At 62.9% G+C, this 56,512-nt stretch carries 52 protein-coding genes and 1 other RNA gene (1 of these 53 cut by a window edge); 14 read left to right on the top strand and 39 right to left on the bottom strand.

Features of this window, described 5'->3' with window-relative positions:
- The first annotated feature begins 82 nt into the window (after window positions 1-82).
- The 3 genes from ruvC to ruvB are packed head-to-tail and all read left to right on the top strand — an operon-like array spanning window position 83 to window position 2,348.
- A complete protein-coding gene (ruvC, locus tag NCR38_RS01825) occupies window positions 83-625 on the top strand; it encodes a crossover junction endodeoxyribonuclease RuvC (protein ID WP_061117891.1) in 543 nt (180 codons plus the stop codon).
- A gap of 24 nt (window positions 626-649) precedes the next feature.
- A complete protein-coding gene (gene ruvA / locus NCR38_RS01820; RefSeq protein WP_061117811.1) occupies window positions 650-1,231 on the top strand; it encodes a Holliday junction branch migration protein RuvA in 582 nt (193 codons plus the stop codon).
- 55 nt (window positions 1,232-1,286) lie between these two features.
- Window positions 1,287-2,348, top strand: coding sequence for a Holliday junction branch migration DNA helicase RuvB (ruvB, locus tag NCR38_RS01815; protein WP_061117812.1), 1,062 nt, complete (start codon window positions 1,287-1,289; stop codon window positions 2,346-2,348).
- Here ruvB and NCR38_RS01810 read toward each other — a convergent pair.
- The 3 genes from NCR38_RS01810 to tyrS are packed head-to-tail and all read right to left on the bottom strand — an operon-like array spanning window position 2,345 to window position 4,714.
- Window positions 2,345-2,995, bottom strand: coding sequence for a histidine phosphatase family protein (locus NCR38_RS01810; RefSeq protein ID WP_061117813.1), 651 nt, complete (start codon window positions 2,993-2,995; stop codon window positions 2,345-2,347). The two genes, ruvB and NCR38_RS01810, sit on opposite strands and share 4 nt — an antisense overlap.
- On the bottom strand, window positions 2,992-3,450 hold the full coding sequence (gene dtd / locus NCR38_RS01805) for a D-aminoacyl-tRNA deacylase (RefSeq protein ID WP_250476287.1): 459 nt from the start codon (window positions 3,448-3,450) through the stop codon (window positions 2,992-2,994). Before dtd ends, NCR38_RS01810 begins: the two co-directional genes overlap by 4 nt.
- A 4-nt stretch (window positions 3,451-3,454) precedes the next feature.
- The gene (gene tyrS, locus NCR38_RS01800; protein ID WP_250476286.1) at window positions 3,455-4,714 is read right to left on the bottom strand and encodes a tyrosine--tRNA ligase; all 1,260 of its coding nucleotides are present in this window, start codon (window positions 4,712-4,714) and stop codon (window positions 3,455-3,457) included.
- 379 nt (window positions 4,715-5,093) lie between these two features.
- On the opposite strand from tyrS, the gene NCR38_RS01795 reads away from it, so the two are divergent.
- A complete protein-coding gene (locus tag NCR38_RS01795) occupies window positions 5,094-6,224 on the top strand; it encodes an anhydro-N-acetylmuramic acid kinase (RefSeq protein WP_311765913.1) in 1,131 nt (376 codons plus the stop codon).
- A gap of 64 nt (window positions 6,225-6,288) precedes the next feature.
- Here the strand turns inward: NCR38_RS01795 and erpA are convergent, their stop codons facing one another.
- The 3 genes from erpA to rplM all read right to left on the bottom strand — a co-directional run bounded on the left by erpA (window position 6,289) and on the right by rplM (window position 7,698).
- On the bottom strand, window positions 6,289-6,654 hold the full coding sequence (erpA, locus tag NCR38_RS01790) for an iron-sulfur cluster insertion protein ErpA (RefSeq protein ID WP_061117816.1): 366 nt from the start codon (window positions 6,652-6,654) through the stop codon (window positions 6,289-6,291).
- A gap of 211 nt (window positions 6,655-6,865) precedes the next feature.
- A complete protein-coding gene (gene rpsI / locus NCR38_RS01785; protein ID WP_061117817.1) occupies window positions 6,866-7,258 on the bottom strand; it encodes a 30S ribosomal protein S9 in 393 nt (130 codons plus the stop codon).
- Between the two features lie 11 nt (window positions 7,259-7,269).
- Window positions 7,270-7,698, bottom strand: a complete 429-nt coding sequence (rplM, locus tag NCR38_RS01780; RefSeq protein WP_008351572.1) for a 50S ribosomal protein L13 — start codon at window positions 7,696-7,698, stop codon at window positions 7,270-7,272.
- 573 nt (window positions 7,699-8,271) lie between these two features.
- Between rplM and NCR38_RS01775 the strand changes: the two genes are divergently transcribed.
- A complete protein-coding gene (locus tag NCR38_RS01775) occupies window positions 8,272-8,694 on the top strand; it encodes an OsmC family protein (RefSeq protein WP_061117818.1) in 423 nt (140 codons plus the stop codon).
- A 65-nt stretch (window positions 8,695-8,759) separates the two neighbouring features.
- Here the strand turns inward: NCR38_RS01775 and rnpB are convergent.
- The 3 genes from rnpB to pyrC form a co-directional block, all read right to left on the bottom strand.
- Window positions 8,760-9,173, bottom strand: an RNA gene (gene rnpB / locus NCR38_RS01770) — RNase P RNA component class A.
- A gap of 29 nt (window positions 9,174-9,202) precedes the next feature.
- The gene (locus NCR38_RS01765; protein ID WP_409241415.1) at window positions 9,203-10,009 is read right to left on the bottom strand and encodes a DUF3025 domain-containing protein; all 807 of its coding nucleotides are present in this window, start codon (window positions 10,007-10,009) and stop codon (window positions 9,203-9,205) included.
- Window positions 10,010-10,019: 10 nt separating this feature from the next.
- Window positions 10,020-11,090, bottom strand: coding sequence for a dihydroorotase (pyrC, locus tag NCR38_RS01760; RefSeq protein ID WP_250476285.1), 1,071 nt, complete (start codon window positions 11,088-11,090; stop codon window positions 10,020-10,022).
- 182 nt (window positions 11,091-11,272) lie between these two features.
- Between pyrC and NCR38_RS01755 the strand changes: the two genes are divergently transcribed.
- Together NCR38_RS01755 and NCR38_RS01750 are read left to right on the top strand one after the other, a co-directional pair.
- The gene (locus NCR38_RS01755; RefSeq protein WP_086960946.1) at window positions 11,273-12,175 is read left to right on the top strand and encodes a class II glutamine amidotransferase; all 903 of its coding nucleotides are present in this window, start codon (window positions 11,273-11,275) and stop codon (window positions 12,173-12,175) included.
- Between the two features lie 87 nt (window positions 12,176-12,262).
- The gene (locus tag NCR38_RS01750) at window positions 12,263-12,595 is read left to right on the top strand and encodes a YegP family protein (RefSeq protein ID WP_250476284.1); all 333 of its coding nucleotides are present in this window, start codon (window positions 12,263-12,265) and stop codon (window positions 12,593-12,595) included.
- 65 nt (window positions 12,596-12,660) lie between these two features.
- Here the strand turns inward: NCR38_RS01750 and NCR38_RS01745 are convergent, their stop codons facing one another.
- The 6 genes from NCR38_RS01745 to NCR38_RS01720 form a co-directional block, all read right to left on the bottom strand.
- Window positions 12,661-13,386 (bottom strand): amino acid ABC transporter ATP-binding protein, encoded by a 726-nt coding sequence (locus NCR38_RS01745; RefSeq protein ID WP_061117822.1) that lies wholly within the window; start codon window positions 13,384-13,386, stop codon window positions 12,661-12,663.
- Window positions 13,383-14,060 (bottom strand): glutamate/aspartate ABC transporter permease GltK, encoded by a 678-nt coding sequence (gene gltK, locus NCR38_RS01740; protein ID WP_061117823.1) that lies wholly within the window; start codon window positions 14,058-14,060, stop codon window positions 13,383-13,385. Before gltK ends, NCR38_RS01745 begins: the two co-directional genes overlap by 4 nt.
- Complete coding sequence (locus tag NCR38_RS01735; protein WP_061117824.1) at window positions 14,060-14,800, bottom strand: amino acid ABC transporter permease; 741 nt, start codon at window positions 14,798-14,800, stop codon at window positions 14,060-14,062. Before NCR38_RS01735 ends, gltK begins: the two co-directional genes overlap by 1 nt.
- A gap of 68 nt (window positions 14,801-14,868) precedes the next feature.
- A complete protein-coding gene (locus NCR38_RS01730) occupies window positions 14,869-15,762 on the bottom strand; it encodes a glutamate/aspartate ABC transporter substrate-binding protein (protein ID WP_250476283.1) in 894 nt (297 codons plus the stop codon).
- Between the two features lie 309 nt (window positions 15,763-16,071).
- Window positions 16,072-17,385 (bottom strand): Glu/Leu/Phe/Val dehydrogenase, encoded by a 1,314-nt coding sequence (locus NCR38_RS01725; RefSeq protein ID WP_250476282.1) that lies wholly within the window; start codon window positions 17,383-17,385, stop codon window positions 16,072-16,074.
- 108 nt (window positions 17,386-17,493) lie between these two features.
- A complete protein-coding gene (locus tag NCR38_RS01720) occupies window positions 17,494-18,465 on the bottom strand; it encodes a LysR family transcriptional regulator (RefSeq protein WP_250476281.1) in 972 nt (323 codons plus the stop codon).
- A 280-nt stretch (window positions 18,466-18,745) separates the two neighbouring features.
- Between NCR38_RS01720 and NCR38_RS01715 the strand changes: the two genes are divergently transcribed.
- Entirely contained in the window at window positions 18,746-20,134 is a 1,389-nt protein-coding gene (locus NCR38_RS01715) for an MFS transporter (RefSeq protein WP_061117828.1), read from the top strand.
- A 300-nt stretch (window positions 20,135-20,434) separates the two neighbouring features.
- Here the strand turns inward: NCR38_RS01715 and NCR38_RS01710 are convergent, their stop codons facing one another.
- On the bottom strand, window positions 20,435-22,312 hold the full coding sequence (locus tag NCR38_RS01710; protein WP_061117829.1) for an ABC transporter ATP-binding protein/permease: 1,878 nt from the start codon (window positions 22,310-22,312) through the stop codon (window positions 20,435-20,437).
- Between the two features lie 234 nt (window positions 22,313-22,546).
- Between NCR38_RS01710 and NCR38_RS01705 the strand changes: the two genes are divergently transcribed.
- The gene (locus tag NCR38_RS01705; protein ID WP_061117830.1) at window positions 22,547-22,942 is read left to right on the top strand and encodes an acyl-CoA thioesterase; all 396 of its coding nucleotides are present in this window, start codon (window positions 22,547-22,549) and stop codon (window positions 22,940-22,942) included.
- 6 nt (window positions 22,943-22,948) lie between these two features.
- Here NCR38_RS01705 and NCR38_RS01700 read toward each other — a convergent pair whose 3' ends face one another.
- Both NCR38_RS01700 and NCR38_RS01695 read right to left on the bottom strand, forming a co-directional pair.
- Window positions 22,949-26,062, bottom strand: a complete 3,114-nt coding sequence (locus NCR38_RS01700) for an EAL domain-containing protein (RefSeq protein ID WP_250476280.1) — start codon at window positions 26,060-26,062, stop codon at window positions 22,949-22,951.
- A gap of 198 nt (window positions 26,063-26,260) precedes the next feature.
- Window positions 26,261-26,740, bottom strand: coding sequence for a nitrate reductase associated protein (locus tag NCR38_RS01695; RefSeq protein ID WP_061117831.1), 480 nt, complete (start codon window positions 26,738-26,740; stop codon window positions 26,261-26,263).
- Between the two features lie 189 nt (window positions 26,741-26,929).
- On the opposite strand from NCR38_RS01695, the gene fdhD reads away from it, so the two are divergent.
- Window positions 26,930-27,757 (top strand): formate dehydrogenase accessory sulfurtransferase FdhD, encoded by an 828-nt coding sequence (fdhD, locus tag NCR38_RS01690; RefSeq protein WP_250476279.1) that lies wholly within the window; start codon window positions 26,930-26,932, stop codon window positions 27,755-27,757.
- A 6-nt stretch (window positions 27,758-27,763) separates the two neighbouring features.
- Here fdhD and NCR38_RS01685 read toward each other — a convergent pair whose 3' ends face one another.
- The 18 genes from NCR38_RS01685 to NCR38_RS01600 all read right to left on the bottom strand — a co-directional run bounded on the left by NCR38_RS01685 (window position 27,764) and on the right by NCR38_RS01600 (window position 50,336).
- Complete coding sequence (locus NCR38_RS01685) at window positions 27,764-28,528, bottom strand: enoyl-CoA hydratase (protein WP_250476278.1); 765 nt, start codon at window positions 28,526-28,528, stop codon at window positions 27,764-27,766.
- A 55-nt stretch (window positions 28,529-28,583) separates the two neighbouring features.
- The gene (locus NCR38_RS01680) at window positions 28,584-29,780 is read right to left on the bottom strand and encodes an acetyl-CoA C-acyltransferase (RefSeq protein WP_250476277.1); all 1,197 of its coding nucleotides are present in this window, start codon (window positions 29,778-29,780) and stop codon (window positions 28,584-28,586) included.
- A gap of 14 nt (window positions 29,781-29,794) precedes the next feature.
- Window positions 29,795-32,224 (bottom strand): 3-hydroxyacyl-CoA dehydrogenase/enoyl-CoA hydratase family protein, encoded by a 2,430-nt coding sequence (locus NCR38_RS01675; RefSeq protein WP_250476276.1) that lies wholly within the window; start codon window positions 32,222-32,224, stop codon window positions 29,795-29,797.
- Between the two features lie 297 nt (window positions 32,225-32,521).
- Complete coding sequence (locus NCR38_RS01670; RefSeq protein WP_061117894.1) at window positions 32,522-34,309, bottom strand: acyl-CoA dehydrogenase C-terminal domain-containing protein; 1,788 nt, start codon at window positions 34,307-34,309, stop codon at window positions 32,522-32,524.
- A gap of 70 nt (window positions 34,310-34,379) precedes the next feature.
- Complete coding sequence (locus tag NCR38_RS01665; RefSeq protein WP_061117836.1) at window positions 34,380-35,054, bottom strand: TetR/AcrR family transcriptional regulator; 675 nt, start codon at window positions 35,052-35,054, stop codon at window positions 34,380-34,382.
- Between the two features lie 270 nt (window positions 35,055-35,324).
- Window positions 35,325-36,614 carry a phosphatidylserine/phosphatidylglycerophosphate/cardiolipin synthase family protein gene (locus NCR38_RS01660; protein ID WP_061117837.1) on the bottom strand — a complete coding sequence of 430 codons (1,290 nt, stop codon included), beginning with the start codon at window positions 36,612-36,614 and terminating at the stop codon, window positions 35,325-35,327.
- On the bottom strand, window positions 36,611-37,087 hold the full coding sequence (nudB, locus tag NCR38_RS01655) for a dihydroneopterin triphosphate diphosphatase (protein ID WP_250476275.1): 477 nt from the start codon (window positions 37,085-37,087) through the stop codon (window positions 36,611-36,613). The genes NCR38_RS01660 and nudB overlap by 4 nt, the downstream gene beginning before the upstream one ends.
- A 108-nt stretch (window positions 37,088-37,195) precedes the next feature.
- On the bottom strand, window positions 37,196-38,998 hold the full coding sequence (gene aspS, locus NCR38_RS01650; RefSeq protein ID WP_061117839.1) for an aspartate--tRNA ligase: 1,803 nt from the start codon (window positions 38,996-38,998) through the stop codon (window positions 37,196-37,198).
- Window positions 38,999-39,092: 94 nt separating this feature from the next.
- A complete protein-coding gene (locus NCR38_RS01645; RefSeq protein WP_061117840.1) occupies window positions 39,093-39,755 on the bottom strand; it encodes a DUF502 domain-containing protein in 663 nt (220 codons plus the stop codon).
- A gap of 134 nt (window positions 39,756-39,889) precedes the next feature.
- Window positions 39,890-40,234, bottom strand: coding sequence for an FmdB family zinc ribbon protein (locus tag NCR38_RS01640; RefSeq protein WP_250476274.1), 345 nt, complete (start codon window positions 40,232-40,234; stop codon window positions 39,890-39,892).
- Between the two features lie 144 nt (window positions 40,235-40,378).
- Window positions 40,379-40,996 carry a methyltransferase domain-containing protein gene (locus NCR38_RS01635; RefSeq protein WP_250476273.1) on the bottom strand — a complete coding sequence of 206 codons (618 nt, stop codon included), beginning with the start codon at window positions 40,994-40,996 and terminating at the stop codon, window positions 40,379-40,381.
- An 11-nt stretch (window positions 40,997-41,007) separates the two neighbouring features.
- A complete protein-coding gene (gene ubiB / locus NCR38_RS01630) occupies window positions 41,008-42,576 on the bottom strand; it encodes a ubiquinone biosynthesis regulatory protein kinase UbiB (RefSeq protein WP_250476272.1) in 1,569 nt (522 codons plus the stop codon).
- Window positions 42,577-42,598: 22 nt separating this feature from the next.
- Window positions 42,599-43,270 (bottom strand): SCP2 domain-containing protein, encoded by a 672-nt coding sequence (locus NCR38_RS01625; RefSeq protein ID WP_250476271.1) that lies wholly within the window; start codon window positions 43,268-43,270, stop codon window positions 42,599-42,601.
- A gap of 218 nt (window positions 43,271-43,488) precedes the next feature.
- Window positions 43,489-44,502, bottom strand: a complete 1,014-nt coding sequence (locus NCR38_RS01620; protein WP_250476270.1) for a Tim44 domain-containing protein — start codon at window positions 44,500-44,502, stop codon at window positions 43,489-43,491.
- Window positions 44,503-44,527: 25 nt separating this feature from the next.
- Window positions 44,528-45,259, bottom strand: coding sequence for a bifunctional demethylmenaquinone methyltransferase/2-methoxy-6-polyprenyl-1,4-benzoquinol methylase UbiE (gene ubiE / locus NCR38_RS01615; RefSeq protein WP_250476269.1), 732 nt, complete (start codon window positions 45,257-45,259; stop codon window positions 44,528-44,530).
- A gap of 83 nt (window positions 45,260-45,342) precedes the next feature.
- Window positions 45,343-45,750, bottom strand: coding sequence for a gamma-butyrobetaine hydroxylase-like domain-containing protein (locus NCR38_RS01610; protein ID WP_250476268.1), 408 nt, complete (start codon window positions 45,748-45,750; stop codon window positions 45,343-45,345).
- A 9-nt stretch (window positions 45,751-45,759) separates the two neighbouring features.
- A complete protein-coding gene (locus tag NCR38_RS01605) occupies window positions 45,760-46,206 on the bottom strand; it encodes an HIT family protein (RefSeq protein WP_061117847.1) in 447 nt (148 codons plus the stop codon).
- 35 nt (window positions 46,207-46,241) lie between these two features.
- Window positions 46,242-50,336 (bottom strand): FAD/FMN-binding oxidoreductase, encoded by a 4,095-nt coding sequence (locus tag NCR38_RS01600; RefSeq protein ID WP_061117848.1) that lies wholly within the window; start codon window positions 50,334-50,336, stop codon window positions 46,242-46,244.
- A gap of 92 nt (window positions 50,337-50,428) precedes the next feature.
- On the opposite strand from NCR38_RS01600, the gene NCR38_RS01595 reads away from it, so the two are divergent.
- The 4 genes from NCR38_RS01595 to queF all read left to right on the top strand — a co-directional run bounded on the left by NCR38_RS01595 (window position 50,429) and on the right by queF (window position 54,127).
- Window positions 50,429-50,632: a hypothetical protein gene (locus NCR38_RS01595; protein WP_250476267.1), complete on the top strand. Its 204-nt coding sequence runs from the start codon at window positions 50,429-50,431 to the stop codon at window positions 50,630-50,632.
- Window positions 50,633-50,861: 229 nt separating this feature from the next.
- The gene (ilvA, locus tag NCR38_RS01590) at window positions 50,862-52,385 is read left to right on the top strand and encodes a threonine ammonia-lyase, biosynthetic (protein ID WP_250476266.1); all 1,524 of its coding nucleotides are present in this window, start codon (window positions 50,862-50,864) and stop codon (window positions 52,383-52,385) included.
- A gap of 6 nt (window positions 52,386-52,391) precedes the next feature.
- Complete coding sequence (locus NCR38_RS01585; RefSeq protein WP_061117850.1) at window positions 52,392-53,306, top strand: 5'-nucleotidase; 915 nt, start codon at window positions 52,392-52,394, stop codon at window positions 53,304-53,306.
- Window positions 53,303-54,127 carry an NADPH-dependent 7-cyano-7-deazaguanine reductase QueF gene (gene queF, locus NCR38_RS01580; protein WP_061117851.1) on the top strand — a complete coding sequence of 275 codons (825 nt, stop codon included), beginning with the start codon at window positions 53,303-53,305 and terminating at the stop codon, window positions 54,125-54,127. The genes NCR38_RS01585 and queF overlap by 4 nt, the downstream gene beginning before the upstream one ends.
- Window positions 54,128-54,182: 55 nt before the next feature.
- Here queF and NCR38_RS01575 read toward each other — a convergent pair whose 3' ends face one another.
- The 3 genes in view from NCR38_RS01575 to NCR38_RS01565 are tightly spaced (at most 31 nt apart) and all read right to left on the bottom strand, a layout consistent with a single transcriptional unit that may run on beyond the window.
- Window positions 54,183-54,563 carry a RidA family protein gene (locus tag NCR38_RS01575; RefSeq protein ID WP_106854831.1) on the bottom strand — a complete coding sequence of 127 codons (381 nt, stop codon included), beginning with the start codon at window positions 54,561-54,563 and terminating at the stop codon, window positions 54,183-54,185.
- A 31-nt stretch (window positions 54,564-54,594) separates the two neighbouring features.
- The gene (locus NCR38_RS01570; protein WP_250476265.1) at window positions 54,595-56,079 is read right to left on the bottom strand and encodes an amidohydrolase family protein; all 1,485 of its coding nucleotides are present in this window, start codon (window positions 56,077-56,079) and stop codon (window positions 54,595-54,597) included.
- Between the two features lie 2 nt (window positions 56,080-56,081).
- Window positions 56,082-56,512: the end of a MurR/RpiR family transcriptional regulator gene (locus tag NCR38_RS01565; protein ID WP_250476264.1), read on the bottom strand. The gene runs 457 nt beyond the window's last position; 431 of the gene's 888 nt are visible here — the last part of the coding sequence; its start codon lies beyond the right edge, outside the window; it ends in the stop codon at window positions 56,082-56,084.

The raw sequence follows: 56,512 nt of genomic DNA, 5'->3' as shown, positions 1-56,512 counted from the left end.
CCGCTTCATTTAAGATTGGCCTGTTTGCGCTTCGAGAGCGCAAGCAGGCCTTTTTGATTTGGACTACGCGCATCGCGAACGAATGAGAATCCTCGGCATCGACCCCGGCCTGCGTGTGACGGGCTTCGGCATCATCGACAAGACGGGGCACACGCTCACTTACGTCACGAGCGGCGTCATCAAGACGGCCGATGCCGACTTGCCTTCGCGCCTGAACACCATCTTCAGCGGTATCTCGACGCTCATCACGCAGCACAATCCGGATCAGGCCGCGATCGAAAAGGTCTTCGTCAACGTGAATCCGCAATCGACCCTGTTGCTCGGCCAGGCCCGCGGCGCGGCCATTTGCGGGCTCGTCGCGAGTGGCGTGCCGGTGGCGGAGTACACGGCGTTGCAGTTGAAGCAGGCCGTCGTCGGCTACGGACGCGCGACGAAGGAACAGATGCAGCAGATGGTCGTGCGGCTCCTCAGCCTCTCCGGCGTGCCAGGCACCGACGCCGCCGACGCGCTCGGCATGGCCATCTGCCACGCGCACGGCGGCACGGGCCTCGCGGCGTTGGGCGGCATCGCGCCGGGGCTTGCGAAGAAAGGCTTGCGCGTGCGGCGCGGTCGTCTCATCGGCTAATAATACTTCTTCTGGTTCAAACACATGATCGGTCGCATCGCCGGCGTTCTGCTGGAAAAAAATCCGCCGCACTTGCTCGTCGATTGCGGCGGCGTCGGCTACGAAATCGACGTGCCGATGAGCACCTTCTATAACCTGCCGAATGCCGGCGAAAAAGTCGTGCTGCTCACCCAGCTGATCGTGCGCGAAGATGCGCATCTGCTGTACGGCTTTCTCACCGCGCAGGAGCGCTCGACGTTCCGCGAGTTGCTGAAAATAAGCGGCATCGGCGCGCGGATGGCGTTGGCGGTGCTTTCGGGCATGAGCGTGCACGAGCTCTCGCAGACGGTGACGACGCAAGACGCCGCGCGCCTCACGCGCGTGCCCGGCATCGGCAAGAAGACGGCGGAACGGCTGCTGCTCGAACTGAAAGGCAAGCTCGGCGCGGATCTCGGCGCGATTGCGGGGACGGTTTCCCAGTCGGATCACGCGTCCGATATCCTCAACGCGCTGCTCGCGCTCGGCTATTCCGAGAAGGAAGCGCTCGCCGCCGTCAAGAATGTGCCGGCGGGAACGGGGGTGTCCGAGGGTATCAAGCTGGCGCTGAAGGCACTTTCGAAGGCGTGACGGCCTGGCCCATTCGGCCGATTCCCCGCGAGAAGCCTAGCTGTACAATCGACCCATGATCGAAACCGACAAACTCGCCGCCGAACGCGTCATCTCGGCTACGCCCGTCTCGCCGAACGAAGAAGCGTTCGAGCGCGCGCTGCGCCCGCACAAGCTCGACGAGTACATCGGGCAGGAAAAGGCGCGCGGTCAACTCGAAATCTTCATCGAAGCGGCCAAGCGGCGCTCCGAAGCGCTCGATCACGTACTGCTGTTCGGGCCGCCGGGTCTCGGCAAGACGACGCTCGCGCATATCATCGCGCGGGAAATGGGTGTGAATTTGCGGCAGACGTCGGGCCCGGTGCTCGAACGCGCGGGCGATCTCGCCGCGCTTCTCACGAATCTCGAAGCGAACGACGTGCTGTTCATCGACGAAATTCACCGGCTTTCGCCGGTCGTCGAGGAAATCCTGTATCCGGCACTCGAGGATTATCAGATCGACATCATGATCGGCGAAGGACCGGCCGCGCGCAGCGTGAAGCTGGATCTGCAGCCGTTCACGCTCGTCGGCGCGACCACGCGCGCGGGCATGCTGACGAATCCGCTGCGCGACCGCTTCGGCATCGTGTCGCGGCTGGAGTTTTATAACGCGAGCGAACTGGCGCGCATCGTGTCGCGGTCGGCGTCGCTGTTGAAGGCGGAGATCGTACCCGAAGGCGCGCTGGAAATTGCCAAGCGCTCCCGTGGCACGCCGCGGATTGCGAACCGCCTGCTGCGCCGGGTGCGCGACTACGCCGAGGTGAAAGCGGACGGCGTGATTTCCGCCGATGTCGCGGACCGCGCGCTAAAGATGCTCGACGTCGATCCCGTCGGCTTCGATCTGATGGACCGCAAGCTGCTCGAAGCGATCCTGCACAAGTTCGATGGCGGGCCAGTCGGCGTGGACAATCTCGCCGCGGCAATCGGCGAGGAGCGCGATACGATCGAGGACGTGCTCGAACCGTATCTGATCCAGCAAGGCTTCCTGCAGCGCACGCCGCGCGGACGCGTCGCGACCATGCTCACGTATCGGCACTTCGGCATCGCTGCGCCGGATGCCGGGCCGATTCGGGATCTTTGGGATACGAGCAACGGCTAGGCGCGCTTGCGCAAGCTGTCGTCGTCAGTGTCCGTCGACAGATGCGCGACATCCCCCCACGACACGACCCTCGCCCCGCCATCCTGATAATCCACGACATTGACGCTGCAATTGAGCAGCGGCCAGTTGCGCGGTTCATGGAGCGACAGCTTCATCGCGAATCGATAGATGCAATCGAGCACGCCGCCATGCGCGACGACCGCGATACATCCGTCCGGATGCGCGGCAACGATCGGTTCCATCGCATGCACGACGCGGTGATAAAACACGCGCTGCGACTCACCATCGCCGGGCGGTGAAAAACCGGGATCGCGTGTCTGCCATTCGACGTATTCAGCGGGAAACCTGTCGCTGATCTCGTCGCTGTCATGGCCTTGGAACGCGCCGTAGAACCGCTCGCGCAACTTTTCCGACAAGCGCAACTCGAGCCCGAGCGCATCCGCGAATGGACGCGCCGTCTGCTGCGCGCGTTGCAGATCGCTCGAATAGACCGCATCGATCCCGCCTTCTCGAGCCAGGCGTTCTCCGAGCTGTTCTGCTTGCAGGAAGCCATGCTCGGACAACGGAATATCGATATGCCCTTGAATGCGCTTGATGCGATTCCAGTCGGTTTCGCCGTGCCGGATGAAGAGTACCCGAGTCGTCATGGACGTACCTGAAGCCAGAAAGTAACCGGCCCGTCATTGACGAGCGACACCTGCATCTCCGCGCCGAATTCGCCCGTTTCGACGATCGGATGCTTCGCGCGTGCCTGGTCGACGAAGTAATCGAAGAGCCGCTTGCCTTCGTCGGGCGGAGCGGCAGGCGTGAAGCTCGGGCGCAAGCCGCTCGACGTATCGGCGGCAAGCGTGAATTGCGAGACCAGCAAGACGCCGCCCGCGCGGCCCGCGCCATCCATGTTCGAGACGGACAGGTTCATCTTGCCGGCGGCGTCGCTGAACACCCGGTACGCGAGCATCTTGGCGAGCAGCTTGTCGGCTGCTGCTTCGTTGTCGCCGCGCTCGGCGCAGACCAGCGCGAGCAAGCCCGCGTCGATCGCACCGGTTACGCGCTCGCCCACGCGGACATCGGCGCGCTTCACACGCTGAATGAGCGCGATCATCGGCTCAAGCGGTCAGCGTGACGCGTGCGAAACGGCGCTTGCCCACCTGCACCACGAACTCGCCCGCCTCGATCTTCAGGCCCTTGTCGGAGACGGTCGCGCCGTCGATCTTCACGCCGCCCTGCTCGATATTGCGCAGCGCCTCGCTCGTCGACGGCACGAGGCCCGCCTGCTTCAGCAACTGGCCGATCGCGATTGGGGCGCCCGCGAGCGTCACCGTCGGAATGTCGTCCGGAACGCCACCCTTCGCGCGATGGTTGAAGTCGTCGAGCGCGCGCTGTGCGTCCGCCGACGAGTGGAAGCGCGCAACGATCTCCTGCGCGAGCATCACCTTGAAGTCACGCGGGTTGCGGCCGCCTTCGGCCTCCTTCCTGAAGCCCGCGATCTCATCGATGCTGCGAAACGACAGCAGCTCGAAGTAGCGCCACATGAGCACGTCCGAAATGCTCATCAGCTTGCCGAACATCTCGGTCGGCTTCTCGCTGATGCCGACGTAATTGTTCTTCGACTTCGACATCTTCTCGACGCCGTCGAGGCCTTCGAGCAGCGGCATCGTCAGGATGCACTGCTGTTCCTGGCCGTATTGCTTCTGCAATTCACGGCCGACGAGCAGGTTGAACTTCTGATCCGTGCCGCCGAGCTCGAGATCCGCGTTCAGCGCGACGGAGTCGTAGCCCTGCATCAGCGGGTACAGAAATTCATGGATCGAAATCGGCACGCCGCTTTGGAAGCGCTTCGTGAAGTCCTCGCGCTCGAGAATGCGCGCCACCGTGTAGCGCGACGCGAGCTTGATCATGCCGTCGGCGCCGAGCGGCATCGACCATTCGCTGTTATAGCGGATTTCGGTCTTCTCGCGATCCAGCACGAGCGCAGCCTGCTCGAAATACGTCTTCGCGTTGCTTTCGATCTGCTCGCGCGTGAGGGGCGGGCGCGTCGCGTTGCGGCCGGACGGATCGCCGATCAGCGAAGTGAAATCGCCGATCAGGAAAATGACCTGATGGCCGAGATCCTGCAACTGGCGCATCTTGTTCAGCACGACCGTATGGCCGATGTGGATGTCGGGCGCGGTCGGGTCGAGACCGAGCTTGATGCGCAGCGGCTTGCCCGTCGCGGCGCTTCTTGCGAGCTTCTGCGCGAATTCGTCTTCGATCAGCAATTCGTCGCAGCCACGCTTCGCGATGGCGAGCGCGTTTTTCACATCGTCGGTGATCGGAAAGCTCTGCGCGGCGGCGGGCGCGGAAGAAGCGTTGGAATCTGTGGTCATGCTTGCGGCTTGTGAAGTCAAAAGGGTTCGATGACTGGCGAACGGCGGCGCGATCTGGCCTCAACACCGTCGCAGCGGTCCGGCGCGGCCGGATGGGACGCCGCGCGTCGAAACGCGGCGTGCGCGGAAAAAATGACGAAATCGCGCGCAATTGCTTGTTCAGGCTCAGGATTTTACGCGATGACGCGGCCATTCGCGCCGTTTCGTGTCGGATGAGGCGCGTTTGCGCGTGCTGCGGCCTGGCGAAAAGCGTCGGTCCATGAGGACGACGCCAGACGCGTCTTAACGATTCGATGCATAACGCGGATAATCGCCGCTTGAGCGAAATCCGCAACACGGCATCGACGAGGAGAGCAGCGTGCCCAAGAAAACCGAAGCAATCGAAACCGGCAAGGCCGATGGCGTGTACTTCGGTTTGATGTCCGGAACCAGCATGGACGGCGTGGACGGCGTCGCAGTGCAATTCGCGGCGGGCAAGCCGCCCGTCGTGCTCGGCGAGGCGCATGTCTCCTTCTCGAAAGGCTTGCGCGACGCGCTCTTCGAATTGCAATCACCCGGTGACAACGAAATCGAGCGCGAGGCGCTCGCCGCCAATGCGCTCGCGACGCGTTACGCCGTGTGCTGTCATGAGTTGCAGAGCATGAGCGGCTATTCGGCGGCGAAGGTGCGTGCGATCGGCGTTCACGGCCAGACGGTGCGGCATCGGCCGGAGAAGGGCTATACGCGACAGATCAACAATCCCGCGCTGCTTGCGGAGATGACCAGCATCGACGTCGTCGCCGATTTCCGCAGCCGCGATGTCGCCGCGGGCGGCCAGGGCGCGCCGCTCGTGCCGGCCTTTCATGCAACGGTGTTCGGCGAAAAGAACGAGACGCGCGTGGTGTGCAATCTCGGCGGCATCAGCAATATCACGATCCTTGCGGCAAGCGGCGAAGTGCGCGGCTTCGATTGTGGTCCGGCGAACGCGCTGATCGACGAATGGGCGTTGCGTCATCTGCAAAGAGCCTACGACGATGGCGGGCAATTCGCGGCGCAAGGCCAGGTGCATCAGCCGCTGCTCGACGCCCTTCTCGACGAGCCGTTTTTCGAACTGCCCCCGCCGAAAAGTACGGGCCGAGATCTGTTCAACCCGGCATGGATGGACGCCAAGCTCGCCGCCTTCGCGAGCCTTGCTCCCACCGACGTTCAGGCGACGCTCACCGCGCTCACCGCAACGACGGTCGCCCGCGAGATCGCGCGTCACGCGTCGGATGTGCGCGCCGTGTACGTGTGCGGCGGCGGCGCGCGCAATCCGGTTCTGATGAAAATGCTCGAGCAGGCGCTGGAAGACGGCGGCGTTGCGGGCGTGCCCGTCATGACGACCGAGGCGCTCGGCGTGCCGCCGCAGCAGGTCGAAGCACTTGCGTTCGCGTGGCTCGCGATGCGCTGCGTTGCGCGCGAGCCGGGCAATCTGCCCGCGGTGACAGGCGCGTCGGGTGCGCGGGTGCTCGGCGCAATCTACCCGCACTGACGCGCGCCCGAAAACAAAAACGGAGCCCGAAGGCTCCGTTTCGCTCACATCGACTGATTCGTGCTCAGACCGAGAACGACGAACCGCAACCGCACGTCGTGGTGGCGTTGGGGTTCTTGATGACGAACTGCGCGCCGTTGATGTCGTCCTTATAGTCGATCTCCGCGCCAACGAGATACTGATAGCTCATCGAATCGACGAGCAACTGCACGCCCGCTTTGTCCATCACGGTGTCGTCTTCGTTGACTTCTTCGTCGAACGTGAAGCCGTACTGGAAACCGGAGCATCCGCCGCCCTGCACGAACACGCGCAGCTTCAGATCCGGATTGCCTTCTTCATCGATCAATTGCTTGACCTTGTCTGCAGCCGCGTCGGTGAAGACGAACGGCATCGGCATTTCGGTCGTGGGGGTGTCGCTGACAGCGCTCATTCGAACTCTCCAATTTAGCTTCTGACCGCTATTGTAGGGCTGATCTCAATATCGTGCCGAATGTCCATGAAATCAATGGGCTATATGCAAGTTCGACATGGCGGTGATTTTGCGCGCAAAAACGAAAAAGCCGCCGGCACCAAGGTGCGGGCGGCTTTCGCAGCAGTTTCGCCAGGAACCGGTGTCCGGTCCCGGGGAAATGCCGAAGCGCTTAACGCTTCGAGAATTGCTTCCTGCGGCGTGCCTTGTGGAAACCGACCTTCTTACGTTCCACTTCACGCGCGTCGCGGGTGACGAAGCCTGCGTTCGACAGTTGCGACTTCAGAGTTGCGTCGTAGTCCATCAGCGCGCGGGTGATGCCGTGGCGCACCGCGCCGGCCTGACCCGTCTCACCGCCGCCCGACACGTTGACCTTGATGTCGAACGTGGTGCCGTGGTTCGTGAGTTCGAGCGGCTGACGCACGATCATCAGCGACGTTTCACGCGAGAAATAGTCGGCGATGGGCTTGCCGTTGACGACGATATCGCCCTTGCCCGACTTGATGAAGACACGAGCGACGGCGCTCTTGCGGCGGCCCGTACCGTAGTTCCAGTTACCGATCATGTGGGCTCCCCTTAGATCTCGAGCGCTTTAGGCTGTTGAGCCGTATGCGGATGCGTTGCTTCGGCGTAGACCTTCAGCTTCTTGATCATCGCGTAGCCGAGCGGACCCTTCGGAAGCATGCCCTTGACAGCCTTCTCGAGCGCGCGGCCCGGGAAACGCTCCTGCATCTTGCCGAACGTCGTTTCGTAGATGCCGCCCGGGTAGCCCGAGTGACGATAGTACTTCTTGTCCGTGGTCTTGTTGCCGGTGACCTTCAGCTTGCCGGCATTGACGACGATGATGAAATCACCGGTGTCGACGTGCGGAGTGAATTCAGGCTTGTGCTTGCCGCGAAGACGGCGTGCCACTTCGCTGGCGACACGGCCGAGAACCTTATCCGTCGCGTCAATCACGTACCATTCGCGCGTCACCTCTTCGGCTTTTGCGGAAAACGTCTTCATGATCGATCCAAAAAATTGATCTGCCCTTGAACTTTGCCTTGCTCGGCCCTGCTTATATGAGTGCGTTCGCGACGCGTGCAGGCTCTCACAAGCCTCTCTCCGCGGGCGTGTGGCGAAGAGAACTTTGAATTATAAAGGGAATTTGGCCGCTGCGTCAAAGATTCGCTTTACGCGGCGCGAGGGCGAAAAAAAGCCCGGGCCGCTGTGGCTCGGGCTTAATCCACCAAGGAGGAGGTGGAGGAGACAGGGACGAGTATAGGCACGGTCATGCTGCAAGGCAAGAAGATTTGCATGGTGAAAGCGTATTTCATAATTCGAAATATTGAAATCACAAATAAAGATTTCACTTCATCAATAATTTCAGTTAGTTACGACGCTTTCGCGTCATCGTTTCGGAAAAATATCCCTCTAGAGCGCATCCTCGAATCAGGTTTTTTGGGTCAACGCCGTGGCGACCGCGGCGATTGTCGCTTTGTCAACCCGTGGATGCTCGTAAGCCGCGACCCGTCGAAAATCCCTGAACGGCTACAATAAAGTTTCTGTAACGACGCGCTGAACAGCTGGAGCCTGAGCATGGAATGCAAAGTTAGCTGGATGGGACAAGGCGGCATGGCCTTCGCCGCGGAAACGGGAAGCGGCCATCTCGTCAATATGGATGGCGCACCCGAAGGCGGCGGCCGCAATCTCGCGCCGCGCCCGATGGAAATGGTGCTGCTCGGCACCGGCGGCTGCACCGCCTACGACGTCGTGATGATCCTGAAGAAGAGCCGTCAGGAAATCGAGGATTGCTCGGTCACGCTCAAGGCCGATCGCGCAAGCGAAGACCCGAAAGTCTTCACGAAGATCCATTTCCATTTCACCGTGACCGGGAAGAATCTGAATCCGGCGACGGTCGAGCGCGCGATCAATCTGTCGCACGACAAGTACTGCTCGGCGTCGATCATGCTGGCGAAGACGGCCGAACTCACGCATTCGTTCGAGATCGTCGAAGCGTAGGCCAGGTCCAGCAGAAATGAAAAAGAGCCGGCGTCGCCAGACGCCGGCTCTTTTCCTTTGAATGACGACAAAGCGGGCCGATAAGCCGGATTCTGTGCGCGCGCCAACCGAAGCCGAACGCGCGTGGCAATCATTCCTCTAGACGCGCCATTGCTGACGCGTTCAAGCTTCCTACCCGCAGACGGACGGGGGCCCCGTCCTGCATCGCGAGGATGCGCGCCTGCCTATTTGGAATTGCTCCGGGTGGAGGTTACCGTGCCGGAGCGTCTCGCGACGTCCGCGGTGCGCTCTTACCGCACCGTTTCACCCTTACCTGATCTCCGGACTTGCGCCCGAAGCCATCGGCGGTTTGCTTTCTGTTGCCCTGTTCCGCGTGTTGCCACGGATGGCCGTTAGCCATCACCCTGCCCTGTGGAGTCCGGACTTTCCTCGCCCTCTTCGGCCGAAACCGTCGAGGCCGCGATTGCCTGGCCCGCTTTGCGGCATCGATTTTAACATCGGACCTGCTTCAGCGATTGCGGCGGCCCGGTCGAAAAACGTTCGTATCGTCGTAGAAGTCGGGTGACGCGTTCGCGGCCCACCAGCCCGGCACGCCCAGCACCGGCAGCGGCGCGAACGCGCGGCTGTCGAGCGGCTCGGCGTTCAGGCGCTGCGCCACGCGTTCGTCGATCAGCGCGCGGCGGGCGGCATCGTCGAGCGTGAAATAGTCGATGGGAACCTCGACGATCCACGCGTGCCCCGTGCACGCCTTGTACGGCGCGACGAGCTTTTCCAGCAGCGCGTGACCGAAGATGCGCGCCTCGCAGCGCGTGCCCCACGCCGTGCGCTCGTCGACGAACAGCGTGCGCCAACGGAAACCGCGCAGCGCAAGCGCCAGCGATGGATCGGCGCAGGCGAAGAGCACCGCGTTTTCGTCGAAGAGCGTGAGCGCGTCGCGCACGCCGCCGCGCGTCGGGCCGATGCCGAGCGTATCGATCTGCTGTGCCTGTAGCGCGTTGAGCGTCGCCTTGATGCGCGGATACGTGAACCACATCGACCCGTTGAAGAAATCGTGGAGATTGTGGCGAGTCGGCACGCGGCCGGTCTGCGCGATATGCCCTTCGTACGAGGCGCCCGCCGGCAGTTCTTCCTGCGCGATGAACGCGAGCGCTTCGCCGCGGCCGGTGACATGGGAGGCCGCCGCCGCGTCTTCGTTGAGCGTCGCGAGATATTCGTTGTAACCGGCAAGCGCCGCCGCCTGCCAGCGCCTGCCGCGCGCTTCGATCGACGCGAGCCAGGGCCGCGCCCAGTCGATATCCGCGAAACCCGCGCTCACGTTCGAAATGTCAATGCGCGTCCGCGAAACGCCAGCCGATCGATTCGCCGCCGCGCAACGGCACGATCGTCGCGTCGCCGGCGGTGAATTCGGCGGGCAGCGTCCACGATCCGCGTTCCAGCGTCACCTTTTCCGCACTGCGCGGCAGGCCGTAGAAGTCCGCGCCGTGGAAGCTGGCGAAGCCTTCGAGCTTGTCGAGCGCGCCGGCCTTGTCGAAAGTTTCGGCGTAGAGCTCGAGCGCGTGCAGCGCCGTGTAGCAGCCCGCGCAGCCGCACGCGTGTTCCTTCAGGCCTTTGGGATGCGGCGCGCTGTCCGTGCCGAGGAAATAGCGCGGATTGCCAGACGTCGCCGCCTCGACGAGGGCCACGCGATGCGTCTCGCGCTTGAGCACGGGCAGGCAGTAGTAATGCGGCCGCATGCCGCCGACGAGCATGATGTTGCGGTTGTACAGCAGGTGATGCGCGGTGATCGTTGCACCGATCGGCCCTTCGGCCTCGCGCACGTAATCGGCCGCGTCCTTCGTCGTAATGTGCTCGAACACGACCTTCAGCGCCGGAAAATCGCGGCGCAGCGGCGTCATCACGCGGTCGATGAAGACCTTCTCACGATCGAACACGTCGATGTCGCCATCGGTTACTTCGCCGTGCACGAGCAGCGGCATGCCCGTTTCCTGCATCGCTTCGAGCGTCTTCGCGCACTTTCCAAGATCCGTCACGCCCGCGTCGGAATTGGTCGTCGCGCCCGCCGGATACAGCTTCACGCCGTGCACGAAGCCGCTGTCTTTCGCGCGGCGAATTTCGTCGGGCGGCGTGTTGTCGGTGAGATAGAGCGTCATCAGCGGCTCGAAGCGCGCGGCCGCGCCGTCCTTCGGCAGCGCCGCGAGGATGCGCTCGCGGTACGCCGCGGCCATCTCGGTCGTCGTTACGGGCGGCTTCAGGTTCGGCATGATGATCGCGCGGCCGAACTGGCGCGCCGTGTGCGGCAGGACGGCCGCGAGCGTCGCGCCGTCGCGCACGTGCAGATGCCAGTCGTCGGGGCGCGCGATCGTGAGCGAATTGGGCGAGGATGAGGTAGCGGACATGGCGTGATGACGGGGATCGGTGGAATGGCGCAAGTCCACGCGAGGACAGGAAAAAATCGCCGTGGAAATTCCACAACGCGCACGGTTATGAGCGGTTGCGCGATTTTTTCGGCCCGACCTCGGTGATATGCTTGTCGGACGTATTGTAACAACCAGGCCATAAGCCGCCCGCCCCCCGCATCATGTGCCAACTTCTCGGAATGAATTGCGCCGAACCGACCGACGTGACGTTTTCGTTCACCGGTTTCGCGGCGCGCGGCGGCGTCACGGATCATCATGCCGACGGCTGGGGGATCGCGTTCTTCGAAGACAAGGCCTGCCGGCTCTTCATCGATCACCAGTCCTCCGCCAGCTCGCCGCTCGCAGACATGGTGAAGCGTTATCCGATCAAATCGAAGAACACGATCGCACATATCCGCAAGGCGACGCAGGGGCATATCCTGCTCGAGAACTGTCATCCGTTCATGCGCGAGTTGTGGGGCCGGCACTGGATCTTCGCGCACAACGGCGATTTGAAAGGCCATACGCCCGAACTCACCGGCGTCTATCAGCCGGTCGGCACGACGGATAGCGAGCTCGCCTTCTGCGCGCTGCTGCAAGGCCTGCGCCGCGCGTTTCCGTGTTCGCAGCCGCCGCTCGAAGAACTCTTCGACGCGCTCGCCGGGCTCACCCGCGACATCACGCAATACGGCGTCTTCAATTTCCTGATGTCGAACGGGCAGGCGCTCTTCTCGCACTGTTCCACGCATTTGTACTATCTGGTGCGTAGCTGGCCTTTCTCGACGGCGCATCTGATCGACGCGGACATGTCCATCGACTTCGCCAAATACACGACGCCGGAAGACCGCGTCGCCGTGATCGCCACGTCCCCGCTTACCGACAATGAGACCTGGACGCGCTTCGCGCCCGGCGATCTCGCGATGTTCCAGTGCGGCGCGCTCGCCCGCAGCGTGAATATTCCGGTGCCGGAGGAAATCGCGAAGAAGGCGGCGGAGCCGCTCGCGAAGGCGTGCGTCGGATCGGCGCTTGAGATTGGCGAGATTCGGACGACGGCGGCGGTGGAATCGGAACTTGGGATTGAATAGATCGGTAATCTTTTGTCGACGCGCTGGTACGGTCCATTCGTCCAGTCATAGACTGAAGGCCCCAACCATAAGATCCGAGAGAGGGCCATGAACGGAAGATTCATCATTCATCGAGCGAAGAACGGCGAATACCACTTCGACCTTCATGCCGGTAACGGCGAAATAATTCTTTCGAGTCAGTTGTATGCCGACCGCGAATCAGTGGACATCGGCATCAAGTCAGTACGAGAGAATGCACCGCGTGATGAGCGCTATGAACGTACGCTCGCGTGCAATGATCAGCCGATGTTTAATCTGAAAGCAGCGAATCACAAGGTCATTGGCACAAGTCAGAGATATTCGAGTGTCGAGGCGCGTGACAACGGCATCGCGTCGGTGAAAGAGCATGCGCCTGATGCCAAGGTAGTTGCGCACACGTGACTCTAGCCAATCCTTAACGAAAAAAAAGCGCTTCGTTTCGGAAGCGCCTTTTTTTCACGACGAGGTCAGTGCAGGATCTTCGCGAGGAAATCCTTCGCGCGATCCGACCTCGGATTCGCGAAGAACGCTTCCTTCTGATCGTCCTCGACGATCAAGCCCTTGTCCATGAAGATCACGCGGTTCGCGACCTTCTTAGCGAACCCCATTTCGTGCGTCACGCACATCATGGTCATGCCTTCCTGCGCGAGTTCCACCATCACGTCGAGCACTTCGTTGATCATCTCCGGATCGAGCGCGGATGTCGGCTCGTCGAAGAGCATCGCGATCGGGTCCATCGACAAGGCGCGCGCAATCGCCACGCGCTGCTGCTGACCGCCCGAAAGCTGGCCCGGAAACTTGTCGGCATGCGCGCGCAGGCCGACGCGATCCAGCAGCTTCAAACCCTTCTGCGTTGCTTCGTCGTTCGAGCGGCCGAGCACCTTGATCTGCGCGAGCGTCAGGTTTTGCGTGATAGTCAGATGCGGAAACAGCTCGAAGTGCTGGAACACCATGCCGACCTTCGAGCGCAGCTTCGACAAATTGGTCTTTTTGTCGGTGAGCGATTGCCCGTTGATCGTGATCTCGCCCTTCTGGAACGGCTCGAGGCCGTTCACGGTCTTGATGAGCGTCGACTTGCCCGAACCCGACGGGCCGCACACCACGACAACCTCGCCCTTCTTCACTTCGGTCGTGCAGTCCGTCAACACCTGGAACTGCCCGTACCACTTGGAAACATTCTTGATAGAGATCATCTTGCGACCTTTTTCTGAAGACTTTTGACGAGGGCCGACGCCACCACGCAGATCACGAAATAGCACGCGCCCGCGAACAGGACCATCTCGACGGACGTGCCGTCGCGATCCCCGATGTTCGTCGCCGTGCGGAAGAAGTCGGCGAGACTGATGACGTAGACGAGCGACGTATCCTGAAACAGGACGATGGCCTGCGTGAGCAAGAGCGGCACCATCGCACGGAACGCCTGCGGCAGCACGACGAGTTGCATCGCCTGGCCGTAGGTCATGCCGAGCGCGAAGGCCGCATTCACCTGACCGCGCGGCACCGCTTGAATGCCCGCGCGAATGATTTCCGAATAGTACGCGGCCTCGAACAGCGAGAACGCGACCATCGCCGATGCGAGACGAATGTCGATATCCGCCGACAGCCCGAGCACGTTCTGCAACAACTGCGGCACGATCAGGAAGAACCACAGCAGCACCATCACCAGCGGGATCGAGCGGAACAGCGTGACGTACGCGCTCGCGAACCATTGCAGCGGCTTGACGCCCGACAGGCGGAACAGCGCGAGCACGGTGCCCCAGACGATGCCGACGACGATGGCGAGCACCGTGATCTGCAGCGTGATCTTGGCGCCCGTCATCAGCGTGGGCCACGACGCGAGAACACCACTCCAGTTGAAATGATGCATCACTTGCCTCCGATGTAGCCAGGCAGCCGCGTTCTGGCTTCGACCCAGCGCATCAACTGCATCACGACCAGATTGATGAGCATGTAGGCGACCGTCACCGCGATGAACGACTCATAGGTCTGCGCCGTGTAGTCGACGAGCTGACGCGCCTGCGCGGACAGATCCAAGAGACCGATGGTCGACGCCACCGCCGAGTTCTTGAACACGTTGAGAAATTCCGACGTGAGCGGCGGCACGATGATGCGGTACGCGACCGGCATCAGCACGTAACGGTACGTCTGCCATTGCGTGAAGCCCATCGCGAGGCCCGCGTTGCGCTGTCCGGGCGGCAGTGCGTTGATGCCCGAGCGCACCTGCTCGCACACGCGCGCGCCGGTGAAGAGCCCGAGACAGATGATCGACGACGAGAAGAACTGCGCGGTCGGCGGCAGTTGCTTGAACCAGTTGCCGATGGAAGGCGGCAGCAGCTCCGGTATCACGAGATACCAGACGAAGAACTGCACGATCAGCGGAATATTGCGGAAGATCGCGACGTAGACGGTGCCGATGGCCGCCAGCGTGCGATTCGGGACCGTGCGCAAGATGCCGAACAACGAGCCGACCACGAGCGCGATCACCCAGGCCGCGAGCGACACGGTGATCGTCACCCAAAAGCCGGAGATCAGCCAGCCGAGATAGGTGGTGGGCTCGCCGGTCGAAACCGGACTCAGCAGGATGCCCCAGTTCCAGTGATAAGACATGGACTCACTCCAAAAAGAAACGGAAGAAGCAAGCTCCTTCCGTTTCGTTCGTTCGAGACTCGAACCGGTTAGTCGATTGCCTTGTCATTCGGGCTCTTGTAGAGAGCCTTGATGTCGTCACTTTCGGGGAAGTTGAGGTTGAGACCCTTCGGCGGGATCGGGCTTTCGAACCACTTCTTGTAGATCTTGTCCGCTTCGCCCGACGTTTCGACCTTGGCGATCGCATCGTCGACGACCTTCTTGAACTCCGGATCGTTCTTGCGGATCATGCAGCCGTACGCTTCATGCGACTGCGGCGCGCCGACGATCACGAAATCGTTCGGGTTGTTCGACTTGGCGCGTTCGCCCGCGAGGAGCGCATCGTCCATCATGAACGCGACCGCGCGGCCCGTCGACAGCGTCAGGAACGACTCGCCGTGGTCCTTCGCGCTGATGATGTTCATGCCCATGTTCTTGTCCTGATTCATCTTGCGAAGCAGGCGCTCGGACGTGGTGCCGGCGGTCGTCACGACGGTCTTGCCCTTCAGGTCGGCCCAGTCCTTCACGCCCGAATCCTTCTTGGTCATGAGGCGCGTGCCGATCACGAAGATCGTGTTCGAGAAGGAGACTTGCTGCTGGCGTTCGGCGTTGTTCGTGGTCGAGCCGCACTCGATATCGACGGTGCCGTTCTGCACGAGCGGAATGCGGTTCTGCGACGTGATCGGCGTGAGCTTCACCTTCAGATCCTGCATGCCCAGCTTCTGCTTGACGGCCTCGACGACCTTCAGCGCGAACTCGTGCGAGTAACCGACGACGTTCTGCTTGTCGTCATAGTAAGAAAACGGAATGGACGATTCGCGATGCCCCAGCGAGATCACGCCCGTGTCTTTGATCTTCTTCAGCGTGCCCGCGTCCTGGGCATACGCGCCGGTTGCGAGAAACCCGAGCGCGGCGACGAGCAGCGCAGCCTTTTTAATCTTCATGTGTTCGATCTCCTGTGGCGAAAAACCGGGGCAAGTTTAGCAGGGTAATTATTCTGAAAGAATGATTGTTAACCCACGCCGTCTTATTTGTGAGACGCCTGATTGCAACTGGGTTGCAACGGGTTGCGACCGCGCATATTACTGGCGTTTTTGCGCGGATGCTTGACCGAATACAACTAGTCGGCCGACTTGTAGTTTTCATGCAAATGCGGGCGGCATTCCCGAGGGAATGCCGCCCGCATCATTCAAGGGGCGCGAACGCTGCCCGCATTGCGCAGACTGCTCGAGCGAGCGCGCCGCCGCATCGGATCAGGGGTAGAGGCCGCGCATTTCACGCGCCTGCAGAATCCGCGTACACGCGACGATGAACGCCGCCGTGCGGACCGAAACCTGGTGCTCGCTCGCGACTTGCCACACGCTGGCAAACGCCTCGCGCATCACGCGTTCGAGACGCTGATTGATTTCGTCCTCGGTCCAGAAGAAGCTCGAAAAGTCCTGCACCCATTCGAAATACGAGACCGTCACGCCGCCCGCGTTCGCGATGACGTCCGGAATCACGAGGATGCCCTTGTCGTTCAGGATGTCGTCCGCTGCGGTCGTGGTCGGGCCGTTCGCGCCTTCGACGACGATCTTCGTGCGAATCTTCGACGCGTTCTTCTCGGTAATCTGGTTTTCCAGCGCGGCCGGAATCAGGATGTCGGTTTCGATCATCCAGAACTCTTCGGCCTGCACGGGATCCGCGCCCGCGAAGCCGCCGACGCCGCCGTTCTTCGCGACGTGATCGAGCAGCGCGGCCGTGTCGATGCCCTTGGAGTTGTGAATCGTGCCCGTGTGATCCTGCACGGCGATCACGCGCGCGCCCGCTTCCTGGAACAGCTTGGCTGCGATGCCGCCCACGTTGCCGAAGCCTTGCACCGCGATGCGCGCGCCTTCGATCTCCATGCCGATGCGCCGCGCCGCTTCCGTGCCGACCACGAACACGCCGCGACCCGTCGCTTCCTTGCGGCCGAGCGAGCCGCCGAGCGAGATCGGCTTGCCGGTCACGACGCCCGTCGCCGTCTGGCCCTGGTTCATGGAGTAGGTGTCCATCATCCACGCCATGATCTGCTCGTTCGTGTTCACGTCCGGCGCGGGAATGTCCGTGTTCGGCCCGATGATGATGCCGATCTCGCTGGTGTACCGACGCGTCACGCGTTCGAGCTCGCCGCGCGACAGCGTGCGCGGATCGACACGGATACCGCCCTTCGCGCCGCCGTACGGCACGTTCACGGCCGCATTCTTCACCGACATCCACGCGGAGAGCGCCATCACTTCGGAGAGTGTCACGTCCTGGTGATAACGCACGCCGCCCTTGCCGGGACCGCGCGACGTGTTGTGCTGCACGCGATAGCCTTCGAAGTGCGCGACGGTTCCGTTATCGAGTTCGATCGGGCAATCGACGACGAGAATGCGCTTCGGGCGCTTGAGGGTTTCGAGCCAGCGCGAGAGAGAACCGAGATACGGCGCGACGCGATCGACCTGCTTGAGATAGTTGCCCCAGGGACCGAGATCGTCGGCGTTGAGATACGACGGGATTGCATGTTTGGCATCCGGCGTTTGCAGCGACTGCTTCGAGGAGGACATTGACGCTCCAGCGTTGAAGGAATGCGCTCATTGTCGAAAAACGCCGTTTTCAAATCCAATGCCGTTTCCTTATCCCATCATGCAAATCCTGCATAACGTCGCCAAGCCTTATGCGCCGGGCTTTCCGGACGATGCCTTTAACAATTCTTCACCGACTGCGTCCCATAGCGCGCGCATCAACGCCTGCCGCGGCTCCTCGCCAGGCGCCGCGAGCTTGTCGCGATAGAGGCGGATTTCCATCGTCAGCGTGAACTGACCTGCGGGCGTGCCGCGTGTGCCGCGATCGAGGCGGATGAGCCGCCCTTCCTCCACGGCATCTTCCACTGCGCTGTGCGGAAGGAACGCGACGCCGTGCCCGGCCAGCGCCATCGCCTTGAGTCCTTCGGCCATGTCGGTTTCATACACCTTGTCGAGATAGAGCCGCGTAGGCGCGGTCGCGATGATGACTTCGGTCATGCGCCCGAGATAGGCGTTCGGCGTGTACGACAGATACGGAACCGGGGATTCGGCGGTCGCGGGCAGCGAAAAGCGCGCGCGTCCGCCCTTGGTGACCGCGGAGAACGGACTGATCGGCTCGACGCCGAGCGTGAGCATGTCGTAGCGCGCGGGATCGAGCGCGACCGGATGACTCGGATGGTGATAGCCCATCACGAGATCGCAGCCGCCTTCGACGAGCGACAGCACCGCATCGTGAACGTTAAGCGCGCGCAGCCGCGTGCGGATGCGCCCGACCCGCGCCTCGATGTGCTCGAGCCAGCGCGGAAAGTAGGTGAGCGACAGCGTATGCGGCACGGCGAACTCGATGGTCGCCGAGGGCACGCCGCCCTGCCCGCGCAGCAGCGTGCGCGCTTCGTGGAACTGCGAGAGCATCGCGAGCGCCTGCTCGTAGAACACGTTGCCGGCTTGCGTGAGCCGCGTCGGATACACGGACCGGTCGATGAGCTCCGTGCCGAGCCACGCCTCCAGCGCCTGGATGCGCCGCGAAAATGCGGGCTGGGTGATATGTCGAAGCTCGGCGGAGCGGCTAAAGCTGCGCGTCTCCGCGAGCGACACGAAGTCTTCCAGCCATTTCAGTTCCATTCGATTCGGGCGCAAGCGGCGCTTGTTCGGCAAATGCGCATTCTAGCGGGCATGAACCGCGCGAAGGCGCGGCGCACCATTCGCATGCGGTCGCGCACGGACGCGGTGCCGTCGGCGGGTGTGCCGAATCGCGACGACGTGCCCCATGCGCGCTCGAATCCCGCGCCACCACTCGCCCGATGCGATACGTCGATCAAACATGCATTCCATTGGCATGATGCTTGCAATTTTGGGGGCCGTCGCGTGCTCTTCCGGAAGCGCGCATATACGGAAACCCGCAATGTCCAATCTGATCGCGTCGCTCAGGAGCGGCAACTGGCGCTCGCTGCTCGCCTGCTTCCTTTACTTCGATACGGGTTTCACGGTCTGGGTGCTGTATGGACCGCTCGCGCCGTTCATCGGCCGCGACGTGACGATGTCCGCCGCGCAACAGGGCTTTCTCGTCGCGGTGCCGGTGCTGGCCGCGGCGATCCTGCGCGTGACGCTCGGCAATCTCTATCAGTCGACCGACGGACGGCGCGTCGCATTGATGGGCGTCGTGCTCTCGTCGATTCCGTCGATCGTGCTGCCGCTTCTGCCTGGCGTGCCCTCGTATGCGCTGCTGCTCGTGCTCGGCGTATTTCTCGGCATGGGCGGCGCGAGCTTCGCAGTCGCGTTGCCGATGGCCGGCAGCAACTATCCACCGAAGGTGCAAGGGCTCGTGCTGGGTCTCGCCGCTGCGGGCAACATCGGCGCGGTGCTCGACGGCTTCCTGTTCCCGCATCTCGCCGATGCCTTCGGCTGGCAGATCTCGACCGCCGCCGCGCTGCCGCTGCTCGCGATCACGGCGGCCGCGCTTCTCGCATGGGCCTCCGATGCCGGCCAGAAAACCGGCAGCACGATGCGCGCGCTGTCCAGCTTCGCGGTGACGCTGGTCAGCCTCATCGTGCTGGTGCTCGCGGTGAATGGCGGCGTGTTCGGCGGCGGCAAGACCGGCGTGCTGCTATTGCCGGTGATCGGTGCGCTGATCGCGATTGCGGTGCTGCCGCGACACTATCGGTCGGTGCTGGGCGAGCGCGATACATGGGTCATCATGCTGATCTACAGCATTACCTTCGGTGGCTTCGTCGGCATGTCGTCGTATGTGACGCTGCTGCTCACGTCGCTTTATCAGATGCCGAAGCTGGAAGCGGGGCTTTTCATGTCGTTGCTCGCGTTTCTCGGCGCGATCGTGCGGCCGTTCGGCGGCTATGTCGCCGATCGTGTGACCGGCGTGCGGGCGCTGCTCGTGCTGCTCGCGGCAATTGCGATCGGCGACTTCGCGTTCGCGATCTGGATGCCGCCGGTCGCGGGCGGTGTGGCGATTCTGATCTGTCTGTACGTCGCGTTCGGTCTCGGCAACGGTTCGACGTTCCAGCTCGTGCCGCATCGGTGGAAGGGCAAGACAGGGCTGCTCTCGGGGATCGTCGGTGCGGCGGGCGGCATCGGCGGCTTCTATCTGCCGGTGATCATGGGGATCGCGAAGGAAAGCACGGGAAGCTATCAGATGGGCTTCGCGACCTTCGGCGTGCTCGCGACCTGCGCATTCGGCGCGTTGTTCATGCTGCGTGCGCAGTGGCTGCGGTGGTCGTCCACTTCCTCGCAGACGCATGATGGCGTCGCAATCGGCGGCGCGCACGCGATGGAGTGAGGCCGCGGCTTATGGCCGGCGGTCGCCGTCGATCGCCGGCCAGCGCACGAATGCGAAGACGTACAGCGCGATGAGGTCAGTGCCGGCGTCATGAACGCGAGCACCCACGAGCCGGAACGCCCCATGCGACGAATGATTCGCACAACCGGACAGGTGAGCACGGCGAGGATTGCAGCGAGAAGGATCAAGTCCTCGAATCCGACACCATCCACGCGCGTTCACCTTGGCTTCAGGTGCGGAACGGGGGATTTGTCGAGTTTCGTGCGATCGCGCCTGATCGGCCATCAGGCGCCCGCTGCGTCAAACGCCCGCCGTATCCCGCTGATCGCGCACCGCCTCTTCCGCCCGCTGCTGCTGCAACGCCCACATCTGCGCAAACAGCCCGCTCGCGCGCAGCAGTTCGGCGTGCGTGCCTCGCTCCACGATGCGCCCGTGATCCATCACGATGATCTGCTGCGCATGCACGACCGTCGATAACCGGTGCGCGATGATGAGCGTCGTCCGCTCGCGCGCGATCGAATCGAGTTCGTGCTGAATCGCGCGTTCGGATTTCGAATCGAGCGCCGACGTGGCTTCGTCGAAGATCAGGATCGGCGGGTCTTTCAAAAGCGTGCGCGCGATGGCGACGCGCTGCTTTTCGCCGCCCGACAGCTTCAGCCCGCGCTCGCCGACAGGCGTGTCATAACCCGCCGGCAACGCCTCGATGAACTCGTGGATATGCGCCGCGCGCGCCGCCGCGATCACTTCGTCGCGGCTCGCCGAAGGACGTCCGTACGCGATGTTGTAGTAGATCGAATCGTTGAAAAGCACGGTGTCCTGCGGCACGATGCCGATCGCCGCGCGCAATGAATCCTGCGTCACGTCGCGAATGTCCTGTCCGTCAATCCTGATGCTTCCGCCCTGCGCGCGATCGAGATCGTAGAAGCGAAAGAGCAGCCGTCCGAGCGTCGACTTGCCCGAGCCGCTGTGTCCGACCACGGCCGTCGTCGTGCCTGCGGGAATCGTGAAATCGACGCCATGCAGAATCGGCCGCGCCTTCTCGTATGCGAAGCTCACGTTCTCGAAACGCACTTCGCCGCCGCGCACGGCAAGCGCCTGCGCGCCCGGCGCATCGGGGACTTCGCGGCCCGCGCCGAGCAGCGTGAACATGCGGTCCATGTCCGTCAGCGCCTGCTTCAGCTCGCGATACACGACGCCCAGGAAGTTCAGCGGGATATAAAGCTGCAGCATGAACGTGTTGATGAGCACGAGGTCGCCGAGCGTGAGACGCCCCGCCATCACGCCCTGCGTCGCGCGCCAGAGAATGAATACGAGCCCGACGCCGATGATCATCTGCTGCCCGAAGTTCAGCATCGACAGCGAGCGCTGTGACTTGATCGCGGCCGCGCGATAGCGTTGCAGGTTTTCATCGTAACGGCGCGTTTCCCATTCTTCGTTACCGAAGTACTTCACGGTCTCGTAGTTGAGCAGCGAATCGATCGCGCGCGAGTTCGCCTTCGAGTCGAGATCGTTCATCGTGCGGCGGAAATGCGTGCGCCATTCGGTGACCTTCACCGTGAAGACGATGTACGAGGCGAGCGCGACGAGCGTGACGATCGCGTAATACGCCTCATACTTCGTCACGAAGAATGCGAGCACGAGACCGACTTCGACGAGCGTCGGCAGGATGCTGTAAAGCGAGTAGGACACGAGTTGCTGGATGCCGCGCGTGCCGCGCTCGATATCGCGCGACATGCCGCCCGTTTGCCGCTCCAGATGGAAGCGCAGCGACAGCGAATGCAAATGCCGGAAGACTTGCAGCGCGAGTTGCCGCACGGCGCTTTCGGTGACCTTCGCGAAGAGCAGCTCGCGAAGCTCGGTGAAAAGCGATGTCGAAAGCCGCGCGCCCGCATAAGCGATCACCAGCAGCCCGATGCCGCCGATCAGCACGATGCCCGGCGCGTCGTTCGCGCGTCCGAGCGCGGTGAGGTGCTGCACGGAAGCGAGGCTATCGACGATGCGCTTCATCACGATCGGCACGCCGAGGTTCGCGACCTTCGCGCCGATCAGGCACGTCAGCGCGAACGCGACCCGCCATTTGTACGTCGTGAGATAAGGCAGCAGTGAGCGAATCGTCTGCCAGTCGTTGCGCGGACCTTGGGCCATCGGGCCGGGCTCGCTGTTGGAATAGCGGCGCATGAGTCGTATCGTTTGAGCGCGTCGCTTGGGCGCGGCGTGGGGACGCTGTTATCGGCGGAACGAGCGCACGTCTCTCGCATGCTTTCCCGTACAATTTACTTCAGGCCCCGGCGTCATGGAGGTTTCCGCCTCGCGCGCTGGGGCTCATTCATCAACATGCATTGTCGCAGAAGGTTCGAGGGGCCGCTCACGCCGGCCGGCCTTCCGCCGCAATCGCAAACCGGAACGCCTCCCATGACAGACCACTCCAGCCTTCCCGAGAAGCACGTCGCGCTGCGCGTCGTGCCGCAGCCCGCCGACGCCAACGTCCACGGCGACGTCTTCGGCGGATGGATCATGGCGCAGGTGGATATCGCCGGCTCCATTCCGGCGAGCCGCCGCGCGAACGGCCGCGTCGCGACCGTCGCGGTGAATTCGTTCCTGTTCAAGCATCCGGTGTTCGTCGGCGACCTGCTGAGCTTCTACGCCGATATCGTCAAGACGGGCAATACGTCGATCACGGTATCGGTCGAGGTCTGGGCGCAGCGCATGAGCCTCGCCGAAGAAGTCGTCAAGGTCACGGAAGCGACGCTCACTTACGTCGCGACCGACCGCGATCGCCGTCCGCGCGTGCTGCCGTCGCTCGATTAAAGGCGATCAATGGGGCAGCACGCCCTGCTGCAACAAGCCCGGAATCGCTTCGTGCGGCATCGGGCGCGAGAACAGATAGCCCTGCATTTCGTCGCAATCGCGCTCGCGCAGGAAATCGTGCTGCGCGTGCGTTTCGACGCCTTCCGCGATCACCTGCAATTCCAGCGAATGCGCGAGCGCGATGATCGCCGACGTGATCGTTTCGTCATCCCCCGACGAGCCGATATCCGCGACGAACGAGCGGTCGATCTTCAACCGGTGCACCGGGAAGCGCTTGAGATACGACAGGCTCGAATATCCGGTGCCGAAGTCGTCGATCGCGATGCCGATGCCGAGCGCCGATAGCTCCGAGAGCATCGTGATCGCTTCCTCGGCGTTGCGCATGATCGCGCTTTCCGTGAGCTCCAGTTCGAGATAGCGCGGCTCCAGCCCGGTCTCTTCGAGCACGGACGTCACGAGCCGCGCGATGTCGCGCTGCTGAAAATGGCGCGCCGACAGATTCACCGACACGCGCGCCGGCGGCAGCCCGGCATCCTGCCACGCCTTGTTCTGACGGCACGCTTCGCGCAACACCCACTCCGACAGCGGCCCGATCAGGCCGCTCTCTTCCGCGACCGGAATGAACGACGCCGGCGACACGAGCCCCTGCTCCGGATCGCGCCAGCGCACGAGCGCCTCGATGCCGACGATCGCGCGCGTCGTCATGTCCACTTGCGGCTGATAGTGCAGCAGGAACTCGCCGTCGCGCAGCGCGCGCCGCAAGCGCCGTTCGAGATTCATGCGCGCGCCGACGCTCGCGTTCATCTCCGGCTGATAGAACTGATACGTGTTGCGGCCCATGTCCTTCGCGCGATACATCGCGAGATCGGCCTTCTTCATCACGGATTCGGCGTCGTCGCCGTCCTGCGGATAGAGACTCGCGCCCATGCTGCAGCCGACGTAAAGCTCTGTATCGTCGAGCCAGACCGGTTCCGAGATCGCCGCGCGCGTGCGTTCCATCCATGCGATCAGCCCGGCTTCGTCGGTGATATCGGGCAGCACGACCACGAACTCGTCGCCGCCGTGACGCGCGACCGTATCGCTCGATCGCGCCGAGCGCGCAAGCCGCTCCGCGATCACCGCGAGCAGGCGGTCGCCGACGCTGTGACCGAGACTATCGTTGACGTTCTTGAAGCCGTCGAGATCCATGAAGACGACGGCGATCTTCGTCTCGCGCCGCCGGGCGGTTTCGATCGCGTGCTGCAAGCGGTCGCGCAGCAGATTGCGGTTCGGCAGGCGCGTGAGCGTGTCGTAGTTCGCCTGATATTCGAGTTCTTCCTGATAGCGCATCAGATCGGTCACGTCGTTGATGATGCCGATGTGATGCGTCGTCATGCCCTGCGCGTCCGGCACCGGCGCGACGAAGAGCTGATTCCAGAAGAGCGCGCCGTCCTTGCGATAGTTGCGCACCACGACGCTCGCCTCCGTGTTCACGGCGAGCGCGCGGCGAATCGCGGTGAGTCCGTCCTGATCGCCGTCGGGGCCGTGCAGAAAGCGGCAGTCCTGCCCGATCACCTCGCTCGGGTCGTAGCCGGTGATGCGCTTGAACGCCGGATTCGCATACTCGATCACGTTCGCGCCGTCCACGACGCCCGTGATCAGAATCGCGTTCACGCTCGCGTCGAGCGCGCGGCTTTGCAGGCGCAGCGCGAGTTCGGCGCGCTTGCGATCGGTGACATCGTGATACGAGCCGAGCACGCCGATTGTCTGTCCTTCGCCGTCGAGCAAGGGCAGCTTGCTCGTGACCACGGTGCGCAGTTGCTCGCCCATCACGATGTCGCGCTCGTAATGCATCTTCGGCACCGTCGTGACGATGACTTCCTCGTCGTCCGCGCGCACGACGTCCGCAAACGCGCTCCACGGCAGTTCGAAATCCGTCTTGCCGATGACCTGCTCGTTGTACGCGAGACCCGCATCGCGCGCGAACGCGTTGTTGCAGCCGAGATAACGCAGGTCGCGGTCCTTCCAGAACACGCGCTGCGGAATGTTGTCGATGACCGCTTCGAGCATCTCGTTGGATCTGCGCGCCTCGGCTTCCGCATTGATGCGGTCGGTCACGTCGTTCGCCAGCATGAAGATGCCCGGACGATTCGAATACGTGAGCGAGTGATGCGAGACATCCGCGCCGACGATCGCGCCATTCTTGCACCGATAACGCCACACGCCCGCCGAGCCTCGCCCCGATGCGGCACGCTCGCCGCTCTCGCCGCCGCTGCGCGCGAGCCGTGCGGCGAAGCGGTCGAAGTCGTCCGCGTGATGCAGATCGCGCAGCGTCATGTTCATGAACTCCGGCTCGTTGAAACCGAAGTGCTCGATCGCAGCCTGATTCACGGCGACGAAGCGCATCGTCTCGCGATCGACGATCCACATCGGCACCGGATGCGCCTCGAACATGCCGCGAAAGCGTTCGTTGCTGCGCTGCCTCGCACGCACGACGCCGAGCTTCTCGCGCGATTGCCGCTCGCGGCTCGCGAACAGATAGATCAGCACGGCGCTGCCTGCGAGCATCGTGAAGACGAGCAGCAGCATCGCGCCGCCCGAGGCCTGCGCGGACTCATCGAGGGCGACGATGGTCGCGTTATCGATGTGTGAGCGCACGACGTCGAGTTCCTCGTCGACGCTCTGCTGATCTTCGCCCAGCGCGACGAACGCCGCGTCGGCCCATGCGCGCGATTCGCCGGGGTCGGCGTGCTTGGCGCGCTCGAATGCGCGATCGGCATCGTGGCGCATCGCTGCGGCGCGCGCGGCGAGCGCATCGAATGCCCCCGACATGCCCGGCTCGGCTGCGATCTGCGCGCGCAGCCCGCTTTCCAGTGCATCGAGATGCGCCTCGCGCGCCTGATGCTGCGCGTCGCTTTCAACGATGCCGGTCGCTTCGAAGCGGCTCAGTTGCGTGAGGGATTCGCCGAGCGTGCCGCGCCATGCCGCGAGATCGCGCAGGAGACTCATCGAGCGCAGCGTGCGCGCGTCGCTTTCGCGCAGCCCGCCGATGCGCTCGCAGGCGACGAACGCGTTCGCGCCGAGCGCGGCCAGTACCACGGCAATGTTGACGAGCAAACCTCTGGAGAGGAATCGGGTCATGAGCGGCGGGCTTAATCCTTTGATGCGCGTCGGACGCGCATCGAGGCGACGCGCGTCCACGCGAATGCGCGGCGTAAAACTCGTCCACGCCGCGATTGATGGATAACGCCCAATAACGGCACCGCTCGCCCTACATTTAGGGCTAGTCCGCAAATAATCTGATTAAAACGCGCGCTTAACGTTTGCGCGCCCCGGCGCTCACTCGGCGAGGCCGAATTCCTTCATCGCGGGAAGGAAATCGTGATTCACCTTGTCGGTGTTGCGCGAGAGTTTCGCGAGCGCGTATCGCTGGAAACGGTCGAGCCTGCCCCAACGATCGAGACTCGGCGCGCTCACGCCGCACAGGCTGCTCTGCCGGATCACGGTTTCGGGCACGGCATCGGCGTGCATCCACACCGGTTCCGGATCGCGCTCGATCTTTTCTGGCGCTGCGTTCGCGTGCGTCTTCAACATCTCTTCGAGCGCGAGGTCGAAGTTCTTCTCGAGTTCGGCATCGTCCTCGACCGGGAAGCGGGCGAGCAGCGCGCGATCGTCGTAAGGAAGCGCCTGCCATTGATCGAGCGTGATGCGCATGCCGAAGCGATCGAGATTAAAGCGCACCGCAAGCGGGATGAAGCGCAGATTGTCAGAGGATTCGACTTCGAATCCGAAGAGACGGGCGGCGTCGTAGAGTCCCATAGCGAAGCCTCGTTGGATTGAGCGGAGGTGCGCGACGCGCATCGCCGCTTAAGTTATTGTAGGGCCTTGGATCTGGCTGGAACCATTGCACTCTAGCCGCTGCTCGCGCCGCAAAGCGTGCGAACAGCAACGATAAGCAGCAAGTCATATACCCGACTTTACTCGAAGTGAGCGGTCAGGAGCATTGAAGTGAATCAACTCGAAACCGACGATCAACCAGGCTTCGTCGAGCGCCAGGTGCGCAGGCATCGCAGGAACGAGAGCACCGTCGCCGCGGACAACGTCGGTCAGGAATGGCCCGTCGCGCTCGTTTTCAATGGCATCTCCCACGCGGTGATGATGTGCACGCCGCGCGATCTCGAAGCGTTCGCCGTGGGATTCTCGCTGACGGAGGGCATCGTCGAGCGTGGCAGCGACATTCACGATATCGAGGTCCATTTCCGCGATGACGGCGTCGCATTGCCGCATGCCGAAGTGCATCTTCAGGTCGTGCAGCAGGCCTTCGCTACGCTCAAGGACAAGCGCCGGGCGCTCGCCGGGCGCACGGGCTGCGGCGTGTGCGGCATCGAAAGTATCGAGTTGCTCGATCTTCAGCCGGAACAGGTGCCGGACACGGGCTTTCTCGCGCGCCTTGCGCCCGATGCGATCGAGCGCGCCGCACGCGAATTGCCCGCGCATCAGCAGTTGATGAAGCTCACGGGCGGCTTGCATGCCGCCGCATGGTGCGACGAAACCGGCGCGGTGCGCTACGCCTTCGAGGACGTTGGAAGGCATAACGCGCTCGACAAGCTCATCGGCCAGTTGATCCTGCGGCGCGAGGACACGACGCAAGGTTTCGTGTTTCTGTCGAGCCGCGCGAGCTATGAACTCGTGCGCAAGTCGGCGCGCGTCGGCGTGCCGATGGTCGCGACGATCTCCGCGCCCACATCGCTCGCCATCGCGATCGCGAAGCAGGCGGGCTTGCGGCTCGTCAGCTTCGCGCGCGAGAACAGCTTCGTCGAATACGACGTCGAATGAAGCGCCTTACTCGAACTGGCTGAAGCTCGGCTTGCGTTTTTCGAAGAACGCCTGAAACGCTTCGCGGGCTTCGGGCGCAACCAGCATCCGCGCGAAGTGCGCGGCTTCGTCCTCCATGCGCGCGCTCACTTCATGCGTCTGCGCGCCCTTCATCAACGACTTGGTCACACGCAGCGACGATGCCGGCAGCATCGCCAGCCGCTTCGCTCTGTCGAACGCGTAGGGGTCTAGCTCGCCTGCGTCGATCGCGCCATTCACGAAGCCCATGCGGATCGCTTCGTTCACGTCGAACGCTTCGCCGAGCAGGAGCTTTTCCGCCGCGCGCTGATAACCCGCCGTGCGCGGCAGCAAAAGACTCGACGCCGCTTCGGGACACAATCCGAGCTGCGAGAACGGCAGCGAGAACTTCGCGTTCGTGCTCGCGTAGACGATGTCGCAATGCAGGAGCATCGTCGTGCCTATGCCCACCGCCGTCCCCGCGACCGCCGCCACGATCGGCTTCGGAAAGCCGCTGATGCGCCGCAGGAACTGGAACACGGGCGCGTCGAGACCCTTGGGCGGATCGTTCAGAAAATCCTCGAGATCATTGCCCGCGCTGAACGTACTGCCGTTCGCGCGAATCAGCACCGCCCGCACGGTCGCGTCCATCTCGGCTTCGTAGAGGCCGTCGGCCATTTCCTGATACATCGCCGCGGTGATCGCGTTCTTCTTTTCCGGACGATTGAGCACGATGCTCAGCACGCCGTCCGCGCGTTCGATCTGAATGTCCATCCGCTGTCTCCTTCATGCCGGTCCGCGAGCGACGACACTCGCGGACCATTCACGATCAAAGGCGTTCGATGATGCCCGCCGCGCCCATGCCGGTGCCGACGCACATCGTCACCATGCCGTACTTCAGGTTGCGCCGGCGCAGACCGTGCACGACCGTCGATGCGCGGATCGCGCCCGTCGCGCCGAGCGGATGGCCGAGCGCAATCGCACCGCCGAGCCGGTTGACCTTCGACGGGTCGAGACCGAGATCGCCGATCACCGCGAGCGCTTGCGCCGCGAAGGCTTCGTTCAGTTCGATCCAGTCGATGTCGTCCTGCTTCAGCCCTGCCGCCTTCAACGCGGCCGGAATCGCTTCCTTCGGCCCGATGCCCATGATTTCCGGCGGCACGCCGCGCACCGCGAAGCTCACGAAGCGCGCGAGCGGCGTCAGGTTGAACTGCTTCAGAATCTTTTCCGACACGACGATCAGCGCGCCCGCGCCGTCCGAGGTCTGCGAACTGTTTCCCGCCGTGACCGAGCCCTTGTTCGCGAACACGGGACGCAGCTTCGCCAGCCCTTCCAGGTTGGTTTCGCGCGGGCCTTCATCGAGCCTGATTTCGCGATTATTCGTGCGCACTTCGCCCGATGCGAGATCCGGAAAACGCTCGTTCAGCGTGTAGGCGGCGATTTCATCCGCGAATTCGCCCGCCTGTTGCGCGGCCAGCGCGCGGCGATGCGACTCCACCGCGAACGCGTCCTGCGCCTCGCGGCTCACCTTCCAGCGTTCCGCGACCTTTTCCGCCGTCAGGCCCATGCCGTACGCAATGCCGACGTCTTCATTGCGATCGAAGATATGCGGCGACAGCGACGGCTTGTTGCCCATCATCGGCACCATGCTCATTGATTCGCAGCCCCCCGCGATCATCGCCTCGGCTTCACCCACGCGGATGCGGTCCGCCGCCATCGCGAGCGCGGTCAGGCCCGACGCGCAGAAACGGTTCACCGTCACGCCGCCGACCGTGTTGGGCAAGCCCGACAGCAGCGCGCCCATGCGAGCGACGTTCAGACCTTGCTCGGCTTCGGGAATCGCGCAGCCGACGATCGCGTCTTCGATCACGCTCGTGTCGAGTCCCGGCACTTGCCCGACCGCGGATTTGATCGCGTGAACGAGCAGCTCGTCGGGGCGCGTGTTCTTGAACACGCCACGCGGCGCCTTGCCGATCGGCGTGCGGCTCGCGGCGACGATGTATGCGTCTTGAAGTTGTTTGCTCATTGATTGCTCCGCGATTAGTTGCGAACCGGCTTGCCGGTCTGCAGCATGCCCATGATTCGCTCTTGCGTCTTCTGCGTGCCGAGCAGTTCGACGAACGCGCGGCGCTCGAGCGCCAGCAGCCATTCTTCGTCGACGAGACTGCCCGCTTCGACATCGCCGCCGCAGACCGCTTCCGCGATGCGGCTCGCGATCAGATAGTCGTGGTCGCTGATGAAGCGCCCGTCGCGCATGTTCACGAGCGACGCCTTGATCGTCGAGATCGCCGAGCGCCCCGCCACCGGCACCTGCTTCACGCGCAATGGCGGCCGATAGCCCGATGCGCTCAACGCACGCGCCTCGCTCTTCGCGATGTCGAGCAACTCGTGCACGTTGAAGACGATCGTGTCGGACGGCTTCAGATAGCCCATCGCGCGGGCATCGAATGCGGACGACGAGACTTTCGCCATCGCCGCGTTCTCGAAAGATTTCTGCAGGAACTTGAGCAGATCGCTGGTCGCATTGACCGCGCCCGCTGCTTCCGCCGCGCGCAACGCGGCCTCCTTCAGACCGCCGCCCGCCGGCACCAGACCGACGCCCACTTCCACGAGACCGATATAGCTCTCGACATGCGCGACGCGCTTCGCCGAATGCAGCAGCAGTTCGCAGCCGCCGCCGAGCGCGAGGCCCGACACAGCCGACACCACCGGCACGTTTGCGTACTTCACGCGCAGCATGCCTTGCTGAAACTTCTTCACGAACGGATCGATGCCTTTGGCGCCGCCCATCATGAACGCGGGCATCGCTTCTTCGAGATTCGCGCCCGCCGAGAACGGGCCACCCGGCGCGCCGAGTTGCAGCGACGTCGGCTGCCAGATCACCACGCCGCGATATGCCTTCTCCGCGAGTTCGATAGCCTGCGTGAGGCCGTCGATCACGCCCGGGCCGATGGTGTTCATCTTGGTCTTGAACGAGACGATCACGACATCGCCGTCGTCACGATCGAGCCAGGCGCGGACGCTCCCGGTTTCGAACAGCGTCTTGCCGAAGGTCTTCGGATCGGCGCCCGTCACGCCTTCGAGCGGCGCGCGGAACACCTGCTTCTCATAGACGGGCAGCGCCGAACGCGGTTCGAAGCGCTTCGATTTCGGCGACCACGATCCTTCGTTCGTGTGCACGCCGTTCTTTTCGGCGACCGGACCTTCGAGCACCCACGCGGGCAGCGGCGCGTTCGAGAGCGCCTTGCCCGCATCGATATCCTCCTGCACCCACTTCGCGACTTGTTGCCAGCCCGCCGCCTGCCAGCTTTCGAACGGCCCCTGATTCCATCCGAAGCCCCAGCGGATCGCGAGATCGACGTCCCGGGCATTGTCCGCGATCGATTCGAGATGCACCGCGATGTAGTGGAACACGTCGCGGAAAATCGCCCACAGGAATTGCGCCTGCTTGTTGTCGGTTTCGCGCAGGAGCTTGAAGCGCTCGGCGGGCGGACGCTTCAGGATGCGGCCGATGAGCTCGTCGGCCTTCGCGCCGCCATCGACGTAAGCAGCCGTTTTCGGATCGAGCACCTTGATCGCGCGTCCTTCCTTGCGATAGAAACCCGCGCCCGTCTTCTGGCCGAGCGCGCCATTCTTCACCAGCGCTTCGAGCACCGGCGGCGTCTTGTAGACAGAGAAGAACGGATCGTCGGGCAGGTTGTCCTGCATCGTCTTGATGACGTGGGCCATCGTGTCGAGACCGACAACATCCGCGGTGCGGAACGTCGCCGACTTCGCGCGGCCGAGTCGCGCGCCGGTCAGGTCGTCGACTTCATCAAAGCGCAGGCCGAACTTCTCCGCTTCGGCAATCACCGCGAGAATCGAGAAAACGCCGACGCGGTTCGCGATGAAGTTCGGCGTGTCCTTCGCGCGCACGACGCCTTTGCCGATCACGCTCGTCAGGAAGGTTTCGAGCTGGTCGAGAATCTCGGGCTTCGTGGATTCGGTCGGGATCAGCTCGACCAGGTGCATATAGCGCGGCGGATTGAAAAAGTGCACACCGCAAAAGCGCGACTTCAGTTCGTCGGAGAAGCCGTCCGACAAAGCCGTGATCGACAGGCCCGACGTGTTGCTCGCGAAAATCGCGTCCGGCGCGATATGCGGCGACACTTTCTTGTAGAGATCGTGCTTCCAGTCCATGCGCTCGGCGATGGCCTCGATCACGAGGTCGCATTCGGCGAGCTTCGCGATGTCGTCGTCGTAGTTGGCGGGCTCGATGTATTGCGCGTCGTCCTTCACGCCGAACGGCGCGGGTGACAGCTTCTTCAGGTTCTCGATGGCCTTCAGCGCGATGCCGTTTTTCGGGCCTTCCTTTGCGGGAAGATCGAAGAGCAGGACGGGCACACGCGCGTTGATCAGATGCGCGGCGATCTGCGCGCCCATCACGCCCGCGCCGAGCACGGCGACTTTCTTGATGTTCAGGGTGCTCACAGGTTTGTCACTCCGGGGTTCGTGAACGTGGGTTGATTCGGTTTGCTTTCGGCGCCCTTGGAACGACTGGTGCGACGGACCGTGCGCCGTCCAAGCCGCGAGAGTTTTGTGTGGGCACTCGCTACGGAGCCCACGAACACTTGGCAAGCATGGCCAAACTGCGTGTGACCGCGGGCGTCTCGAGCTGCTTTCCTTGGCTACCTTCTTTGCAGCAGCAAAGAAAATGACCGCCGCCCCCGCACAGGGGCAACGCCGATAGACCAATAAAAAACGGGATCCGGCAAAAGCCCAAAAAAATCAGAAGAGCGCTTCGTCGTAGTCCATCATCGGCTTGGCCCCGGCACGGGCAGCCCGAATCGTCGAAGCGGTCTCAGGCAGCAGCTTGGCGAAGTAAAACCGCGCGGTGGCGAGCTTGGCCTTATAGAAGGCATCGCCGGAAGGGGCATTGTCCAAAGCAACCCGTGCCATCCGCGCCCAGAAGTACGAAAACACCAGATGCCCGACCGTACGCAAATACGGCACGGCCGCAGCGCCCACTTCATCAGGATTCTGCATGGCCTTCATGCCGATCTCCATGGTGAGCTTCTGCACCTTGTCGCCGATATCCGCGAGCGGGTTGATGAACTCCTGCATCTCCGGCTTTACGCCTTCCTGCTCGACGAAATCGGCAACGAGCTTGCCGAAGCGCTTCAGCTTGGCGCCCATGTCGCCGAGAATCTTGCGCCCGAGCAGATCGAGCGCCTGAATGGAGTTCGTGCCCTCGTAGATCATGTTGATGCGCGCATCGCGGACATACTGCTCCATGCCCCATTCGGAGATGAAGCCATGGCCGCCGTAGATCTGCATCGCCATATTCGTGCCTTCGAACGCGTTGTCCGTCAGGAAGGCCTTGATCACCGGCGTGAGCAGCGCGACGAAATCAGCGGCCTCTTGACGCACGGACTCGTCCGCGTGCGAGAGTTCCTTGTCGATATTGAGCGCCGCCCAGTACGTGAACGCGCGGCCCGCTTCGGCATAGGCCTTCTGCGTGAGCAGCATGCGGCGCACGTCCGGATGCACGATGATCGGATCGGCAGGCTTCTCCGGTGCCTTCGGGCCGGTGAGCGAGCGCATCTGCAAGCGCTCTTTCGCATACACGAGCGAGTTCTGATACGCGACCTCGGTCAGGCCGAGACCCTGCATGCCGACGCCCAGCCGCGCGGCGTTCATCATCACGAACATCGCGTTCAAGCCCTTGTTGGCCTCGCCGACGAGCCAACCCTTTGCGCCGTCGAGATTCATCACGCAGGTCGCGTTGCCGTGGATGCCCATCTTGTGCTCGATCGAGCCGCACTTGATGCCGTTGCGTTCACCGATCGCACCGTTCGCATCGGGGACGAACTTCGGCACGATGAAAAGCGAGATGCCCTTCGTTCCCATCGGCGCGCCCGGCAGACGCGCGAGCACCAGATGAACGATGTTCTCGGCCATGTCGTGCTCACCGCTCGAGATGAAGATCTTCGTGCCGGTGAGTGCGTAGGAACCGTCGGAATTCGGCTCGGCTTTCGTGCGCAGGATGCCGAGATCCGTTCCGCAATGCGGTTCCGTCAGGCACATCGTGCCGGTCCACTCGCCCGAGACGAGTTTCGATAGATAGGTCGACTTTTGCTCCGGCGTGCCGTGCGCGTGCAGGCATTCGTACGCGCCGTGCGAGAGACCGGGATACATCGTCCAGGCCTGATTCGCCGAGTTGAGCATTTCGTAAAGCGCGTTGTTCACGAACGCAGGCAAGCCCTGACCGCCGTACTCGGGATCGCACCCGAGCGCGGGCCAGCCCGCATCGATGTACTGGCGGTAAGCCTCTTTGAAGCCGGCTGGCGTCCTGACGACGCCGTCGCCCTCGTAAGTGCAGCCTTCGCGGTCGCCGCTCTGGTTGAGCGGGAACACGACTTCGGAGCAGAACTTGCCGGCTTCCTCGAGCACCTGATTGATGGTGTCGGCGTCGAGGTCGGCATGCCGCGGCATGCTCTTCAGTTCAGCTTCCACGTTCAGCACTTCGTGCAGCACGAATTGCATGTCGCGAAGGGGGGCGGCGTACTGTCCCATGAGTCTCTCCAGTTTCTTCAAGCTTCTGGTTGCGCGCCGCCGAGCCACCTTCTCGATGCGAACGGCGCCGCTAACGGCTGTCGGTGTGTTGTGATGTCAGATTCGTCGCCGTATTCGCCGCCGGTTGAGGGATGCCCGTTCCGGCTCCCGCATTCGACGTCTGATACGACACGATCGTCTTTTCGAGCGCGTCCCGCGTCAGTTGCACGGCTTCCGGCAGATGCAGGAAGCGCGCGTCGTGATGCAGGCCGAGCGTGAAGCTGTACAGCTCGAAAAGCATCAGATGCGGGTCCGTCTCCGGCTTCAGATGCCCTTCGTCCTTCGACTGGCGGATCGCGCGCAAGAGCGCCTCGCGCCACATGCTCACGCTGTGCACGAGCTGCTCGCGCACGGCGCTCGCGGCGCGGTCGTCGTACTCCACCGCTCCGCTGATATAGATACAACCCGTGGTCACTTCCTGGATGCGCTTCTCCATCCAGCGATTCATCATCGCGCGCAATCGCGGCAGGCCGCGCGCTTCACGCAGACTCGGAAAGAACACTTCATCTTCGAAGCGCCGGTGGTACTCGCGCACCACCTCCACCTGCAAGTCCTCGCGCGACCCGAAATGCGCAAACACACCGCTCTTGCTCATTTGCATCCGCTCGGCCAGCAGGCCGATCGTCAGCCCTTCCAGCCCGTCCCGACTTGCCAACTCCAGCGCTGCGTCGAGAATCGCGGCCCGCGTCTGTTCGCCTTTTCGCATGATGTCCCTACCGTTCTTATGTGACCCGTAAAATCGAACGGCCGTTCTATTATTGTGGCCGAACGCTGGTGATACAAGCAAATTTTTAGATACGCGTTTCTAAAACGCCAGGGCATGTCTATAGGATAAATCTCAACAATGCCTGCGCCCATTGTCGCGTTTTATGTACGGACTGCCTGTAAGTGACTGCCCGAGTTCCCGATTCGTGGGATCCTTTACCTGATGATGCTTGTAGTCCAGTATTCTTGCGCAATCGCTGCTAAATAGCAGTTAATCGTACTGACCAATGGTGATCATTTTCATCATGAGGCGATAAGTGTTGTACGCAAGCCAACTCAGCGCCCGCTCCGTAACAGGCCGCGACGCATAGTGTTTTTCATCGATCGGGCGGCCTTCGTCAAACGCCTGAAGAATGGCATCGTGCAATCCGGCGATTTCGGCGTGATTCACGAGCACCATGTTGGCCTCGTTGTTGAGCACGAGCGACAGCGCATCGAGGTTCGATGAGCCGATGGTGGCCCAATCCGCGTCGACGACCGCGACCTTGCCGTGAAGCATCGTCTTTTCATACTCGGCGATCCGCACGCCGTGCTTCAGCAGGTTGCCGTAGAGGAACGGCGTCGCGTAATCGAGAGCCACGAATTCCTTGCGACCGATGACCAGCGACACGCGTACGCCACGCTCGGCCGCGTTGACGAGCGCGCGCCTCAACTTGCGCCCCGGCATGAAGTAAGGATTCGCGAGCAACACTTCGCTCTCGGCGTGGGCGATTGCCCGCAGATACGCCTTTTCGATCGCGCGACGATTCAGCAAGTTGTCGCGCGCGACGAACGCGATGCACGGCTGGTCCACCGCGTGAATTTCACCGAGCCGCGCGCGCCGGCGCGCCAGCATCGCGCGGCGTGCGTTCCATCGGCCGGGCCCGCGATCGTTTTCCTGCTGCTCGCAACCCGGCTGCGACGGCTGCCGCGGCTTCACGCCGAGCCGAATGCGCTGCCATTGAAGGTCGAACGCTTCGATCACGTCCTTCACGACGGGGCCTTGCGCCTCCATCGCGAAGTCCCAGCGCGGCCGTTCGAGACGCGTGCCGTTCTGATCGTAGTCGTCGACGATATTGATGCCGCCGCAAAACGCATACGTCTCGTCGATCAGCGCGAGCTTGCGATGCGTGCGCGAGAAGCCGAGCGGCCCGAACAGCAGATGCGGGTTGTAAATACGATGCTCGACGCCGCGCTCCTGCCAGAGCTTGAACATCGGCAGATTGCTTTCCGTGCCGATGCCATCCGTGATCACACGCACCTTGAGGCCGCGTTCGGCGGCGCGCACGAGCGCATCGGAGACGGCGCGACCGATGTCGTCGTTGGCAAAGATGTACGTTTCCAGCGACACCGACTTGCGCGCGTTGTCGATCCGCTCGATCAACGCCGGGAAGAATTGCACGCCGCACTTGAAGAGCCGAACGTGGTTGCCGGACGTGAAGCAAAGGCGCGGCGGTCGACGGCCCAGAAACAGCGCCTGGCGCAGCCGCTTGAAACTGCGCCGTGGACGCAGTCCGATCATCGGTTATGCGCCGCGAGGCGCTCGGGCAATTGCAGGATGGCTTCCCGGTTCGACCACGAGAAGCATCGGTCGGCGGCCTCGCGAAACGGCAGCCACAGATGCGCGGTGTGCTCGCGCGGCGCGAGCGTCACTTCGAGACAATGCGGCACGAGCAGGCTGAACTGATGCTCGGTGTTGCGCGTGATGCCTTCGGCGTAACGATGCCGCCATTGCGGATAGATTTCGTACTGAATGCTGTGATGCCAGTCGAGCAGCGCGTTCTCGGGCACGAGCGTGCTGCCGATCACGATACCCGTCTCTTCCTCAACCTCGCGCGCGGCGGTCTCGATCAGCGGTTCGTCGATACGATCCTTCGAGCCTGTCACCGATTGCCAGAAACCCTTGTGATCCGCACGTTCGATGATGAGCACATCGAGTTCCGGCGTATGAATGACGACGAGCACGGATTCAGGGATTTTGGGCGGCTTCTGCATGTCTTTATGAATGCGCGTTTCATTATTTGTCTGTGCCCAAAGACTGTAACGCAAAAAGTGAAAAAGGCGCACCCGGCGCCTTTTTCATCACATCGACAACGAAGCGGCTCAGTGCGCCTTCTGCTCCGGCTGACGCAGACGGATGTGGAGCTCGCGCAACTGGCGCTCGTCCACTTCGCTCGGCGCCTGCGTGAGCAGATCCTGCGCGCGCTGCGTCTTCGGGAATGCGATCGTGTCGCGGATCGAATCGGCGCCGGACATCAACGTGACGATGCGGTCCAGACCGAACGCGATGCCGCCGTGCGGCGGCGCGCCATACTGAAGCGCGTCGAGCAGGAAGCCGAACTTCAGGCGCGCTTCTTCCGCGCCGATCTTCAGCGCGCGGAACACCTTGCTCTGCACGTCTTCCTGGAAGATACGCACCGAACCGCCGCCGATTTCCCAGCCGTTCAGCACCATGTCGTATGCCTTCGCAAGGCAGCGGCCCGGGTCGGTTTCGAGGTACTCGAGGTGCTCGTCCTTCGGGCTCGTGAACGGGTGATGCGCGGCCACGTAACGGTTCTCTTCCTCGTCGTACTCGAACATCGGGAAGTCGATGACCCACAACGGCTTCCAGCCGGTTTCGAGCAGGCCGGTCGCCTTGCCGAATTCCGAATGGCCGATCTTCAGGCGCAGCGCGCCGAGGCTGTCGTTCACGACCTTCGCGCGATCCGCCGCGAAGAAGATGATGTCGCCGTCTTGCGCCGCCGTGCGCTCCATGATCGCCGCGAGCGCCGCGTCATGCAGGTTCTTGACGATTGGGCTTTGCAGGCCGTCGCGGCCGCGGCTCTTGTCGTTAACCTTGATCCACGCGAGGCCCTTCGCGCCGTAGATGCGCACGAACTCCGTGTAGCCGTCGATGTCGCCGCGCGACAGTTCGCCGCCCTTCGGCACGCGCAGCGCCGCGACTCGGCCGTCCTTCGAGTTGGCCGGCATGCTGAACACCTTGAAGTCGACGTCCTTCACCGCATCCGTGAGGTCGGCAAATTCGAGCTTCACGCGCAGATCGGGCTTGTCCGAACCGAAGCGGCGCATCGCTTCCGAGTACAGCATGACCGGGAATTTTGCGGGCAGCGCGACGTCCATCGTCTCCTTGAAGACGTGACGGATCATCTCTTCGAACAGATCGCGGATTTCCTGCTCGTTCAGGAACGAGGTTTCGCAGTCGATCTGCGTAAATTCCGGCTGACGGTCGGCGCGCAGGTCTTCGTCGCGGAAGCATTTGGTGATCTGGTAGTAGCGGTCGAAGTTCGCGACCATCAGCAATTGCTTGAACAATTGCGGCGACTGCGGCAGCGCGAAGAACTGACCCGCGTTCACGCGCGATGGCACGAGGTAATCGCGCGCGCCTTCCGGCGTGCTCTTGGTCAGCATCGGCGTTTCGATGTCGATGAAGCCTTGCGCGTCGAGATACTTGCGCACTTCCATGGCGACGCGGTAGCGCAAGCGCAGGTTCTTCTGCATCTGCGGACGGCGCAGATCGAGCACGCGATGCGTGAGGCGCGTGGTCTCCGACAGGTTGTCGTCGTCGAGCTGGAACGGCGGCGTAACCGATGCGTTCAGCACGGTCAGCTCGTGGCACAGCACTTCGATCTTGCCGCTCGTGAGGTTCGCGTTGACCGTGCCTTCAGGACGCTCGCGCACGACGCCCTTCACCTGTACGCAGAATTCGTTGCGCACGCCTTCAGCCACCTTGAACATCTCGGCGCGGTCCGGATCGCAGACGACCTGAACGAGCCCTTCGCGATCGCGCAAGTCGATGAAGATAACGCCACCGTGATCGCGGCGGCGATGCACCCAGCCGCACAGCGAAACGGTTTGGCCCAGGCGGGCCTCGGTCACCAGACCGCAGTATTCAGATCGCATCGACATGATGTTTGTGTCTTTCGTTGTTCGTTGATCAACGGCTCGCGCGTTCGGGTCTCGCTCTTTCGGTCGGCGGACTCCAGGCTCGCGCGCGCCGGCATTACATCGGCGGCTCGGTGGGGCGGCGGGCGGGCGCGACCGGCGTCGGCGCGCTCGGGGCGGGGGCCACCACGCCCATCGAGACGATGTACTTCAGTGCGGCGTCGACGGTCATGTCCAGTTCGACCACTTCGCTTTTCGGCATCATGAGGAAGAAGCCGGACGTCGGGTTCGGCGTCGTCGGCACGTAGACGCTCACGTGCTCTTCGCCGAGATGATTCAGCACGTCGCCGCCCGGAATGCCTGTCAGAAAGCCAATGGTATACGAGCCCTTGCGCGGATATTCGATCAGCAGCGCCTTGCGGAACGCGTTACCGCTCGAAGAGAGCAACGTATCCGATACTTGTTTCACACTCGTATACAAAGGCCCGACCACCGGGATATGGCGCAGGATGGCGTCCCACCATTTCACGAGCTTCTGGCCAACGAAGTTCTGCGTCAATAATCCGACGATGAAAATGAAGGCAATCGTCAGCACGGCGCCCACGCCCGGCAGGTGAAAGCCGACGACGCGCTCGGGCTGCCACGATTCCGGCAGGAGCAGGAGCGTCTGGTCCATCGTCCCGATGACGAGGCCCAGTACCCACAAGGTGATCGCGAGCGGCACCAGCACGAGCAGGCCGGTGAGGAACACGGATTTCAGCGTAGTCTTTTTCGTGGTCATTTAACGGGGCGGAGGCTGCGCCGGCTCCCGATCGTGTCGGAAATCCGGCTTGGCAGGCGAGCCGCGCCCAAATTGCGCGCGGTCGGCGAGGTCATCTGCGCGCCATAGGCCAGGCGGACTGGCGACCCGGCGCTTCAGGCAGCGTCCGACGATGCGGAGGCGCCCGCCGCGGGCTTGGCGGCATCCGACGATGACGTGCTTGCCGGCGTTGCGTCGCCCGAATTCGCGTTGCCGGAGCCAGCGGTCGCAGCGTCCTCCGTTTTCGTTGCCGGTGCGCTGCCCTTCGAACCGTTATTGCCGCTTCGAAAATCGGTGACATACCAACCCGAGCCTTTCAGCTGGAATCCGGCGGCGGTCACCTGCTTCGAGAACGTATCCTTTCCGCAGGCAGGGCATTGCGTGAGCGGCGCATCGCTCAGTTTCTGAAGCACGTCTTTTTCGTGGCCGCAGTGTGCGCAGCGGTACGCGTAAATCGGCATGGCACTCTTCCTACAATGATCTGTCGACGCTTGCAAAGCCTTGAATTATAGCCGCAAACTTGACCCGCAATTTTCCGCAGGACGGGCACAAGCTTGATCGCCCGATATTTCGGGGCGCCGTCGGCGGTTTTCAAGTCGGCCGGCTCAGATTCGTCGCCAGGTCATCCACCGTTCGCGGCCGGCGAATACGGGAATCGAGCCGCTCACCTCGCGGTCTTCGGTCAACTCGAAGTGCGGCGACAGCAGCGCGTCCAGTTCGCCGCGCCCGATGCCGAAAGGCGGCCCTTTCGGCGTCGACCCGATGAAAAAGAAGCCGGCGAGCAGCGCACCCGGTTCGAGCAACGCAGCCATCCGGGTGGCGTAGTCCTGCCAGCGGACTTTCGGCAGCGCGCACAGAAAGGCCCGTTCGTAAATCCAGTCGGGCGAAAAAGGCGGCGCGTATGCGAAGAAATCCGCCTCTTCGACGACGTCCGCATGCGCGCCGAGTCGCGCACGCGCCGCTTCAACGGCGCCCGAGGAGAAGTCGATCGCGCGCACCGGCCAGCCGCGTTCGGCCAGGTAAAGCGCTTCGTACGCGCTGCCGCAGCCTGGAATGAGCACATTCTGCGCATGGCGCGACTCGACGAACGTCTTGAACATTTCCGGGACGCCCGCCTGATCCCACGGCGTGAACCGTCGGTCGAAGCGTTCATCCCAAAAACCCGGCGAATTCGGATCGCGGTTCTGAAAATCGGGAACGTCTGGATTCGTCGGATCGCTCATGATGTCGGCGTTCAGTGAAGCAAAAACTGCGCGGCCACGACACCCGCGCCCGCCATCGCAACGAGGCCGGCGACGAGCAGCGTCACCAGCAGGCGGTTCGTGCGCTTTTGCTCGGCTAAAAGCATCCGCATGAGTTCGTCACTGCCGCTCCTCGGCGCGTCGTGGCGCTCCGCAAGAATATGGTGAACCAGTCGCGGCAACTGTGGAATCGTCTTACTCCACTGCGGCGCTTCCATCTGCAGGCGCTCGTACCAGCCGCGCCAGCCAATCTGCTCGTTCATCCAGCGCTCGAGATACGGCTTGGCCGTTTTCCACAGATCGAGCTCCGGGTCGAGGGAGCGCCCGAGCCCTTCGACGTTGAGCATCGTCTTTTGCAGCAGTACGAGTTGCGGCTGGATCTCGACGTTGAAGCGGCGCGACGTCGAGAAAAGGCGCATCAGCACCTGCCCGAGCGAAATGTCCTTCAGCGCGCGATCGAAGTACGGCTCGCACACCGCGCGAATCGCGCTTTCCAGCTCCTCGACGCGCGTGCTCGGCGGCACCCAGCCGGATTCCAGATGCAGCGTCGCGACACGGTGATAGTCGCGCTTGAAGAACGCCAGAAAATTCTGGGCGAGGTAGTTCTTGTCGAAGTCCGACAACGCCCCGACGATGCCGAAGTCCAGCGCGATATAACGCCCGAACGTCGCCGGATCAAGGCTGACCTGAATGTTGCCGGGGTGCATGTCGGCGTGGAAGAAGCCGTCGCGGAACACTTGCGTGAAGAAAATCTCGACGCCCTCGCGCGCGAGCTTCGGGATATCGACGCCGGCCGCACGCAGCGTTTCCACCTGGCTGATCGGCACGCCGACCATGCGCTCCATGACGAGCACCGTCGGCGCCGACAGATCCCAGTACATTTCCGGCACTTGCAGCAGATCGAGGCCCTGGAAGTTTCGGCGCAACTGGCTGCCGTTGGCGGCCTCGCGCATCAGGTCGAGCTCATCGTGCAGATATTTGTCGAATTCGGCGACGACTTCGCGCGGCTTCAGGCGACGGCCGTCCGCCCACAGGCGCTCGGCCCACGTCGCGATATCGCGCAGCAACGCGAGGTCGGAGTCGATCACGGGAAGCATGCCCGGGCGCAGCACCTTCACCGCAACCGACTTGCCCGCGTGCTCGCCGTACCTGATCTTCGCGAAATGCACCTGCGCGATCGACGCGCTCGCCACCGGCACGCGCTCGAAATCGTCGAACAGTTCGTCGATGGGCGCACCGAGCGACTTTTCGATGATGGACACCGCCACCGCCGAATCGAACGGCGGAACCTGATCCTGAAGCTTGGCGAGTTCATTGGCGACATCGACGGGCAAAAGATCGCGCCGCGTCGACAGCACCTGCCCGAACTTCACGAAGATCGGTCCGAGGCTTTCCAGCGCGAGCCGCAGACGGATGCCGCGCTCGATCTCGAACCGGCGGCCGAAGGTCGTGATGCGCATGAGAAAGCGCACGCGTCGATCGTCGATGCCGCTCATCACGAGTTCATCGAGCCCGAAGCGGACGATCGTGAAAAAAATCTTGAGAAAACGCAGAAAACGCATGGTTCGAATTCGCTTCAGCTCGTTATTCGTGCGAGTCGCGCACAGACTCGCCGCCGGTTCGCGCTGAGGCACCGCTTGCCGGCCGTGGTTGTTCGGTTCGTTGTCCGCTTTGTTGCTCGATTCTTTCGATGCGCTTTTCGACGCGCGCAAGCGCATCGCGCGTTCTCGAAAGCTCGGCGTTGAACGCGTCGAGCGCGCTCTTGCGCACGAGTTGCGGCCGCTCGTCGAGGAAGTATTCGGTGAAAGTGTCCAGCAGATTCCGCCCGGTGCGCTGCGCCTGCTCCTGCACCGCCCGCGCGACGAGTCCCACGCGATGCGCAGGCGCGTCGCCGATCACGCGCGCCAGATCCTCTTCGGGATCCCAGCGCAGATGCTCCGCGAGCTTTGCGAGGGTCGTCGCAAACTCCGCGTCGCCTTCGATCCGGACATGCTTCATCACCGCGGCCTGTCCGCCTTGCAGAAATATCGGCAGCGCGTCGAGCGGAACGGCGATCGTCACGTCGAATGCGCCCGCCTCGGCGTCGGTGGTCGCGGCAAAAAGGCCATCAGCTTGCACCGCGAGCGCGATCGAAACCGGCGTGCACGACAGCTTTACACGCTTGCTCGCGTACGGCTTGAGGCGTTCGAGCGCCCAAGGCTCGCGCACGAGCAGATGATTCACGGCGGCCGCGAATCCACTGGATGCGGTCTTCATGGCGGGATTTGCTACGGAACGGGCGGATTCGTCTGCGTTCGTCATCGATTCGGAGATAAAAAAACCCGCGCAAGCGGTGGCTCGCGCGGGTCCTATTCTACGGGGTAAATCTGCGCGAGACGCTTTCGCGCGGTTTCCCATAACTATCTCGACATACGCTGCGCAGACCGCGCCGGACAGCAACGCGGTGGCGCTCTACAGATTTGCGCTTGCCGGCATCAACTTACCTGCTGAATCCCCGCCAGCAGCCAGCCTTCATTGCCGACTTTTTGCTTCGACAGGTTCCACACCTCGACGAACGGCTCTGCCGCCGTGCCTTCCGACTCGCGGATGAGACCGTGGAAGCGCACGCTAGCGAGGTACTCGTTCGGGCGATCTTCGACGCCGAGCAGATCGGCGTTGAGCTGCACCACGTCCGTGCGGTTCGGCGCGCTGCCGCGGGCATCGACGTCGAGTTTCACTTCGGCGAACATTTCGGGCGTCGTGAATTCGCGGATGTCGTTGACATTGCCGCGGTCCCACGCGTCCTGAAGTCGCACGAAGTAGACCTTCGCGTTACGCAAGAATGCGTCGGTGTCGAAGCCAGCCGGCACGTTTGGATTCACGGCCGGTTGCGGCGCCGCGGATTCGATGTAGTTCGCGCCGAAGCCGCTCGGCTGTTGCGGCACTTGCGGCGGGTCTTGGTTCAGGCTCGTGCGCGCGGAGGCGCCGTACGGCGAACCCGAGGCCGAACCGGCACCAGCGTATGCAGGCGTGTTATTGCCCTGACGCTTGCGCATGATGAAGCGGAACAGCATGACGGCCGCCAGCACGATCAAGGCAATCATGATCATGTTGGCCATCGCGCCGGCGAACGCTTCGCCCAGCCCGAAGTGCGACAGCAGCGCCGCGATACCGAGACCCGCCGCAAGACCGGCAATCGGTCCGAGCCAGCGATTGCGCGCGGGTTGCGCCGCTGCCGGTGCAGCGGGCGCGGGCTGGGCGCGCTGAGCCTGCGCCGCCTGCCCCGCCTGCCCCTGCTGCATGGATTGCGACGGCGGCGTGGCTTGATGCTGCTGCGTCGCCGTGGCCGACTGACGGCCCATGCTGCGGCCGCTGCCCATGCGCTTGGCTTCCGCCGTTTCCGCGAAGATTGCGCCGGCCGCAATAACGCCAGCCAGCGCCAAGACTCCGGCCTTCCTGAAAAAGAAGCTCAGGAAACCCCGGGATTGGGGTTTGCGCGAATCGAACATATCGAATCCTTAAGAGAGTGGAACACTAAAATTTTGTCCCGACGTGTAACGCTACCACGCCACCTGACAAATTGTAATATTCGACTCGATCCAAGCCTGCTTGTTCCATCATCGTTTTCAAAGTTTCCTGGTCCGGGTGCATGCGGATCGACTCGGCGAGGTACCGATAGCTGTCCGCATCTTTGGCCACTTTTTCGCCAAGCCACGGCAAAATCTTGAAACTGTAGATATCGTACGGCTTTTTGAGCGGTTCCCACACCTTCGAGAATTCCAGCACGAGAAGCTTGCCACCCGGCTTCAGCACGCGGGTCATTTCCGCCAGCGCACGGTCCTTGTGCGTCATATTACGAAGACCGAAAGCAACCGTAACAACATTGAAATAACTGTTTGGGAACGGAATCTTCTCCGCGTCGCACAGCAATGCGGGCGTCAGCACGCCTTTGTCGATAAGCCGGTCGCGGCCCACCCGCAGCATCGATTCGTTGATGTCCGTGTGCCAGACTTCGCCGGTTTCGCCTGCCTGCTTGGCAAAGGCCATCGCCAGATCACCCGTGCCGCCCGCGATATCCAGCACCTTGTAGCCCGCCCGCACCTTGGCCTGCCCGATCGTGAAGTGCTTCCAGATCCGATGCAGTCCGCCGGACATCAGGTCGTTCATCAAGTCGTAGTTGCCAGCAACGGAGTGGAACACGCCCGCCACTTTCTTCGCCTTGTCCTGCTCGTCGACCGTTTCGTATCCGAAGTGGGTCTTGCTCATCGCGCTCTTCCTCGCCTGTTGTTCGTTCTATGTATGCGCAATCGTCGCGCCGGCTGTGCGGCCGTATGCCGCAGCCTTGATGCTTAGTGGCAGTGGCCACCGGTTGGTTTGGCTGCCATCGGCGTGTCGCGGTCCACGCCCGCGGCTTCCAGTTTCGCCAGATACTCGCGCCACAATTGGTCCTGCCGCGTCGCCAGGTTGTGCAGGATGTCCCACGAATAGATGCCCGTATTGTGGCCGTCCGAAAAATTCAGTTGCAGCGCGTAATGCCCGACCGGATCGATGCCGATGATCGTCACCTCGCGCTTGCCGGTCTGCAGGGTGTCCTGGCCCGGTCCGTGGCCCTGCACTTCAGCGGAAGGTGAGTAGACACGCAGCAACTCGAACGGCACGCGATACGACTCCCCGCCGTATTGCAGTTCGAGCACGCGGGATTTCGAATGCACGACGACGCCGGTGGGAATCGGCGTCGTTGAAGTGAGTCCGCTCATGATGTCGTCTTATGGGTGACCAACCTGCGGGCCGAACGCCTGGTTCAGCTCGTTGCGCACCTGCTCGCGCAAGAGCGTCGCCTGCGCGCGGCGTTTCGATAGCTGCGATTCGGACACCGTGCGCTGGCGTGGCGCCCAGATCGGCAGAGGGAAGCGGGAATCGTTGGAAAAGCGTGGAATGATGTGCCAGTGGACGTGCGGCACCTGATTGCCGAGGCTCGCCAGATTGATCTTCTCCGGCACGAGCACGCGGCGCATCGCGCGCTCGACGCCGTTCACGGCCGTCATCACGCGCGCACGGTCACCATCCGACAAATCGGACATTTCGGCGACATGCGCGCCCCAGATCACGCGGCACAGTCCCGGCCAGTCGGGCTCGTCAGCGAGGACGACGCGCAATGCGTCGTCCGACCACAGCACCTCACCGCCGTCTTCACGGCAAAACACACAGTCCATCTCGACCCTCTAGCGAATCAACCTCGATTTCGCTATTACACCAGCACGCGCTCGATACCGCCATTGTTCGCGCTTTCGACATACTGTTCCATCCAGTTTTCGCCGAGCACCTTGCGCGCCATTTCCACGACGATATAGTCCGCCTCGATGTTGGCGTCCTCGTTGTAGCGCGACAGGCCCTGCAAGCACGACGGGCAGCTCGTGAGGATTTTCACGTCCTGGCCATTCGGTTGCGGACCGTCGCCGGCCTTGAGCACCGAGCCCGGTTGCGCGCCCGCCGCACCGGCCGCCGCGTTCGCCATGTTGATGGCGTTCGCGCCCGCTTCGGCGACGAGCGGGATTCCGCGCAACCTGGCCGCGCCCTTGCGGATCTCCTCTTCCTTGCGGAAGCGCACTTGCGTCGAAATGTCGGGCCGCGTGACCGCCAGCGTGCCCGACTCGCCGCAGCAACGATCGTTCTTCTCGATCTTGTAGCCGTCGTTCTTGGAGCCCATCAGGTCGTTGACGAGCTTGACCGGGTCCATCGTCTTGATCGGCGAGTGACACGGGTCGTGGTACATGTAGCGCGTGCCCGTCACGCCGTCGAGCTTGATGTTCTTTTCGAGCAGGAATTCGTGAATGTCGATGATCCGGCAGCCCGGGAAGATCTTCTCGAATTCATAGCCCGCAAGCTGGTCGTAGCAGGTTCCGCACGACACGACCACGGTCTTGATATCGAGATAGTTCAGCGTATTCGCGACCCGATGGAACAGCACCCGATTGTCCGTGACGATCTTCTCGGCCTTGTCGTACTGCCCCGAGCCGCGCTGCGGATAACCGCAGCACAGATAGCCCGGCGGCAGCACGGTCTGCACGCCCGCTTCCCACAACATGGCCTGCGTCGCGAGCCCGACTTGCGAGAACAGGCGCTCCGAGCCGCAGCCGGGGAAATAGAACACGGCTTCCGAATCGACGGTAGTCGTCTTCGGATTGCGGATGATCGGAACGATCTTGTTGTCTTCGATATCCAGCAGCGCGCGCGCCGTCTTCTTAGGCAGATTGCCCGGCATCTTCTTGTTCATGAAGTGGATCACCTGCGTGACCACGGGCGGCTTGCCGACCGTCGCGGGCGGTTTCGCCGTCTGCTTCTTCGCGAACTTCTTCAGCACGTCGTTGCCGAAGCGCTGCGCCTTGTAGCCGACACCCATCATCGCGGTGCGCGCGAGATTGATGGTCTGCGGATTCGTCGCATTGAGGAAGAACATGCCCGCCGCGTTGCCCGCGTTGAACTTCTTCTTGCCCATCTTGCGCAAAAGATTGCGCATGTTCATCGTGACATCGCCGAAGTCGATCTTCACCGGGCATGGCGTCACGCATTTATGGCAGACCGTGCAGTGATCGGCGACGTCGTTGAACTCGTCCCAATGCTTGATCGATACGCCGCGGCGCGTCTGCTCTTCATACAGGAACGCCTCGACCAGCAGCGAAGTCGCGAGAATCTTGTTGCGCGGGCTGTACAGCAGGTTCGCGCGCGGCACGTGCGTCGCGCAGACCGGCTTGCACTTGCCGCAGCGCAGGCAGTCCTTGATCGAATCGGAAATCGCGCCGATATCCGACTGCTGCATGATGAGCGACTCGTAGCCCATCAGCCCGAAGCTCGGCGTGTAGGCGTTGCGCAGGTCCGCCCCTTCGAACAGCTTGCCCTTGTTGAAGCGACCGTGCGGATCGACGCGCTGCTTGTACGCGCGGAAATCGCCGATTTCCTCTTCGGTCAGAAACTCCAGCTTGGTGATGCCGATACCGTGCTCGCCCGAAATCACGCCATCGAGCGAACGCGCGAGCTTCATGATGCGCGCCACCGCGTGATGCGCGTCCTGCAGCATCTCGTAGTTGTCGGAGTTGACAGGAATGTTGGTGTGCACGTTGCCATCGCCCGCATGCATGTGCAGCGCGACGAACACGCGTCCGCGCAGAACCTGCTTGTGGATGGCCTGCGCTTCGTCGAGGATCGGCTTGAATTCGCCGCCGTTGAAGATCTGACGCAGTTCCGCGCGAATCTCCTGCTTCCACGAGATGCGCACCGTGCGATCCTGCGCGACGTGGAAGATGTTCGCATCCGGCTGCACGTCGACGCGATCCGCGAGCTTTTCGGCGAGCGCTGCGTAGCCGAGATTGACGAGATAGTGCTGCGCCTCGCGCAACGGCATGTCGAGCTTTTCGCTGACGAAGGTCCAGCGCTCGCGCACGCGCTTGAGCAGGTCGAGCGCCTGCTGCACGCGATCTTCGAGGAGTTCGGCGCTGGGAATTTCGTTCGCGTCGTCGGTCTTGCCGAGCGGCAGCTTGCCGGTGCGGAAGAACGCTTCGAGCGCATCGACGAGTTGCAGCTTGTTCTTGATCGACAGCTCGATATTGATGCGCTCGATGCCGTCCGTGTACTCACCCATGCGGTTGAGCGGGATCACGACGTCTTCGTTGATCTTGAACGCGTTCGTATGCTTTGCGATCGCCGCGGTGCGCGAGCGGTCGAGCCAGAAACGCTTGCGCGCCTCGGCGTTCACGGCGACGAAGCCTTCGCCGCTCTTGCCGTTGGCCATGCGCACGACTTCGGAAGTCGCGGCGGCGACGGCATCGGCGTCATTGCCGACGATATCGCCGATCAGCACCATCTTCGGGAAAGCATTGCGCTTGCTCTTGGTCGCGTAGCCGACCGCGCGCAGATAGCGCTCATCGAGATGCTCCAGGCCGGCGAGAATCGCGCCGCCCTGCTTCGACGTTTCGAAGAGATAGTCCTTGATCTCCACGATGCTCGGAATTGCGTCGCGCGCCTGGCCGAAGAATTCGAGGCAAACGGTGCGCGTGTGCGCGGGCATCTTGTGCAGGATCCAGCGCGCGGACGTGATCAGCCCGTCGCAGCCTTCCTTCTGCACGCCGGGAAGGCCGGCGAGGAATTTGTCGGTGACGTCCTTGCCGAGCCCTTCCTTGCGGAACGTGCGGCCGGTGATGTCGAGATTTTCGGTACGCAGAAGTTTCTCGCCCGGCGGACGATTGCCGTCGAACCAGTCGAGCCGGAAGCGCGCCACTTCGACGTCGTGAATCTTGCCGCAGTTGTGATCCAGACGCGTGACTTCGAGCCAGTTGCCTTCCGGATCGACCATGCGCCACCACGCGAGGTTGTCGAGCGCCGTGCCCCACAACACGGCCTTCTTGCCGCCCGCGTTCATCGCGACATTGCCGCCGACGCACGATGCATCGAGCGAAGTCGGATCGACGGCGAACACAAAGCCCGCCTGCTCGGCCGCCTCGGTGACGCGCCGTGTGACGACGCCCGCGCCGGAGAAAATCGTCGCGACCTTGTGATCGACGCCCGGCAGATCGGTCATCTCGACGGGACCGAGCTGCTCGAGCTTTTCCGTGTTGATGACGGCCGAGAACGGCGTGAGCGGAATCGCGCCGCCCGTATAGCCGGTGCCGCCGCCGCGCGGAATGACGGTGAGTCCCAGTTCGAAGCACGCCTTGATCAGGCCGGCGATTTCGCCTTCGGTGTCCGGCGTCAGCACGACGAACGGGTATTCGACGCGCCAGTCCGTCGCGTCGGTGACGTGCGAGACGCGCGACAGGCCATCGAACTTGATGTTGTCTTTCTGCGTCTCCTTGCCCAGCACGCGCGAAGCGCGCCGGCGCAAGTCGGCCATGCTGCCGAACTCGGAGGCGAAGTCGTCGACGGCGCGGCGCGCGGCGGTAATCAGCAACTGCACGCGCTCGGCGCGCTCGCGGCTGCCGGCTTCGTCGCTATGCGCGGTGAGATCGGCGCTGCGGCGCTTATCGATCTCCGTGAGCCGGTGATTCAGCGCCTCGACCAGCAGCGCGCGGCGCTTCGGGTTGTCCAGCAGGTCGTCCTGGAGATACGGATTGCGCCGCACGACCCAGATATCGCCGAGCACTTCGTACAGCATGCGCGCGGAGCGGCCCGTGCGGCGCTCGTTGCGAAGTTCGTCGAGCACGGCCCAGGCTTCGTCGCCCAGGAGCCGCATGACGATTTCACGATCGGAGAACGACGTGTAGTTATAGGGGATTTCGCGCAGACGGGGCTCGACATCGAGCGCCAAGGCGGCATGGGCGCCGTTCGGATCGAAGGCTTGAGGTGCGTTCATGTTCGACGGTTCGGTGTGCCGGCGGGCGCGCTTCGAAAAGCGGAAACGCCGACGATGCGCGTGGGGGCGCAAATTTTCGAATGAGACTTATCTTGGCGAAGGCCGCCGGGTCACGCAGCGTGAAACGCGGCGAAGTGAACTCCATCACGGCGCCTTCGATGTGCCCTGGATCAACGCCACGATCGCGCGCGGCGCGCATGCCGCTCGGCCGCCGGGTGCGACGCGCGGGAGACATGCGCCCAAAAATCGATCCGAAGCTGCCGGTGCATCTGCCGATCCTGATTGCTGATTCGTAAAAGGAAATTCTAACTCATCGCGGTGACGCGCGTTCGCGGTTGCTAGCAGCGAGAAGGGGCTTTTGCGTGCGCATTCGCGACGCGTTCGTGTCATTTTCGACGCTTTTTTGCACGACCGTCCGGACGGTAGAAACGCATGGCGTGCCCGGAGGGCGCGCGGTTGGCGCTATCATTAATGCTTTCGCCCTCAAAAACCCGCGCGCACCGTTGCCGCGTGACGATTCCACGCATGACACATCCCGACTACCTGAAGAAAGTGCTGACCGCGCGCGTGTACGACGTCGCGCGGGAGAGCGAGCTCGAACCCGCGCGCATCCTGTCGGCGCGTCTGCGCAATTCCGTGTTCCTGAAGCGCGAGGACAACCAGCCGGTGTTCTCCTTCAAAATTCGCGGCGCTTACAACAAGATGGCGAATCTGTCGGCGGACGAACTCGCGCGCGGCGTGATCACGGCGTCGGCGGGCAATCATGCGCAGGGTGTGGCGCTGTCGGCGGCGCGGCTCGGCTGCCGTGCGGTGATCGCAGTGCCGACCACAACCCCGCAGGTCAAGATCGACGCGATCCGCGCGCATGGCGGACCGACCGTCGAAGTGGTGCTCGCGGGCGAATCGTACAGCGACGCGTACGCGCGCGCCGTGCAGCTTCAGGAAGAGCGCGGCCTGACCTTCGTGCACCCGTTCGACGATCCGGACGTGATCGCCGGACAGGGCACTATTGCCATGGAGATCCTGCGCCAGCACCAGGCCCCGATTCACGCGATCTTCGTGCCGATCGGCGGCGGTGGACTCGCGGCGGGCGTCGCGGCGTACATCAAGGCGGTGCGGCCGGAGATCAAGGTGATCGGCGTGCAGACCGAGGATTCCTGCGCGATGGCGCAGTCGATCGAGGCCGGCAAACGCATCACGCTGAACGAAGTCGGGCTGTTTTCGGATGGCACGGCGGTGAAGCTCGTCGGCGAGGAGACGTTCCGGCTGTGCAACGAGTTGCTCGATGAAGTCGTCACCGTCGATACCGACGCGCTTTGCGCAGCGATCAAGGACGTGTTTCAGGACACCCGCAGCGTGCTCGAGCCGGCGGGATCGCTCGCTGTCGCGGGCGCCAAGCTCTACGCGGAGCGCGAAGGCATCGAAGGCAAGACGCTCGTCGCGGTGACGTCGGGCGCGAACATGAACTTCGACCGCATGCGCTTCGTCGCGGAGCGCGCGGAAGTCGGCGAGGCGCGCGAAGCCGTGTTCGCCGTGACGATTCCAGAAGAGCGCGGCAGCTTCAGGCGCTTCTGCGAGCTCGTCGGCACACGCAGCGTGACGGAATTCAACTACCGCATTGCCGATGAAAAGGCCGCGCATATCTTCGTCGGCGTGCAGATCAAGTCGCGCAAGGAAACGGCGCAGATGATGTCGTCGTTCGTCGAGCATGGTTTCGCGACGGTCGACCTGTCGCACGATGAACTTTCGAAACAGCACATCCGTTACATGGTCGGCGGTCATTCGCCGCTCGCACGGGACGAACGCCTGCTGCGCTTCGAATTCCCGGAGCGCCCGGGCGCGCTGATGAAGTTCCTGTCGTCGATGGCGCCGGACTGGAACATCAGCCTGTTCCATTATCGGAATCAGGGCGCGGATACCAGCTCGATTCTCGTCGGCATTCAGGTGCCGCAGTCGGACAACGCGGAGTTCGAGCGCTTCCTCGCGACGCTCGGCTATCCGTGGTGGGACGAAGGCGCGAACCCGGTGTACAAGCTGTTCCTGGCTTAAGCAGCGATGCCGAAGTTCACGCTCGAAGACAAGCTCGTCGTCGCGATTTCGTCGCGCGCGCTTTTCGATTTCGAGGAAGAGAACCGCGTCTTCGAGACGGGCGATCTCGCCCAATACGAAGCGTTGCAACGTTCACGGCTGGAGACGCCCGCGAAGCCGGGCGTCGCGTTCGGGCTGATCCGCAAGCTGCTCGCGCTCAACGCGGGCGAACAGCGCGTCGAAGTGGTGATTCTGTCGCGCAGCGATCCGATCAGCGGTCTGCGCGCGTTTCATTCGTGCCGCGAGCATGGTCTCGCGATCGAGCGCGGCGTGTTCACGCGCGGCCGCTCGCCGTTCGCGTATCTGAAGCCGCTGCGGGCGTCGCTGTTTCTGTCGGCGAATCCGCACGATGTGCGCGACGCGCTCGCCGCCGGTTTTCCTGCTGCGCGCGTACTGCCGGAAACGCCGCGCGCCGCGAGCCGTTATGCGGACGAGATTCGCATCGCGTTCGACGGCGACGCCGTTCTGTTCTCCGACGAAGCCGAGCGCATCTTTCAGAGCGAGGGGCTCGGCGCGTTCGTCGGCCACGAAACGCAAAAGAAGGATTCGCCGCTTCCCGGCGGCCCGCTCAAACCGCTGCTGGCGGCGTTGAACAAGTTGCAGCGCATCGCCGACGACAACGAAAGCAAGTCGCCGATGCACATCCGCACCGCGCTCGTCACCGCGCGCTCCGCGCCCGCGCATGAGCGCGCGATCCGCACGCTGATGGCCTGGGACATCGAAATCGACGAAGCGATGTTTCTCGGCGGCCTCGACAAAGGCGAATTCCTGCGAGAATTCGAGCCCGATTTTTTCTTCGACGATCAAATTCGCCACTGCGAATCGGCCCGCGTCGTCACCGCGACGGGGCATGTTCTCAGCGGCATTGCGAACGCATCATGACACCCGATCAATCTCCGCTCGGCAAGCCCGTCCACTACACCGAACAGTACGACGCATCGTTGCTGTTTCCGATCGATCGCAAGCGCGCGCGCGATTCGATCGGCGTGCCCGCGCGTCTGCCGTTCTTCGGCACGGATATCTGGAACGCCTATGAATTGTCGTGGCTGAACCGGCGCGGCAAGCCGCAGGTGGCGGTCGCGACCTTCTTCGTGCCGGCGGACTCGCCGAATATCGTGGAGTCGAAGTCGTTCAAGCTGTATCTCGGCTCGTTCGCGCAGACGCAGTTCGATTCCATCGACGACGTGCGCGCCGCCATCAAACGCGACGTATCCGCGATCTGCGGCGCGACGGTGTCGGTACAGCTCGCGGCGCCCGGCGACTTCGGCAAGCTGACGATGGAAGAATTCGACGGTTTGTCTCTGGATCGACTCGATCTCGATTGTGAGGTTTTCACGCCGGATCCGTCGCTCCTGAAGGCGGCGCACGACGAAACGCCGACCGATGAGACGCTGTTCTCGAATCTGTTGAAATCGAACTGCCCGGTGACGGGACAGCCGGACTGGGGCAGCGTGCAGATTCGCTACTACGGCGGACAGATCGATCATGCGGGATTGTTGCGATACATAGTTTCTTATCGCGGACATACCGGGTTCCATGAGCAATGCGTCGAGCGCATCTTTATGGACATCATGCGGGAATGCAGACCGGAGCGGCTGGCGGTGTATGCGCGATACACGCGGCGCGGCGGGCTCGACATCAACCCGTTTCGGACGAACTTCAATCTGCCGATGCCGGATAATGCGCGGCTGGCGCGGCAGTAAAACAGATTAATGATGACGCGGCTCTGCTTTCGATGAACCAGAGCCGCGATCGCGCTTACGCCTTCTTATAAGCCACGCAATCCACCTCGACCTTGCAGTCGATCACCATCGACGACACCACGCACGCGCGCGCCGGCGGATTCGCGCCGAAGTACTCTTTGAAGACCTTGTTGAACGACGCGAAATCGCGCGGATCGTCCAGCCACACGCCGCAGCGCACGACATCTTCCGTGCCGTAACCGGCTTCCTTCAAAATCGCGAGCACGTTCTGAATCGCCTTGTGCGATTGCTCGACAATGCCGCCGTTGATCACCTCGCCGTTTTCCATCGGCGTCTGGCCCGACACGAACAGCCAGCCATCCGCCTCGACCGCGCGTGCGAACGGCATGTGCGCGCCGCCTTGTCCCTTGCCACCTTCCACGCCATAACGCTTCATCGTCCTGCTCCTTTTTCCATGCGATAAGAATTCAAAACGCGCCCTGCGCATCGAGCTTCGATGCCGCGCCGCGCGCCACGAAACGTCCCGCGCGCGCGCCGGTCACGGCCTGCTCGCGATACGTCAAAACGCCATTCACCCACACCGCGTCGATGCCGTCGGCCGCCTGCTGCGGCTTCGCGAACGTCGCGGCATCGCGCACACGCTCCGGATCGAACACGACCAGATCCGCGTGATAGCCGACCTTCAACTCGCCGCGCTCCGTCAAACCGAAGCGCCGCGCCGACAGGCTCGTCATCTTGCGCACCGCTTCCTCGAGCGAAATCAGCGCCGTGTCGCGCGCGTAGTGGCCGAGCACGCGCGGAAACGCGCCCCACAAACGCGGATGCGGCAGCGGATCGTTCGGCAAGCCGTCGGAGCCGACCATCGTCGCGGGATGCGAGAGGATGCGACGCACGTCGTCTTCCGACATGTTGTGATACACCGCGCCCGCCGGCTGCAGGCGCTTCGCCGCTTCCTGCTGGCTGACTTTCCACTCGTCGGCGACTTCGCGGATCAGCTTGCCCGCCATCTCCGGATGCGGCGTCGACCACGTGATCGTGATGTCGATATCGCCCGTGACCTGCTTCAGATCGAGCGTCGACGAACTCCGGTTGTACGGGTAGCAATCGCAGCCGACCGGCTGGCCGTCGCGCACGGTTTCCATCGACTTCAACACTTCCGTGCTGCGTCCCCAGTTCGACGGCCCCGCGCACTTCAGATGCGAGATCACCACCGGCACGCGCGCATGACGGCCGACGCGATACGCCTCGTCCATCGCATCGAGAATCGCGTCGAATTCGGTGCGCATGTGCGTCGTGTAGAGCGCGCCGGCTTTGGCGAGCGGCTCGGCCAGCGCCTGCACTTCTTCCGGCGGCGCGCTGAACGCCGATCCGTACGCGAGCCCGCTCGACAAGCCGAGCGCGCCGTTATCCAGCGCTTCTTCGAGTTGCGCGCGCATGCCCGCGACTTCATCGGCGCTGGCCGCGCGATCCAGCCGGTCCATATGATTATTGCGTAGTGCCGTATGCCCGATCAGTGCGCCGACATTCACCGCCGGACGCGCTTCGTTGACGGCATCGACATAAGCGGCGAAGGTCGGATATCTGAATGCGGTGGCGTCGCCGAGCAGGTTCATCGGATCGGGCGGATCGCCCTTCAACGTCACCGGCGACGCGCTGATGCCGCAATTGCCGACGATCACCGTCGTCACGCCCTGTGTGATCTTCGGCATCATCTGCGGCGAGCGGATCACGTGCGTGTCGTCGTGCGTGTGAACGTCGATGAAACCGGGCGCGAGCACTTTGCCCTCGGCGTCGAAGGTTTCATCGGCATGCCAGCCGGACAAGCCGCCCGGCGCCTCGATCGCCACGATGCGCCCGTCGCGCACGGCGACATCGCGCTCGACGGCGGGCGCGCCCGTGCCGTCGATCACGCGCGCGCCGACGATCAGCGTGTCGGCTTTCAACGATTCCATGATCAGTCTCCCAAAGGTTGACGCTCGCCGCCGCCGCGATGCGAATCGAGCGCGTGTTTCATGCGGCGCAACAGTTCGCGGCTGTGGTCGGCCTGCTTGACGGCCAGTTCGGTGACGAGCAAATCGAGCGCCATCATCATCGCGTAGCGGGACGACGACGGTTTGTAGATGAAATCCGTTTCGATCGCGATGACCGGAATCAGCCAGTCCGCAAGCGCGCCGAGCGGCGACGCGGGCGCGGTCAGTGCGATCACGCGCGCGCCGTACTGTTTCGCGAGCTGACAGCTTTCGACTATCTCCGGCGTCTGCCCCGTCACCGATAGCGCAACCACGAGATGTTCTTTCGATAACGTCGACGCGACCATCCGCTGCAACAGCCCGTCCTGATAGGACGCGACCGGCCGTCCGAGCCGCACGAGACGAAAACGCATCT

The organism is Caballeronia sp. INML1 (genome assembly GCF_023631085.1).
Classification (GTDB): domain Bacteria; phylum Pseudomonadota; class Gammaproteobacteria; order Burkholderiales; family Burkholderiaceae; genus Caballeronia; species Caballeronia turbans.
This window is presented reverse-complemented; position numbering and strand designations above follow the sequence as displayed.

Excerpts from the sequence above, each read along its gene's own strand:
- ilvA (WP_250476266.1), top strand. The coding sequence starts at position 50,862 with ATGACACATCCCGACTACCTGAAGAAAGTGCTGACCGCGCGCGTGTAC.
- NCR38_RS01750 (WP_250476284.1), top strand. The coding sequence starts at position 12,263 with ATGAACGGAAGATTCATCATTCATCGAGCGAAGAACGGCGAATACCAC.
- aspS (WP_061117839.1), bottom strand. The coding sequence starts at position 38,998 with ATGTCGATGCGATCTGAATACTGCGGTCTGGTGACCGAGGCCCGCCTG.
- NCR38_RS01605 (WP_061117847.1), bottom strand. The coding sequence starts at position 46,206 with ATGGACTGTGTGTTTTGCCGTGAAGACGGCGGTGAGGTGCTGTGGTCG.
- NCR38_RS01610 (WP_250476268.1), bottom strand. The coding sequence starts at position 45,750 with ATGAGCGGACTCACTTCAACGACGCCGATTCCCACCGGCGTCGTCGTG.
- NCR38_RS01695 (WP_061117831.1), bottom strand. The coding sequence starts at position 26,740 with ATGGGACTCTACGACGCCGCCCGTCTCTTCGGATTCGAAGTCGAATCC.
- NCR38_RS01600 (WP_061117848.1), bottom strand. The coding sequence starts at position 50,336 with ATGAACGCACCTCAAGCCTTCGATCCGAACGGCGCCCATGCCGCCTTG.
- ruvA (WP_061117811.1), top strand. The coding sequence starts at position 650 with ATGATCGGTCGCATCGCCGGCGTTCTGCTGGAAAAAAATCCGCCGCAC.
- NCR38_RS01715 (WP_061117828.1), top strand. The coding sequence starts at position 18,746 with ATGTCCAATCTGATCGCGTCGCTCAGGAGCGGCAACTGGCGCTCGCTG.
- NCR38_RS01685 (WP_250476278.1), bottom strand. The coding sequence starts at position 28,528 with ATGGACATTCAGATCGAACGCGCGGACGGCGTGCTGAGCATCGTGCTC.
- NCR38_RS01570 (WP_250476265.1), bottom strand. The coding sequence starts at position 56,079 with ATGGAATCGTTGAAAGCCGACACGCTGATCGTCGGCGCGCGCGTGATC.
- erpA (WP_061117816.1), bottom strand. The coding sequence starts at position 6,654 with ATGAGCGCTGTCAGCGACACCCCCACGACCGAAATGCCGATGCCGTTC.
- rpsI (WP_061117817.1), bottom strand. The coding sequence starts at position 7,258 with ATGATCGGTAACTGGAACTACGGTACGGGCCGCCGCAAGAGCGCCGTC.
- NCR38_RS01620 (WP_250476270.1), bottom strand. The coding sequence starts at position 44,502 with ATGTTCGATTCGCGCAAACCCCAATCCCGGGGTTTCCTGAGCTTCTTT.
- NCR38_RS01575 (WP_106854831.1), bottom strand. The coding sequence starts at position 54,563 with ATGAAGCGTTATGGCGTGGAAGGTGGCAAGGGACAAGGCGGCGCGCAC.
- NCR38_RS01585 (WP_061117850.1), top strand. The coding sequence starts at position 52,392 with ATGCCGAAGTTCACGCTCGAAGACAAGCTCGTCGTCGCGATTTCGTCG.
- gltK (WP_061117823.1), bottom strand. The coding sequence starts at position 14,060 with ATGCATCATTTCAACTGGAGTGGTGTTCTCGCGTCGTGGCCCACGCTG.
- queF (WP_061117851.1), top strand. The coding sequence starts at position 53,303 with ATGACACCCGATCAATCTCCGCTCGGCAAGCCCGTCCACTACACCGAA.
- rplM (WP_008351572.1), bottom strand. The coding sequence starts at position 7,698 with ATGAAGACGTTTTCCGCAAAAGCCGAAGAGGTGACGCGCGAATGGTAC.
- NCR38_RS01645 (WP_061117840.1), bottom strand. The coding sequence starts at position 39,755 with ATGACCACGAAAAAGACTACGCTGAAATCCGTGTTCCTCACCGGCCTG.
- NCR38_RS01720 (WP_250476281.1), bottom strand. The coding sequence starts at position 18,465 with ATGGAACTGAAATGGCTGGAAGACTTCGTGTCGCTCGCGGAGACGCGC.
- NCR38_RS01670 (WP_061117894.1), bottom strand. The coding sequence starts at position 34,309 with ATGGGACAGTACGCCGCCCCCCTTCGCGACATGCAATTCGTGCTGCAC.
- NCR38_RS01735 (WP_061117824.1), bottom strand. The coding sequence starts at position 14,800 with ATGTCTTATCACTGGAACTGGGGCATCCTGCTGAGTCCGGTTTCGACC.
- NCR38_RS01730 (WP_250476283.1), bottom strand. The coding sequence starts at position 15,762 with ATGAAGATTAAAAAGGCTGCGCTGCTCGTCGCCGCGCTCGGGTTTCTC.
- NCR38_RS01680 (WP_250476277.1), bottom strand. The coding sequence starts at position 29,780 with ATGAGCAAACAACTTCAAGACGCATACATCGTCGCCGCGAGCCGCACG.
- NCR38_RS01625 (WP_250476271.1), bottom strand. The coding sequence starts at position 43,270 with ATGAAGACCGCATCCAGTGGATTCGCGGCCGCCGTGAATCATCTGCTC.
- NCR38_RS01635 (WP_250476273.1), bottom strand. The coding sequence starts at position 40,996 with ATGAGCGATCCGACGAATCCAGACGTTCCCGATTTTCAGAACCGCGAT.
- NCR38_RS01640 (WP_250476274.1), bottom strand. The coding sequence starts at position 40,234 with ATGCCGATTTACGCGTACCGCTGCGCACACTGCGGCCACGAAAAAGAC.
- NCR38_RS01725 (WP_250476282.1), bottom strand. The coding sequence starts at position 17,385 with ATGTCCTCCTCGAAGCAGTCGCTGCAAACGCCGGATGCCAAACATGCA.
- NCR38_RS01755 (WP_086960946.1), top strand. The coding sequence starts at position 11,273 with ATGTGCCAACTTCTCGGAATGAATTGCGCCGAACCGACCGACGTGACG.
- NCR38_RS01810 (WP_061117813.1), bottom strand. The coding sequence starts at position 2,995 with ATGACGACTCGGGTACTCTTCATCCGGCACGGCGAAACCGACTGGAAT.
- pyrC (WP_250476285.1), bottom strand. The coding sequence starts at position 11,090 with ATGTCCGCTACCTCATCCTCGCCCAATTCGCTCACGATCGCGCGCCCC.
- NCR38_RS01705 (WP_061117830.1), top strand. The coding sequence starts at position 22,547 with ATGACAGACCACTCCAGCCTTCCCGAGAAGCACGTCGCGCTGCGCGTC.
- ruvC (WP_061117891.1), top strand. The coding sequence starts at position 83 with ATGAGAATCCTCGGCATCGACCCCGGCCTGCGTGTGACGGGCTTCGGC.
- NCR38_RS01660 (WP_061117837.1), bottom strand. The coding sequence starts at position 36,614 with ATGATCGGACTGCGTCCACGGCGCAGTTTCAAGCGGCTGCGCCAGGCG.
- NCR38_RS01745 (WP_061117822.1), bottom strand. The coding sequence starts at position 13,386 with ATGATCTCTATCAAGAATGTTTCCAAGTGGTACGGGCAGTTCCAGGTG.
- dtd (WP_250476287.1), bottom strand. The coding sequence starts at position 3,450 with ATGATCGCGCTCATTCAGCGTGTGAAGCGCGCCGATGTCCGCGTGGGC.
- ubiE (WP_250476269.1), bottom strand. The coding sequence starts at position 45,259 with ATGAGCAAGACCCACTTCGGATACGAAACGGTCGACGAGCAGGACAAG.
- NCR38_RS01700 (WP_250476280.1), bottom strand. The coding sequence starts at position 26,062 with ATGACCCGATTCCTCTCCAGAGGTTTGCTCGTCAACATTGCCGTGGTA.
- NCR38_RS01665 (WP_061117836.1), bottom strand. The coding sequence starts at position 35,054 with ATGCGAAAAGGCGAACAGACGCGGGCCGCGATTCTCGACGCAGCGCTG.
- tyrS (WP_250476286.1), bottom strand. The coding sequence starts at position 4,714 with ATGACCACAGATTCCAACGCTTCTTCCGCGCCCGCCGCCGCGCAGAGC.
- NCR38_RS01775 (WP_061117818.1), top strand. The coding sequence starts at position 8,272 with ATGGAATGCAAAGTTAGCTGGATGGGACAAGGCGGCATGGCCTTCGCC.
- ruvB (WP_061117812.1), top strand. The coding sequence starts at position 1,287 with ATGATCGAAACCGACAAACTCGCCGCCGAACGCGTCATCTCGGCTACG.
- NCR38_RS01710 (WP_061117829.1), bottom strand. The coding sequence starts at position 22,312 with ATGCGCCGCTATTCCAACAGCGAGCCCGGCCCGATGGCCCAAGGTCCG.
- ubiB (WP_250476272.1), bottom strand. The coding sequence starts at position 42,576 with ATGCGTTTTCTGCGTTTTCTCAAGATTTTTTTCACGATCGTCCGCTTC.
- nudB (WP_250476275.1), bottom strand. The coding sequence starts at position 37,087 with ATGCAGAAGCCGCCCAAAATCCCTGAATCCGTGCTCGTCGTCATTCAT.